The organism is Pseudonocardia sp. Ae331_Ps2 (assembly GCF_001932405.1).
Classification (GTDB): Bacteria; Actinomycetota; Actinomycetes; order Mycobacteriales; family Pseudonocardiaceae; genus Pseudonocardia.
This window is the reverse complement of sequence record NZ_MCIM01000001.1, coordinates 5,614,351-5,661,657: the sequence shown is the minus strand read 5'-3', so window position 1 is coordinate 5,661,657 and position 47,307 is coordinate 5,614,351. Positions and strand designations below refer to the sequence as shown.

Below are 47,307 nucleotides of genomic sequence, written 5' to 3'. Positions count from 1 at the left end.
TTCCCGCCGTGGCGGCGGTGCTTGCCCGACCACCACAGGTCGACCCCGGGGGTGAGGCCGAGCGCGCGGCACCGGTCGGTGGCGATCAGGGTGCCGTCGAGATTCACGTGGGTGTGCCCGGCTGTGCGGGCGGCGAGCAGGGCTCCGTGCAGGCCGGGTGCGGCCGCGGCGAGGACGTCGATGCCTTCGTGCAGGTAACGGTAGGCCGTTGCAGTGCTGATCGCGTTGTCACCGGCCAAACATCGGACCCGGGTAGCATCACAGAACCAGCGGATCACCAGCACTGCCTGGGCGAACGGGGTCAACGCCCGCCGCCGGGTGCCACGTCGACGGCGTTGAAGGACCAGGAGCCGCGCCAGATAGGCCACGGTGCGCTCCCCGATCGGGAGGACAGCGGTGTAGGTGACAGGATCAGACATGCAGGACCTCGGTGACGGTGTCGATCTGTGCTGGACCGAACCGATCTACCGGGGTCCTGCCCCGTTCCCGCTCATCTCACCACCCTCGGCGTGTCGCCACGACCTGCCACCCCGCTACTGAGAACACCTCACTGTCTCTGGATCTACTGCGGCGACGACTGGCCCGGCATCATCGACGACGTCCGGGCCGCCACCGCGGCGGTCCTCCCGGGCGCCTCGGTCTCGACGACACCCAGGGCCGGGTCCACGGCGGTGAAATGCTTCTCGCGGCACTGGACCTGCCTGTTCCCCCAGCACGGCCCCGGAATGAAGCACACCCGCCCGATCCGACTCGAACCGTGGCAGCGCGCCGTCGTCGACACCCGTCCCGACCGCTTCCTGCGTGGCCTGTTCCATTCCGACGGCTGTCGCACCACGAACCGGGTCCGCGCCGTCCTCGCCGACGGTTCGGTACGTGAGTACTCCTACCCGCGCTGGTTCTTCGACAACACCTCCGAGGACATCATGCGGCTCGCCGAGGGGGCGCTCGACCTGCTGGGGATCGCGCACCGCCGGGCCCGGCGCACGTGTCTGTCGGTGGCCAGGGCCGACGCCGTCGCCGAGCTCGACGCCGCGATCGGACCGAAGACATGATCGGGTCGCACCTGCCCGATCGGACGGGTAACGCGGTCGACCGGGCGTGTTTCCGCACACGAAAGGCCGAAGTGGCTCGGCTGCTGCCCCGGACCGCCGGTAGCGTTGGCCGTCCGGACACCCCGGACACCCCACCGACCGATGAAGGAGTTCTCCGGTGACCGACAACGTTCCCGCAGAGACGCCGGCCGAGGACGGCCCGCAGCCCGGGTGGCGGGTGCTGGTCGTCGAGGACGAGGCCCTGATCCGGATGGACCTGGCCGAGATGCTCTCCGAGGAGGGCTACCGCATCGCAGGTGAGGCCGGCGACGGCGAGGCCGCCATCACCCAGGCCCGCGAGCTGAAGCCCGACCTGGTGATCATGGACGTCAAGATGCCCAAGAAGGACGGCATCGAGGCGGCGTCGACCATCGTCGAGGAGAAGATCGCGCCGGTCGTCATGCTGACCGCGTTCAGCCAGCGCGAGCTGATCGAGCGCGCCCGCGACGCCGGCGCCATGGCCTACCTGGTCAAGCCGTTCGCCCGGCACGAGCTGGTCCCGGCCATCGAGCTCGCCGTCTCCCGGTTCGCCGAGAAGAAGGCGCTCGAGGACGAGGTCGCGAGCCTGAACGAGCGCTTCGAGACCCGCAAGGTCGTCGACCGGGCCAAGGGCCTGCTCATGACCGCGCAGAAGATGTCCGAGCCCGAGGCCTTCCGCTGGATCCAGCGGACCGCCATGGACCGCCGCACCACGATGAAGGCCGTGGCCGCGGCCGTCGTCGAGGGACTCGCCCCGGCGAAGACCTCCTGAGGCCCGGCGGCGGTCGACCACCGCCGCCCGGCACCGTCGCACCGGCCCCGTCGCGCACCGCGCGACGGGGCCGTCGTCGTGCGTGCGGGCTCCCCGGCGCGGGCCCCGGTCCGGCCAGGACCGTCGTACGCCACGGGGTGTCGTTCCCCGTTTCGATGCACCACGACACGGTTCAGGTAACCGAAAGTGCCCGTCCGGGCACCCGAAAAGATCCACTTGTGTCACGCTGGTGTCGCCGCATCACATTCCTGTCACGAGTGGTGATGATGTCCCTTCTCCTGGTTCGGGCGTACTACTTTTCCGCCATCCTCCCGCGCTGCTTCGGGCGGGCGGAGAACCGAAGGGGACTCGAATGACGCGAACGACGTGGCGACTCGCCGCCCTTGCCGGGGCGGCGTCGCTGGTACTGGCCGGATGCGGTGGTGGTGGGGACACCGGTTCCGGCGGGGCCACCGGCGGCTCCGAGGAGCCTGCCGCCGCGGGGCCGGCATGCACCCCGCCGCAGGCCCAGGCGACCGGCAACCCGAGCACCGCGCCGCTGAAGATCGGCTCCCTGCTGCCGGAGACCGGCAGCCTGGCGTTCCTCGGCCCGCCCGAGTTCGCGGGGGTCGACGTGGCGGTCAAGGAGATCAACGGCGCCGGGGGAGTCCTCGGCAACCCGATCCAGCACCTGCGCGGTGACTCGGGCGACGACACCACCGACATCGCGAACCAGACCGTCGACCGGCAGCTCGGCGCCGGCACGCAGGTCATCGTCGGCGCGGCCGCGTCGGGCGTGTCCAAGCTGGTGATCGACAAGATCACCGGTGCCGGCGTGGTGCAGTTCTCGCCCGCCAACACCTCCGACGAGTTCACCTGCTGGCAGGACCGCGGACTGTACTTCCGGACGGCACCGCCGGACGTCCTGCAGGGCCAGGCACTCGCCCAGCTGATCACCTCCGACGGTGGCCAGCGGGTGGCGCTGCTCGCCCGGAACGACCCGTACGGGTCCGGTCTGGCCGACAGCACCGAGCGCAACCTGGTCTCGGCCGGCATTCCGCAGGACCAGATCACGAAGATCATCTACGACCCGAACGCCGCATCGTTCAACCCGGAGATCGACCAGGTCGCGCAGTTCAACCCGGATGCGATCGCGGTGATCGGCTTCGACGAGTCCAAGCGGATCCTGAGCCGGATGAGCGAGGTCCAGATCGGCCCGGCCCAGAAGTCCGTCTACGGCACCGACGGCAACATGGGCAACGCCCTGGGCGAGGGTCTGCCCGCCGGACTGCTGAACGGCATGAAGGGCACACTGCCCCTCACCGAGCTGTCCGGTGACTTCCGGCAGCGGCTCACCGCGCAGGACCCGAGCCTGACCGACTTCAACTACGCGGCCGAGTCCTACGACGCCGTGGTGGTCTCGGCGCTGGCCGCCGAGGCCGCGAAGTCGACCAACGGCGCGGACATCGCGACCCAGATCATCGGGATCACCAAGGACGGCGAGAAGTGCACCACCTTCGCCGCCTGCAAGGCGATCCTCGACCGGGGCGGTGACGTCGACTACGACGGCGCCACCGGCACGCTCGACTTCACCGCTGCGGGTGAGCCGGGCTCCGGTTCGTACGGTGTCCAGACCTTCGACGGTCAGAACAAGATCTCGGACAACGTCACCTACGTCCGGGTCGGCGCCCAGAGCTGATCCGCGGCACGACGGGCGAGGGGCGGACCGGCAACGGTCCGCCCCTCGTGTCGTGTCCGGGCCCGTGGTGACCGGTCAGGTCACTTCTTCTCGCTGCTCCCGGCCAGGGTGCCCAGGTAGAGCTCGATGACCTTCGGGTCGTTCAACAGGTCGCGACCACCGGCGGTGTAGGCGGCGCGGCCCTGGTCGAGCACGTAGCCGCGGTCGCAGATCTGCAGGCAGCGGCGGGCGTTCTGCTCCACCATGATGACCGAGACGCCGGCCGCGTTGATCTGCTTGCAGCGGACGAACACCTCGTCCTGCAGCATCGGGGACAGCCCTGCCGACGGCTCGTCGAGCAGCAGCACCGACGGTTCCATCATCAGCGCCCGCCCCATGGCGACCATCTGCCGCTCGCCGCCGGACAGCGACCCCGCCTTGATCTTGCGGCGCTGCCCCAGCATCGGGAACAGGTCCGCGACGACGTCGAAGCGCGCCGCGAACGACTTCGGCCGCAGGAACACCCCCATCTGCATGTTCTCCTCGATCGAGAGCGAGGGGAACACGTTGTCGCGCTGCGGGACGTAGCCCAGACCCCGGGTGACCAGCGCGTGCGCCTTGGCTCCGGTGATGTCGGCGTCGCGCAGCCGGACCGTGCCGCTGCGCACGGGGATGAGCCCGAACATGGCCTTGAGCAGCGTCGACTTCCCGGCGCCGTTCGGCCCGATGATCCCGACGATCTCACCGTCGCGCAGGAAGAAGTCGCTCCCGTTGAGGATGTCGACCCCCGGCACGTACCCGGCGACCAGCGAGTCGACCCGCAGGACGGCGCCCTCGGCGAGCCCGCGGTGGACCTCGGTGGTGGCCGCGCGCTCCGGTGTCATGACGTCCTCGGCGCCGGATTCCCGCTCGCTCATGTGCGCTTCCCCTCCTGGCCCTGGTGGGCCGGACCGGTGCCGTCCTCGCGCAGGCCGCCCTCGAGCTCGGCGGCCTCCATCTCGGCGACGATCTCCGCGGTCTCGCCGACCGGGTTGCCGTCCTCGTCGAATTCGAGGACCTGGTCGTGGTGCGAGCCGAGGTAGGCGTCGACGACGGCCTGGTTCGACGACAGCGCCGACGGCGGCCCCTCGGCGATGACCTGCCCCTGGGCCATGACGACGACCCAGTCGGAGATGTCGCGGATGACGTCCATGTCGTGCTCGACGAACACCACGCTCATGCCCTCGTCGCGGAGCGACTTCACGTGGCCCAGCAGGCTCTGGGTCAGCGCCGGGTTGACCCCGGCCATGGGCTCGTCGAGCATGACGACCTTGGGATCCATCATCAGGGCCCGTGCCATCTCGAGCAGCTTGCGCTGTCCGCCGGACAGCGAGCCCGCCAGGTCCTCGGACTTGGCGTCGAGCTTGAAGCGGGCCAGCAGCTCGCGGGCCTGCTCGGTGATCCGCCGCTCCTGGGCGCCCCAGCCGGTGAACAGCGCGCCGAGGAAGCTCTCGCCGCGCTGACCGACCGCGCCCAGCTTCATGTTCTCCAGCACCGTCATGCCCGCGAGGGCCTTGGTGAGCTGGAAGGTGCGGACGACGCCCTTGCGGGCCACCCGGTGCGGCGGCAGCTTCTGCAGCGGGCTGCCGTCGTAGACCCAGGAGCCAGTGTCGGCCCGGTCGAAGCCGGTCAACAGGTTGAACAGCGTGGTCTTGCCGGCGCCGTTCGGGCCGATGAGGCCGGTGATGGCGCCGCGCTGGAACTCGAGGTGGGCCACGTCGACGGCCTTGAGGCCGCCGAAGGTGCGGGTCACGCCGTCCACGGTGAGCACCGGGTCCGGCTTGGCGACGCCCGGTTCCGGGGCGACGCCGGTCAGTGTCCGGCCGGTCTCGGTCTCGGTCCGTCCGGCGGTCGGGTCGTCAGCGGCCATCGCTCAGCACCTCCCTGCGGCGTCCGAAGATGCCTTGTGGTCGGAACACCATCATGAGGCCCAGGAACAGGCCGACCAGCACGAAGCGGATCGCGCCGACGTCCTGGGAGGAGATGAACGGCAGCAGCGGTGCGTCCCCGGCCGTGGCCTGACGCAGGAACGCGTCGGCCACCGAGAGCAGGAACCAGAACACCATCGCGCCGATCACCGGCCCGAAGACCCGGCCCGCCCCGCCCAGGATCAGCGCGGCGTAGGCGAAGAAGGTCTGCGGCGGGGAGTAGAAGTCCGGCGTCAGCGACTGGGTCGCCAGGGCGAACACGATGCCGCCCAGCGCGCCGAAGACCCCGCCGAGGGCGAGCGCCTGCATCTTGTAGGCGAAGACGTTCTTGCCCAGCGCGCGGGCGGCGTCCTCGTCCTCGCGGATCGCCTTGAGCACCCGGCCCCACGGGCTGCGCACGAGCAGCCAGGTGAGGAGCACGCACAGCGCGACCACGGTCCAGCCGACGACGATCGCCCACAGGTCCGGCCCGCGCAGCGACAGCACCCCGAAGTCGTAGGTGCCGGTGCCGAACGGGTTGGCCCTGGCGAACGAGTCGGCGAACCCGGTCAGGCCCTGGGTACCGCCGGTGAAACCGGTCTGCGAGGTCGAGCGGGTGATCAGGCGCAGGATCTCCGACGCCGCGATCGTCACGATCGCGAGGTAGTCCGCGCGCAGGCGCAGGGTCGGGATGCCCAGTACGAGCGCGAGCGCGACACCGCAGGCCATGCCGATGATCACGCCCAGCCACAGCGGGGCGCCGTAGTTCGCCACCGAGATGCCCATGCCGTAGGCACCGACCAGCGCGAAGCCGATCTGGCCGAAGTTGAGCAGCCCGGTGTAGCCGAAGTGGATGTTGAGTCCGAGGGCCAGCAACGCGAAGAAGATGGCCGAGGGGCCGATCAGCTGTGAGAGCCCGACCGTGAGGAGCTGTCCGAAGTCGATCATGTCTGCCCCCTCAGCCGATCCGTGCCCGGGACCCGAGCAGGCCCTGCGGCCGGAACACGAGGATCACGATCAGCACGGCCAGTCCGCCCAGGTACTTGAGGTCCAGTGGCAGCACGACTGCACGAGGATGCCGACGATCAGGCAGCCGAGCAGGGCGCCGTAGGCGGTGCCGAGCCCCCCGAGGATGACCCCGGCGAACATCAGCAGCAGCAGGCGGAAGCCCATCTCGTACTGGACGGTCGAGGACAGCTCCGACAGTGCGAAAAGCACACCGCCGAGCGTGGCCAGCGCACCGCCGAGCATCCAGACGAACAGCACCACCCGGTCGACGTTGATGCCCGACGAGGCGGCGAGGTCGCGGTTGTCGGAGACCGCGCGCATCGCCTTGCCGATCCGGGTCTTCTGCAGCAGCAGCGCGACCGCGACGAGGACGACGATCGCGATCACGATCGCCGACAGGTCCTTGTCGGTCAGCGCGATCGGGCCGTAGTTGCGCACCGTCTGGCCGGTGTAGTCGGCGAAGGACTCCGACCGGCCGCCGAAGATGATCAGCACGAGATAACGCAGCGCGATCGACAACCCGATGGAGACGACGAGCTGGGCGATCAGGCCGGCACCGCGCCGGCGCAGCCGTCGCCAGATCCCGAGCTCGTTCGCGGCGCCCAGCAGGGCACCGATGAGCATCGCGACGATCGTCGCGGGGATCAGTTGGACGCCGCCGCCGACGTTGATGAACCAGGCGATGACGGCGCCGATGGTGACCATCTCGCCGTGTGCGAAGTTCGTGAGGCCGGTGGTGCCGAAGATCAGCGACAGGCCGACCGCGGAGATGCCGATGACCAGGCCGAACCGGATGCCGTCGACGAGCAGCCGCAGGAAGGTCGCGAACCCGCCGGTGGCGGCGCCCTCGACCTCGGCGCCGAAGCGGAACACCACGGTGTTCAGCGATCCGGCGGTCACCTCGCGGGTGGTCTCGCCCTGCAGGACCTCGGTGCCGGGCGGCAGCGAGGCCTCGTCGAGCCGGAACAGGTAGGAACCGGCGCCGGGGACGGTCAGGGTCCAGCGGCCGTTCGCCTGGGAGCGGGTCTCACCGGCTGGCGCACCGTCGCGCTCGGCGGTGATGCGCACGTTCGGCAGCGGCTGGCCGTTCTGGTCCCGCAGCGTGCCGCTGACGTCGATGCCGTCCGCCTGCTGGAACGGGGCGACGGCGCCGGGGGAGGCCGGTGCGGGGTCGGTGGGAGCGGTCGCGGCGGCGGCCGTCCCGGACAGGGTGAGCGCGCCCAGCAGGGCGATGAGCAGGCCCACCAACCACCGGGCGGTCGTGGGGATCGGGGAGTGCCGCGACGCACCGACGGGCGGGGTGACCGCGCGGTCGGTGCGCGGTCGGCGCGGGAGCGGATGTGGTGACAACGTTCGTCCTCGTGGGTCGTCGGACACGACTCTGTGCGACACCCTGATGGGTGATTGAGGGCGAACGTAGCCGAGGAGAGAACTGGTACCTCCGTCTCGGACGAGGACGTAGCCGAGACGTAACGCGACGGGACCTGCCGGGCGCCCGTGGCGCCCCGCAGGGCGGAGGTCAGGCCACGGGCGGTCGGTTGTCGCGGTGCAGGCAGGTCAGCTTCGCGGTGCAGACGCGGCGGCCCTCGTCGTCGACGAGGACGATCTCGCTGGTCGAGGTGGTCCGCCCGATGTGGACCGGCCGGGCGGTGCCGGTGACCCAGCCCGAGGTGGCCGAACGGTGGTGGGTGCAGGCCAGCTCCAGCCCGACCGGGAACCGTTCGGGCAGCGCGTGCATCGCGGACAGGGTGGACCCGAGGGTCTCGGCGAGCACGCCGCTGGCGCCGCCGTGCAGCAGCCCGTAGGGCTGACGGTTGCCCGCGACCGGCATGCGGCCGACGACCTCGTCGAGGCCGACCGCGAGGATCTCGATGCCCATCCGGTCGTTGAGCTGTTCCAGGGCGTACTCGGAGCTCAGCTCCGGCAGCTGGTCGGGGGTGATCGGCACCCGTCGACCTTACGTCGGCCCGTGGCCGCGGACGACGGGGCCGCCGCGGGTGTCCCGGGCTGCGCGGACGGTGCCGCCCGGCCGTGCGGGCCTCGTCACACGGGAGGCGTGCGGCGGCGTGCATGCTTGTCCGTGCGGACCCGTTCACCGATCTTGGTCGGTGAGACGCCGACCGAGGGAGACCCTATGGCGAACGACAGCAGGCCGACCGCGGCCCAGGCGTGGCAGATGATGCTGGAGGGCAACGGCCGTTGGCAGCGCGACGAGCGCGAGGACCCGCGTCGGTCCGCCGAGGAGCGCGCCGCCGCGGTGGCGGGTCAGACCCCGGCCGCGATGATCCTGTCCTGCTCGGACTCGCGGGTGCCCGCCGAGCTGGTGTTCGACCTGGGTCTGGGGGACCTGTTCGTCGTCCGGACCGCGGGCCAGGTCGTCGACGACGCCGTGCTCGGCACGCTGGCGTTCGGCGCCGGGGCGCTGGGCATCCCACTGCTGGTGGTGCTCGGCCACTCCCAGTGCGGTGCGGTGAAGGCGGCCGTGTCGGTCGCCTCCGGGCAGCCCGCGCCGGCGCCGTCGACGCTGGGCGCCCTGGTCGGCGACATCGTCCCGGTGTGCGAGGGCTCCGGTGAGGCCGCGGTGGCCGGCGCGGTCGACGCGAACGTGCGCCGGGTGGTCGCCCAGCTGACGGCCGACCCGTCGCTGTCGGGGGCGGTCTGCAACCACCACCTCACGATCGTCGGCGCCCGCTACGACCTGGAGACCGGCGCGGTCCTGGAGGTCTGACGACCCGGCCGACCCTGACGACCGACTCGGCCGACTCGGCCGGCTCAGCCCGGTCGGTGGGTCACGAGGATCGCGGTGCCGGGGAACAGCGCGCCGCGCAGCGGCGACCACTGCCCCCACACCCGCTCGTGGCCCTCCGGCCACTCCGGCTCGACCAGGTCGTCGAGCACGAGCCCGGCGGCGACGACGTCGCGCACCCGGTCGCCGAGGGTGCGGTGGTGCTCGACGTAGGTGGCCCGGCCGTCGCCGTCGACCTCCAGGTAGGGGGTCCGGTCGAAGTAGGACTGGACGACGGTGAGCCCCTGCTCGCCGGGGTCGTCGGGGAAGACCCAGCGCATTGGGTGGTTCACCGCGAACACCCAGCGCCCACCGGGTCGCAGCACCCGGGCCACCTCCCGCATGACCCGACCCGGGTCCGCGACGAAGGGGATCGCCCCGAACGCCGAGCAGGCGTGGTCGAAGGTGGCGTCGGCGAACGGCAGGTGCTCGGCGCCGGCCTGCACGAGCGGCACGGGCAGTCCGAGCGCGGCGTTGAGCCGGGCCGCGTGCCGCAGCATCCCGCCGGAGACGTCGAGCGCCACCGGGTGCGCTCCGCGGCGGGCGAGCCACCGGCTGCACGGGGCCGAGCCGGCACCGACCTCCAGCACCCGCTTCCCGACGAGGTCGGCGGGCGGGCCCAGCAGGCCTGCCTCGTCCTCGTGCAGGTTCTCCGGGCACCAGACGAACGCCTCGTCGCCGATGTCGGAACCGTGCTCGGCCAGGTAGTCGTCGGCGTCGGCGTCCCACCAGCGGCGCCCGGCCGCTTCGGACTCGGCGCTGCCGACGCGGCGCCGGGCGACGCCCGTGGTGCCCACGGCGTCCTCGGCGGAGAAGTACTCGTCGCGGCTGCTCATGACCACCCGATCGTCGCAAGCGCGGGTGGTCCCGCAGATGGCGGACCCGCATTGCCGGGGGGTTCACGGGCCGCGTAGCATTCTTTCCGGACCGTGGTCAACGTGTCGGCCGACCGCGCGGCGCCACTCCAGCGCCGGTCTCGCGGACGTCCGTGCACCGATGTTCCCGACCACGGGAATCGACGCCAGAGGGTGACTGTTACAACGTCACAGCTACACGTACCAGAACCGGGGCGCACTGCTGCAGCAGAGCCGACCGGGCCGACCATGCCAGAGAAATCCATCGGAGCACCTCACTACATGTCCACCGACACCACCGCCGCCCCGACCACGCCGCAGGTCGCTATCAACGACATCGGGTCGGAGGAGGACTTCCTCGCCGCCATCGACCAGACGATCAAGTACTTCAACGATGGCGACATCGTCGAGGGCACCATCGTCAAGGTCGACCGCGACGAGGTCCTGCTCGACATCGGCTACAAGACCGAGGGCGTCATCCCCTCGCGCGAGCTGTCGATCAAGCACGACGTCGATCCCGCCGAGGTCGTCGAGGTCGGCGAGTTCGTCGAGGCCCTCGTCCTCCAGAAGGAGGACAAGGAGGGCCGGCTGATCCTGTCCAAGAAGCGCGCGCAGTACGAGCGCGCCTGGGGCACGATCGAGGCGCTCAAGGAGGCCGACGAGCCGGTCGAGGGCACCGTCATCGAGGTCGTCAAGGGCGGCCTGATCCTGGACATCGGGCTCCGCGGCTTCCTCCCGGCCTCGCTGGTCGAGATGCGCCGCGTGCGCGACCTGCAGCCGTACGTCGGCCGCAAGATCGAGGCCAAGATCATCGAGCTGGACAAGAACCGCAACAACGTGGTCCTGTCCCGCCGCGCCTGGCTCGAGCAGACCCAGTCCGAGGTCCGCAGCGAGTTCCTCAACCAGCTGCAGCGCGGTCAGGTCCGCAAGGGCGTCGTCTCCTCGGTGGTCAACTTCGGTGCGTTCGTCGACCTGGGCGGGGTCGACGGTCTGGTGCACGTCTCCGAGCTGTCCTGGAAGCACATCGACCACCCGAGCGAGGTCGTCGAGGTCGGCCAGGAGGTCACCGTCGAGGTTCTCGACGTCGACCTGGACCGCGAGCGCGTCTCCCTGTCGCTGAAGGCGACCCAGGAGGACCCGTGGCGGCTCTACGCCCGGACCCACGCGATCGGCCAGATCGTGCCGGGCAAGGTCACCAAGCTCGTCCCGTTCGGCGCGTTCGTCCGCGTCGAGGAGGGCATCGAGGGCCTGGTCCACATCTCCGAGCTGGCCGAGCGCCACGTCGAGATCCCCGAGCAGGTCGTCCAGGTCGGCGACGACGCGATGGTCAAGGTCATCGACATCGACCTCGACCGCCGTCGCATCTCGCTGTCGCTGAAGCAGGCCAACGAGGGCATGACGGTCGACACCGAGTTCGACCCGACCCGCTACGGCATGGCCGCCGAGTACGACGACCAGGGGAACTACATCTACCCCGAGGGCTTCGACGTCGACTCCGGCGACTGGAAGGAAGGCTTCGACGAGGCCCGCGCGGCCTGGGAGAAGCAGTACGCCGAGGCGCAGGCCCGCTACGAGCAGCACATGGCGCAGATCCGCAAGGCCGCCGAGGCCGAGGCGGAGGGCGGCAACGACATCGCGCCGGCGAACTACTCCTCCGGCGGCGACGACGACCGTCCGGCCGCCGGCAGCAGCGGCGGTGGCCAGGCCGAGTCGGGTGGCTCGCTCGCCAGCGACGAGCAGCTCGCCGCACTGCGCGAGAAGCTCTCCGGCGGGGCCTGACAGCCCCCTGCCGGTCCCACCCCGGACCGGCGCCAGCACCACACCGGGCCCCGGTGACCCTCACGGTCACCGGGGCCCGGCCCGTTTCACGGCGGCCCTACGGCGCGCGATGGACACCGGTTCATCTCGCTCGGCGTGTCAGGGTGGACACGCACGGTGGAGATCACGGTTCGGCTGCGGTTGGTCACGGCGCGCGCACCCGCTCTGAGTCGATCTTCGGGTCGGCCTAGATTGGATGCATGGTCGGCCGTACCGTCCGCCGGACGCGTTCCGGCGAGCTCCTGTCCCACACCCGCCCGTCCCGGCGTCGCGGACGGTCCGCGCTCGCGGGGATCCTGCTGACCGCGGTGCTCGCCGGGTGCGGCACGGCGTCCGGGGACACCGGGATCGCGGTCCCGACGTTCCCTGCCGAGCAGTCCGGCGCCGCCCAGGCCGGACGGGGCCCGGTTCCGATCGCGCTGCCCACCGACTGCGCGCAGCTGATGGACCCCGAGCAGGCCGGCGCGCTGTTCGGCCAGGTACTGGGGTCGGTGTCGGTCCAGTCGGTCCGCGGCGTCCCCGAGGCGGCGGTCAACCGCACCGAGCGCACCGCCTGCACCTACCGGGCGGGCGGCCAGACCCAGGCCTTCGGCGGGGCGCGCAACTCGGGTCCGGTGCTGTTCCAGCTCAACATCGGCCGCTACACCGACGCCGCGTCCGCGGCGCGGCAGTGGCAGCTCAACACCAACGCCGAGCGGGGCTCGGCCACCGCGTCGCGCGACATCACCGTCGGCTCGGTCCCCGGCGTCCTCGTCGAGCGGCCGGACGAGACCACCCTCGCGCTGGTCTACGGCGTCGACACGCTGACGTTCATTCTGCCGGTGGCGGCTCCGGGGCAGACCCGGTCCGCGGCCGAGACCCTGCCCGACCTGGCCCAGCGCATCATCCCGGCGTTGACGCCGACCCAGCCGCCGTCCGCGCGGCCGACCCCCACCACGCCGCCCGCGGCGCCCGCCCCGCGGGCCGGCGACGGCGGCGCGGGCAGCGCGCGCGGCACCACCTGAGCGCCGCCCAGGGTACCCGGTGCGGCCCGCTACGGTGATCACGTGCTGCGGACAGGGCTGACCGGCGGAATCGGTGCGGGCAAGTCGACGGTCGCGACGCGACTGGTCGAACGCGGGGCGGTGCTGGTCGACTCCGACGTCATCGCCCGCGAGGTCGTCGAACCGGGCACCGAGGGACTGGCGGCGATCGTCGAGGCGTTCGGCCGGGACGTCCTCGACGCCGACGGCCGCCTCGACCGGCCCGCTCTCGCCGCGGTCGTCTTCGCCGACGCCGGGGCCCGGCGCACCCTCGACGGCATCGTGCACCCGCTCGTGCGGGCCCGGTCCGACGAGATCGTCGCCGCCGCCGCGCCGGACGCGATCGTCGTGCAGGACATTCCGCTGCTCGTCGAGGGCGGGATGGCCCCGGCCTTCCCGTTGGTCGTCGTGGTGGGGGTGGACGCCGAGGAGCGGGTCCGGCGGCTGGTGTCCGCGCGGGGGATGGCCGAGCAGGACGCCCGGGCCCGGATCGCCGCCCAGGCCACCGACGAGCAGCGTCGCGCCGTCGCCGACGTCTGGCTGGACAACTCGGGCGACCCGGAGGACACCCGCCGCCGGGTGGACGCGCTGTGGGACGGGCGCCTGACCGGGTTCGAGGAGAACCTGCGGACCGGCCGCCCGGCCGTGGACGGGCCGCCCCTGCTCGTCGAGCACGACCCGGACTGGGCTGCCCAGGCCCGCCGGCTGGCCGAGCGGGTCGCGGTCGCCGCGGGCGGTCCCGGCCGCGGGGTCGAGCACATCGGGTCGACGGCCGTCCCGGGGCTCCCGGCCCGCGACGTCCTCGACCTGCAGCTCGCGGTCGAGTCCCCGGCCGACGCCGACCGGATCACCGATGCCCTGGTCACGGCCGGGTTCCCGGTCGACGCCGCCGCCCCGGGCGGCGACGCGGGCACGGTGCGGGTGCACGGCTCGGCCGACCCGGGACGGGCCGCGGTGCTGGCCGTGCGGGTGCACGGCTCGCCCGCGTGGCAGCACGCGGTCGAGCTGCGGGACCGGCTGCGCGCCGACGCGACCGCCCGTACCGACTACGCCGCGCACAAGCGCGCCGCGGCGGAGCGGCACGCCGACGACGCAGACCCACGTCACTACCGTGCGTGCACGGCGGAGTGGCGCTCTGATCCGGACGAGTGACCGGATCGGGATGTAGATCACGCGGAACGTGACGATCGGATCGCGCCGGGCCGTTTCTGTAACGCTGCACGCTCGTTGGTCGATCAGGCGGGGCAGAGGGTGCTCCTGCCCGGATCGGCGGCGGTACCTGCGGGTACCCGCCGATCGGACAGGGCACCACGGTGATCGGCACCGGGCCGCAGGGCCCGGTGGCGGCGACGAGAGGACACGGGGTTGAGCACAGTGGCCCAGCGTTTCGGGGCGGACGGCGAGTTCGCCGAGCCCGAGCGCGCGCCCGCGTTCCCCCACGCGGACCAGTACGGCGGTGTGCCGGAACCCGGCGAGCCGGGCGCGGCCGACCGCGACGCGTGGACCGGCGCCGACTACGGAGCCGACTACGAGGCTCCGCCGATCAGCGGCGCCGTCGTCCAGCAGCACCGCACGCTCCCGCACGGTGAGCTCCGCGCGGACTTCGGGGCGCACCTGGAGACCCACTACCCGCGCCTGGTCGCGCAGCTCTACGCGATCACGCTCAATCCGTACGACGCACACGACGCGGTGCAGGACGCCTACTCGCGTGCCTGGCGCCGCTGGGCCGCGCTGCGTGCCGAACCCGCGGGCCCGGACCACGAGGACGCCGCCGTCGGCTGGGTCCGGCGGGTCGCGATCCGCACGTCGATGCGGCCGCGGATCCTGCGTCGCCGTCGCAGGCCGGCCCCGGAGGAGACCGACCCGCGCACCGGGGCGCTCCTGGAGGCGCTCGGGCGGCTCGCGCCCGTCGACCGCAGGGCCGTGGTGCTGCACCACATGGCGGGCCTGTCGACCGGCGCGGTCGCCGAGCTCGAGCGGGTCACCGTGCACGAGGTGCGGCGCCGGCTCGTCCGCGGTCGCGAGGTCGTGACCGAGGGCATGGCCGAGGTGCTGGAGGAGATCATCGGACCGGCGGGTGGCGCGGTCGGGGGACCGCCGCCGGGTCACCGGACGCCGCAGTACGACCTGCGTGGCGGATACCCACCCGCCACCGAGGGGGGACGGGCATGAACGGGTTCGCCGACATCGACCGGGAGTTCCACCGGCTCGACGACGTCCTCGCGGCGGCCGTGCGGCTGCCGGCCGTCGACGACGTGATCTCCCGCGCCGCCGGTGCGCGCCGCGCCACGTCGGCCGCGGCCGCGGCGGTGCTCACCGTCGGGTCGCTGGGCGGGATCACCGCCGTCGCGACCGCGGCCGCGCCCGACGGCAGCTTCGTCGGCCCGCCCTTCGCCATCGCCGCGCCGCAGGCGACCGGCCCGAGCCCGGACCCCGTCGAGACCGGTGCGCCGGGTGGCGCGGCCGCCGGCGGGGACGGCCTCCCGCCGGCGTTCGACCCGACCGTCGCGGCGACCCAGGGTGGCGCGCTGCCCGGTGGCGGCGGCTCGCCCGTCGCCCCCGCGCCCGGTTCGGCGCCCGCGCCCGGAACCCCCGGTGCGCCCGTGGTCCCGCCGCCGTTCACCGGTGGCCAGCCGACCCAGCCGCAGCCCACCACCCCGCCCGAGCCGACCGACGAGGGCTCGCCCGAGCCGACGACGCCTCCGCCGGCCACGACGAAGCCGCCGGTGACGACCACGCCTCCGCCGGTCACCACGACGCCGCCGACCTCGACGCCGGAGCCGACCGACGAGGGCACCCCGGAGCCGACGACGACCAACCCGGCCCCGACGACGTCCAACTCGGCCGCGCCGACCACCACCGCGTCGTCCGACCCGACCACGACCACCGGGACGACGACGCCGGAGACCTCGACCAGCGCCGTCGGCCTCGCCCCGGCGCAGTCCTTCGCGCTCTGACACACCCCGGGACACACCCCGGCCGGCCCCCGCGGCCGGTCAGTCCGGGCCGTCCTCCGGTCGGTCCCGCGGCCCCAGGTCGATCCCGAGCGACGCCAGCCAGGCCACGTGGTCGTGGTCGTGGCGGACCAGCCCGTCGAGCACCGCGTGCGACCGTTCCAGGGCGTACTCGGCCAGGTCGGTCCCGACCAGCCCCTGCGCCACGGCGGCGACGAACTCGTCGACGTCGATGACGTCGGTCCCGCGGCCGCGGCGCACGACGAGGTCCAGGTAGAGGTCCGTCATGTGCAGCCGCCTGCCCTCGCGGGAGATCGCGGCGACGTCGACGTACACGTCCTGGTCGCGCTCGTGCCCGGGCCGCCACCGCCAGTCCGACAGGCACACGCCCAGCTCCGGCAGCACCCAGGTCTCGATCCACCAGGCGTTCGGCCGGGCGACGACGGGCCGGGACAGGTACAGCCCCCAGTCCTCCTCGCGCAGCGTGGCGATCTCGCGGTGGGTCCCCTTGGTGTCGACCTGGACGCCCCGCTCGGGGTCGAAGGTCTGTGTCTTGGGCGGGTGCACGGTCGACCATCCTGCCCCCTCCGGCGGTCCCGGCGGGGCGTGCGACGGGAAAGTGTCGGGGGTCGCTCGTACCCTGGTGTCATGGCATTCGCGACCGAGGTCCCGGGCAGCGCGGCGGACTCCCGTGCCCGGGGGGACGCTGCGCACCCGGACGCGGGCACCACCCCGGCGGACACCCCGCGCGCGCACTCCGAGCACCGCCCGGTGGGCGCGGTCGAGCGCAGCACGGCCCCGTTCCGCGTGGTCAGCGACCACGTCCCGGCAGGTGACCAGCCGGCCGCGATCGCCGAGCTGGACCGTCGGCTGCGTGCCGGCGAGCAGGACGTCGTGCTGCTGGGCGCCACCGGTACCGGCAAGTCGGCCACCACCGCCTGGCTGATCGAGCAGCAGCAGCGGCCCACGCTGGTGATGGCGCCGAACAAGACCCTGGCGGCCCAGCTGGCGAACGAGCTGCGGGAGATGCTCCCGAACAACGCGGTCGAGTACTTCGTCTCGTACTACGACTACTACCAGCCCGAGGCCTACATCGCGCAGACCGACACCTACATCGAGAAGGACAGCTCGATCAACGACGACGTCGAGCGGCTGCGGCACTCGGCGACGATGAACCTGCTGTCCCGGCGCGACGTCGTCGTGGTCGCCTCGGTGTCGTGCATCTACGGCCTGGGCACCCCGCAGTCCTACCTCGACCGGTCGGTCTCGCTGCGGGTCGGCGAGGAGGTCGAGCGGGACCGGCTGCTGCGGCTGCTGGTCGACGTGCAGTACACCCGCAACGACATGTCCTTCACCCGCGGCACGTTCCGGGTCCGGGGCGACACCGTCGAGATCATCCCCGCCTACCAGGAGCTGGCGCTGCGGATCGAGTTCTTCGGCGACGAGATCGAGGCGCTGTACTACCTCAACCCGCTGACGGGGGAGGAGGTCGAGCAGGTCGACGAGATCAAGGTCTTCCCGGCGACGCACTACGTCGCGGGCCCGGAGGCGATGGAGCGCGCCGTGCGCGCCATCGAGGCGGAGCTGGAGGAGCGTCTCGCGCAGCTGGAGAACCAGGGCAAGCTGCTGGAGGCCCAGCGGCTGCGGATGCGGACCCAGTACGACATCGAGATGATCCGCCAGGTCGGGTTCTGCTCGGGCATCGAGAACTACTCCCGGCACATCGACGGCCGCGGTCCCGGCACTGCGCCGGCCACCCTGATCGACTACTTCCCGGACGACTTCCTGCTGGTCATCGACGAGTCGCACGTGACGGTGCCGCAGATCGGCGGCATGTACGAGGGCGACATGTCCCGCAAGCGCAACCTCGTCGAGTACGGCTTCCGCCTCCCCTCCGCGGTGGACAACCGGCCGCTGACCTGGGAGGAGTTCGCCGACCGGATCGGCCAGACCGTCTACCTGTCCGCGACCCCGGGCCCCTACGAGCTCAACCGCACCGGCGGCGAGTTCGTCGAGCAGGTCATCCGCCCCACCGGCCTGGTCGACCCCGAGGTCGTCGTGAAGCCGACCAAGGGCCAGATCGACGACCTGATCGCCGAGATCCGGGACCGGACCGCCAAGGACGAACGGGTCCTGGTCACCACCCTGACCAAGAAGATGGCCGAGGACCTCACCGACTACCTGCTCGAGCTCGGGATCAAGGTCCGGTACCTGCACTCCGAGGTCGACACCCTGCGCCGGGTGGAGCTGCTGCGGCAGCTGCGGTCGGGCGAGTACGACGTGCTGGTCGGCATCAACCTGCTCCGCGAGGGTCTCGACCTGCCCGAGGTGTCGCTGGTGGCGATCCTCGACGCGGACAAGGAGGGCTTCCTCCGTTCCGGCACTTCGCTGATCCAGACCATCGGCCGCGCGGCGCGCAACGTCTCCGGCCAGGTGCACATGTACGCCGACAAGATCACCGACTCGATGCGGTACGCGATCGACGAGACCGACCGGCGTCGCGCCAAACAGATCGCCTACAACACCGAGCGCGGGATCGACCCGCAGCCCCTGCGCAAGAAGATCGCCGACATCCTCGACCAGGTCTACCGGGAGGCCGAGGACACCGAGACCGTCCCGGTGGGCGGGTCGGGCCGCAACGCCTCGCGCGGCAAGCGCGCGGCGGGGGAGAAGGGTCGCGCCCCGGCCGCGGCCGGCAGCTCCGGGGTGGCGGCGAAGGACACGGCGGGCATGCCGCGCGCCGAGCTGGCCGACCTCATCCAGCAGATGAACGACCAGATGCTCACCGCGGCACGGGACCTTCAGTTCGAGCTGGCGGCCCGGCTGCGCGACGAGATCGCCGACCTGAAGAAGGAGCTGCGGGGGATGGACGCGGCCGGGGTGTCGTAGGCGGGTCCGCGGCGGGGCGGCCGGGCCTCCCCGCTACCGTGGACCACCGTCATCTCCCGTCCGGCCGCCGGGTCCGCCCGTCACGCGGCCGCATCCCCGTCCGGCCCGGGCGGCCCGGTCGTTCTCGGAGGAGCCCCGCGTGACCGTCATCCGCACCACGCCCGACCCGGACGTGCCCGCAGCCCCCGGCCGGGGCGGCGCCGCGCTGGTCGGCAGGCTGCGCGCGGCGGCGCTGACCCGGTGGACGCTGGTGGTCACCGTCCCGCTGCTGGTGGCCGCGCTGTACTGGTCCTGGTACCGGCTGCGGAACTACGCGCTCGACCTCGACGTGTACCGGATCGGCGTGCAGGCCTGGCTGGACGGCAGCGACATGTACGGCCGGCTCCCGCTGCCCCTGCACGGGCCCGAGCTGCCGTTCATCTACCCGCCGTTCGCCGCCATCACGATGGTGCCGCTGACCGTCGTGCCCTACGCCGTGGCGTTCACCGCGCAGTTCGTCGCCTCGGTGCTGTCGTTGGCGATCTGCATCGCGCTCACGATCCGCGTCGCCTGGCCCGCGGGCGGGTGGCGGGCGCCGTTCCTGCTGGGCGTGCCGGTGCTGGCCGCGGTCCTGCTGATGGAGCCGGTCGCGCAGACCTTCGCCTTCGGGCAGATCAACCTCGTGCTGATGCTGCTGGTGCTGGTCGACCTCCTCGCCCCGCGTACCTGGTGGCCGCGCGGGCTGCTGCTCGGCCTGGCCGCGGCGATCAAGCTGACCCCGGGCGGGTTCGTCCTGTACTTCCTGGTCCGGCGGGACTGGAAGGCCGCGGGGGTCGCCGTCGTCACCGGCATCCTCGCCACCGGGCTCGGGTTCGTCGTCGACCTCGACTCCTCGGTGCGGTACTGGTTCGTCGGCGGGCCGGCCGCCGGGGTGAGCGGCTCGACGTTCTTCTCCAACGAGACCGTGCAGGCCGTGCTCGCCCGCCAGGAGGTCCCCGAGCCCTGGTTCCACATCCTGTGGCTGGGCATCGTCGCGGTCCTGCTGGCGTTGGCCGTGCCGATCATCCGACGCTCCGAGCCGGTGATCGCGATGTCGGCGACGGCCGCCGTCGTGCTGATGGCGACCCCGACCGCCTGGTCGCACCACTGGGTGTGGGTCGTGCCCGCGCTGATCGGGATCGGTGCGCACGCCCTGCGGTACCGCAGTGCCGGGTGGGCGGTGGTCGGCGTGGTCATCGCCGCGATCTTCTACGTCGCTCCGTTCCGCTGGATGCCCAACGTGTGGGGCGTCGAGATGAAGTGGAGCCTCTGGGAGCAGGTCCTGGGGGCCAGCTACGTCATCCCCGCCGCGCTGACCCTCGGGCTCGGCTGCTGGTACGTCACCCGGGGCCCGGGGCGTCCCGGCGGTCCGCGGGCGCCGCGTCCGGAACGGCTGCGCGTCGGCTCCTGACCCTCCGGGGGCCCCCGGGGCACGACGGCCCGCGACTATGGCGCGGGTCACGGGCGCCCGCCTACTGTGGGGGCCGGAGGTGCCGGTGGAGCCAGTCGACGACGACCGGAACCGGGCAGGCGTGTGTGCCGTCCGCCCGGGAACCGACCTCGGTCGGCACGCCCGGATGCTGTCCCGGCTGCACGACGCGGTGCTGTCCGGCGACGCCCGCCCCGTCGACACGGCCCGCGGCCGCCGGCTGGTCACCCGGTCCTGGGACCGGGTCCGGGCCCAGGGCGTGGACCCCGACGCCGGTGAGCCGCCCGGCCCGCTGGATGCCGCCGTCGTCGAGCAGCGGCGGGCGACCTCGCCGCTGGCCCCGGTGCTGCCCGCGCTGCGTGCCGCGCTGACCTCGGTCGCCGAGGACGCCCGGCACGTGATGGTCGTCTGCGACGCCGACGGGGTCCTGCTGTGGCGGGAGGGCTCGACCGCGGTCCGCCGCCGTGCCGACGCGCTCGGGTTCACCGAGGGCGCCGAGTGGTCCGAGCGGTCGGTCGGCACCAACGCGATCGGGACCGCGCTCGCCGAGGGCGGGCCGGTGCAGATCTTCTCCGCCGAGCACTTCGTGCGCAGCCACCACGGCTGGACCTGCACCGCGGCCCCCGTGCACGACCCGCGCAGCGGTGAGCTGCTCGGTGTCGTCGACCTGTCCGGGCCCGCCGAGACCGTCCACCCGACGACCGTGGCGCTCGTCGACACCGCGGTGCGGCTCGCCGAGGCCGGGCTGTGGCAGCGCCACGAGGCCCGCCTCGACGCGCTGCGCACCATCGGCGCCCCGATGCTCGCCGGTGACACCGGGCCCGGCCTGGTCGTCGACGACCACGGCTGGGTGGCCGCCGCGTCCGGGCTGCCCGGCGTCGAACGGGTCGCCGCGCCGGTGCCCGAACGCCTGATCGCCGTGCACGGGCTCGGACCGTGCCTGCCCGAGCCGGTGCCCGGCGGCTGGCTGCTGCGCCCGGCGTCGGGCGGGGGCAGACGGATGCGGCTGCGCCTGGACCTGGACGGCCGCCCGCCGCAGGCCGTGATCGAAGGCACGACCCGCTGGGTGCACCCGCTGTCGACCCGGCACGCCGAGGTCCTGGTGCTCCTCGCCCGGGCCGGGACGGGCGGGCTGGACGCGGCGACCCTGTCCCAGGGGCTCTACGGCGACCGGGCGCACCTGGTCACCGTCCGCGCGGAGATGTCCCGGCTGCGCCGGAACCTGGGCGGCATCCTGCTGGCCCGCCCCTACCGGATCGCTCCCGAGGTCGAGCTGGACCTGACCGGGCTGGCGGGCAGCCGGGTGGTGCGCGAGTCGGGCGCGCCCGGCGTCGCCGCCCTGCGCTGCGACTGACCGCCGCCCGGGCGGCGACGCCCGGCGCGGACCGGTCCCGCGTCGGCCGGGCACCCGCCCGGCCGACGGCGGGCGCTGCAACCGGCCTGCAACGCTGTCCCGGACCCGCGCCACCAGGGTGGACTGGCTGTCGCGGGAACGTCCCGCCGCGGCAGGGACGCCGCCCCCGGCGGCCCGCGCGAGCGAACTGGGAGGCCGACATGGGTGTCGCCGTGGTCACCGGAGCCGGACGCGGGATCGGGCGGGGCATCGCCCTGCGGCTGTCACGCGACGGGCACGCCGTCGCCGTCAACGACCGGGACGCCCACGGCGCCACCGCCGTCGCCGAGGAGATCCGGGCGGCGGGCGGGACCGCCGTGGCCTACCCGGCCGACGTCACCGACCCGGACGCGGGTGCCGGGCCACGCGGGGCGGCCCGGCACCGCGGTCAGCTGGTGATGTCCTTGGTGCGGAACCGCCACGCCGCGAGCCCCAGGAACACGGTCGCGTAGCAGACCGCGGAGAACGCGCCGTAGGTCATGTCCGACCAGTCGACGTCGGTGGCCAGAAGCGCCGACCAGGCGTCGCCGTAGTGGGTCGGGAGGAAGTCCCGGATGATCCCCAGGTCCTCGATCTGGTCGATGATCTGGGAGACGATCGAGGCCATCACCGCGCCGCCCACCGCGCCCAGCGGGGCGTCGGTGCTCACCGACAGCAGCAACGCCAGTCCGGCCACCCAGCTCAGCTGCACGGTCACGTACAGCGCGCCGAGCATCACCCGCCCGACCGCGCTCCAGAACGGCAGCGACTCCCCGATCGGCGAGACCAGGTCCCCGGTGCCGTAGGCGATCGCGCCGACCACCAGCGAGGCGACCGGGAGCAGCAGCAGCGCCGCCACCGACAGCACCCCCGCGACGACGGCCTTCTGCCGCAGCAGCCGCGCCCGCGGCACCGGGACGGCCAGCAGGTAGCGCAGCGACGACCACGACGCCTCCGAGGCCACGGTGTCGCCGAAGAACAGCGCGACCAGCACCACCAGCAGGAAGCTCGCCGAGGCGAACAACGTGAACACCGCGAAGTTCGCGGCGCTGCCCGACGCCAGGTCGACCAGGCTCGGGCCGCGGGCGCCGGGGTCGTCGTCGCCGAGGGAGAACGCCGCCCACAGGATGATCGGCATCGCCACGACCAGCGCGAACGCGACCTGGGTGCGACGGCGCTGCAGCTGGCGGACCAGCTCGGTGCGCAGCGGCATCGTGCGTCCCGGGACGGCGGGCGGCGCGGCCCGGCCGGTCACGAGGTCGCCGACGTGCCCGCGACGGGTCGAGAGCTGACGGTCGTCACTCACGGGGTACCTCCGGCGTCCTGCCCCCGCGGGGCTTCCACGTCCTGCCCCTGCGCGGCTTCCACGTCACGGCCCTCGGGGCCCACCAGTTCCAGGAACGCGTCCTCCAGCCGGCCGCGCGGCCCGGCCGCGCTGACCGCGACCCCGCCGGACACCAGCGCGGCGACGGCGTCGGCGCGGGCGGTGTCGCCCGTGTGGGCGTGTACGACGCCCGGCTCGTCCCCGGTGACGACGTCGGTGACGCCGTCGAGGGCGGCCAGCACCGCCGCGGCCCGGCCGGTGTCGTCCACGGTGAACGACGAGCCGCCCCCGGCCGCCATCAGCTCGGCGACCGTCCCTGCGGCGACGACCGTGCCGCGGTGCATGACCACGACCTCCGAGCAGGTCTGCTCGACCTCCGACAGCAGGTGGCTGGACACGAGCACCGTCCGGCCGCCCGCGGCGTAGCGGCGCAGCAGCTCGCGCATCGCGTGGATCTGGGGCGGGTCGAGCCCGTTGGTGGGCTCGTCGAGGATGAGCAGCTCGGGCAGGCCCAGCATCGCCTGCGCGATCGCGAGGCGCTGCCGCATGCCCTGGGAGTAGGTGCCGACGCGGCGGTGCACCGAGTCGCCGAGACCGGCGATCTCCAGCGTCTCGGCCATCCGGGCCTGCTCCGGTGGGCGTCCGGTGGCCTCCCAGTACAGGCGCAGGTTCTCCGCGCCTGACAGGTGCGGCAGGAACCCGGGGCCCTCGACGAACGCGCCGATCCGCGACAGCACCGCCGCGCCGGGCCGGATCGGGCGGCTGAACGCCGTCATCGTCCCGGCGGTGGGCGTGATCAGGCCCATGAGCATGCGCAGGACGGTCGTCTTGCCGGCGCCGTTCGGGCCGAGCAGGCCGAGCACCGCGCCGCGCGGCACCGTGAACGACACGTCGGACACCGCGGCGAACCCGTTGCGGTAGGTCTTCGCCAGCCCGCCGACGACCAGCGGCGCCGCGTCGTCGGGCACGTCGTCGTCGGCGGGGTCGGCGCGGCGCGACCGCAGCCGCGCCACCAGCCACGCCACGAGCGCCGCGGCCAGCACGGCGGCGATCCCGAGCACCGGCCACAGGGGGACCGTCCCCGCCGACTCGGTGCGGCCGGGCACCTGGGGCACCGACAGCGCGGTGTCCCCGGCGAGCCCGACCCGCCACACGGCCGGGTCGGCGCCGGAGTCGTAGCCCTGGTCGGTCGTCGACAGCTGCACCAGCAGGCGGCTGCCGCCCTGCACCGGTGCGACGACGCCGGGCAGCGTCACCGTGGTCTCGGCCGGGGACCCGTCGGCGGGGACGGCGATCCGCAGGGGCGCGACGGCGTTGCCCAGCAGCGTGCTGCGCCCGTCCGGGCCGAGCGTGGTGAGCGAGGCGAACAGCACCGCGGTGTCCGGGGCGGGCTGTCCGGCGACCCGCGCGACGCGCACCGTCACCCGCGGTGCCCCCGACGGCTGTATCGCGTCGGCGACGGGCGCGGTGAGGAACCGGGCGGACTGGCCCGGCGTCGTCAGGCCGGACAGGCCGCCCAGCGAGCCCAGCGACCCGAGCGCCGAGCCGAGCCCCGGCAGCGAGGTGAGCGCCGAGGGGTTCCCGCCCGGCGGGTGGACGACGGTCTGCTCGCCACCCTCCAACGGCAGCGCGGTGGTCGGTGCGGGAGCGGAGCCCGCCCTCAGGCCGGGGTAGGCGTCGGCCAGGACGGTCCGGCCGGTGGGGGTGTCGTCGCGGGCGCGGACGGAGCTGCGGACCTGGTAGGCGAAGGGGGCCTCGGCGAGGCCGCCGGTGGTGCCCTCCGCAGCGGGCAGGCCCCGCAGGTGCTGGTCGAACCAGTCGGCGATGCGGGCGCGGACCTCGGAGTCGGGGCCGCCGCCGTCGTGGCCGCCCGCGAACCACAGCACCGACACGGGAGTGCCGTTCGCGGCGATCTGGCGGGCGTTCGCGTCGGCCTGGTCGAGACCGAACAGGGTGTCCTGTTCGCCCTGGACGAGCAGCGTCGGCGCGGTGATCCGGTCGGTGACGGTCGCGGGGGAGGAGCGGCGCAGCAGCCGGGCCAGCTCCGGGGAGACGCGGCCGGTGCGGGCGGCCTCGCCGTAGGCGGCGCAGACGTCGCGGGCGAAGCGGCCGCAGACCGGGTCCGAGGGGGCGCCGGGCACCGCACCGGGGCTGCCCGCGGACGTGCCGGGGCCGGCCGGGCCGGAGCTCCCCGTCCCGCCTGCCGCGGGCCCGGCGTCGACGGCCCCATTCCCGGAGCCGACACCTCCGACACCGCCGCCTCCGTCGGCTCCGCCGCCGGTCGACCCACCGGTCCCGCCGGTCGCGTCCGACCCGCCGAAGCCGCCGCCGGACTCGTCGCCGGAGCCCGACCCGGCCCCGGACGCGGTGTCGCCGCCCGCGGGGACCCGGCCTCCGGAGCCGAAGAACACCCCGGCCCAGCCGCTCTTGAACACCCCGTCACCGGCGCCCGCTCCCGCGGCGGGGGTGCCGGGTGCGCTCGTGCCGGTGGGGACGGCGTTGTTCGGGAACAGCGCCTGCCCGAGGTCGTTCCAGGTGATCACCGGGACGATCGCGTCGATCCGCCGGTCGTAGCCGGCCAGCAGCAGGGCGAGGCCGCCGCCGTAGGAGCCGCCGGTCACCCCGACGCGGGGGTCACCGGGGCCGTCCTGCTGCACGTCCGCGCGCCGGGACAACCGGTCGACCAGCCGGGAGGCGTCGGCCACCTCGCGGTCCGGGTCGTCGAGCCCGATGCTGCCGCCGGAGGCGCCGAAACCGCGCGCGGTCCACGTCTGCACGACGTACCCGCGGGCGGCGAGCTCGCGGGCGTCGGAGTCGACCGAGTCCTTGCTCCCGCCGAAGCCGTGCGCGACCAGCACCGCGGGGGCGGGGGAGGCCGCGGTCGCCGAGGCGGGGACGTAGAGCGAGGTGTCCAGGTCGATCGTGCCCGGCTGTCCGGGGCCGGCCGGGACGGCGACCCGTTCGGCGGTGACGGCGACCGACCCGCCGTCGTCGGCGGCCGCCGCGGCGGGTGCCGCCGTCGCGCCCGGGACACCGGGGGCGGCCGCCGCGGCGGGGGCGAACGCCAGCACCAGAGCGGTGACCGTCGCCGCCACGATCGGGGTACGGACCCACCGGGCCCGGGGGAGCACGTGCACCTCGTCGAAACTACGCAGATCCCCGCGGCCGCGTCGCGGGGCGGTGCGTGCGCCCCACCACGTCCCGTCCGTTCCCGTCCACCGGACCGTCCCCGCGCCGGTGCCGCGGGAACCGGCCACCGCGGGATGAACTCCGCACCAACGGCGCGCGACCCCCGGGTGTCGTCGCCCGTTCACCTTCTGTTCCGCCGTGCAACGCCGACCGGAAGCCGCGACCCGGCACCGTCACCGGGTGTGAGCGTCAACCCCACCGGAGAGACCCCCGGCGTCGGTGTCCCGCGGGCACTCGCCGTCGACATGACGATCGCCGACCAGCAGGACTGGCTGGCCGCGTTCCTGCGTCGGCACCCCGTCAGCCGGCGCACCGCGCTGCGCGGCGGCGCCGGCGTGCTGGCCACGCTCGCCGCGTCCGGGTCACCGTGGGCACGCGGGGTCGCCGCGGCCGCCGGACCCGCGCCGGTCACCGTCGTCGGACGGCACCTGGCCTACGGGCCGGACCCGGCCCGGTCGATGTCGTTCTCCGGGGAGCTGACCGCGGCACCGCCGCCCGGCCGGATGGTCGTCGACGTCGGTACCGACTCCGGGTTCGGCCTGACCCTCCCGGTGCAGGTCCGCCCGCTGGAGAGCCTGGTCCCGCAGGCCGACGGCGGCATCCGGGGCACCCGGCAGTGGTTCGTCCATGCCCGCGCCGACGGCCTGACCCCCGGCAGCCGCTACGTCTACCGGTTCCGGCTGGAGGGCGCGGACGGCACCGCGACGACCACCGCGACCAGCACGTTCCGCACGGCCGCGCCGCGCGGCACCCGGCACCGGTTCACCTTCACCGCGTTCGCCGACCAGGGTGTCAGCACCGGCGCCGAGCCGAATCTCTACAAGGCCGACGACACCCACCGCAGTCCGATGCCGTCGGAGGCGCTGACCGCGCTCGTCGCAGCGGAGCAGCCCGCGTTCCACCTGCTCGCCGGCGACATCTGCTACGCCGACCCCTCCGGTGCCGGGAAGCCCGCCCTCGACGGCGCGGGGCACGACGACGAGGCCCACGACAGCTTCGACCCCACGGTCTGGAGCACCTACTTCGCCGCGATCGAACGCTCGGCCGCGTCGACCCCGTGGATGTTCGCCACCGGCAACCACGACATGGAGGCGCTCTACGACCTGAACCGGGCCGACGGCCCCGCACACGGCTACGCCGGGCACGCCGCCCGGCTGTCGCTGCCCGGGACCGGCCCCCGCGGCTGCCCCTCGGTGTACGCGTTCACCCACGGCACCGTCGGGGTCGCCAGCGTCGACGCCAACGACCTGTCCACCGAGATCCCGACCAACGCCGGCTACTCCGGCGGCACCCAGCTGGCCTGGCTGGAGCGGACCCTGGCCGGCTGGCGCGCCGACCCGGACATCGAGTGGATCGTGTTGTTCTTCCACCACTGCGCCTTCGCCACCTCCGGCGCGCACGCCTCCGACGCCGGGGTGCGACGGGCGTTGGCGCCGCTGTGCGACCGCTACCGGGTCGACCTGTGCGTCCAGGGCCACAACCACCAGTACGAGCGCACCGACCCCATCCGCGACGGCCGCCCCACCCGCCCGGCCCCGGACCGCTCGACCGTCCACCCGGAGACCGACGGCACCACCTACGTCTGCGTCGGCTCCGGCGGACGGCCCCGCTACCGCTGGCAGCCCGGCGAGACCGACAGCCACCGTGGCCAGGAGACCGAGCAGGCGCCGGTCACGAGCTTCGTAGCGGGACCCGACGACCAGAAGCAGGCCGAGACCGTCACCTGGTCGCGGACCCGGTACCTCGGCTACGCCTATCTGCGCTGCTCGGTGGTGCCCGGCTCGCACGGCACCGACTCCGAGCTCGTCGTGCACGCGATCACCGACCTCGGTGAGGAGATCGACAAGGTCCGGCTCAGCCGTCCCGCGCGTCACTGAACCGGACACTACGGACGAAGTGGGTCACCGACCGGGTGCACTGGGTCACCCCGACTCGCCACGCAACGGTGCAGGGAGGACACTTCACCTACCGCAGGGGAGTATCCCTACCGCGGTGGTGTCGTCAGCACGGTGTCGTCGTGAGCGTGGCTCGCGCGCGGACCCGGCACCACCGGCCACGCTCGGCAGTCGCAGGACCAGGGTGCCGTGGCGGGAGAGACCTCGGGCTGTCTGATACTGCCCTGGTCTGGAGGAAGTCCGTGAACGTACCCCTGTGGGTCTGGTTGGTCACCATCGTCGGGTTCGTGCTGGTGATCGGCGCGGACCTGTGGCTCAACGACCACAAGCCGCACGCCGTGACCCTGGGCGAGGTCACCCGCTGGGTCGTCTTCTACGTGGCGCTGGCCGTCGCGTTCGGCTGCGGGGTCTGGTTCTTCTCCGGCGGCACCTACGCCGGCGAGTTCTTCGCCGGCTACCTGACCGAGTACTCGTTGTCGGTCGACAACCTGTTCGTCTTCCTCATCATCATGTCCGCGTTCAAGGTCCCGGTCCTCCACCAGCACCGGGTGCTGCTGGTCGGCATCGTGATCGCGCTGATCATGCGCAGCATCTTCATCGCCGCGGGCGCGGCGGTCATCGACCGCTTCAGCTGGGTGTTCTTCCTCTTCGCCGCGTTCCTCATCTACACCGCGGTCTCGCTGGTCAAGCAGGCCGCCGGCGGCGACGACGAGGAGTGGAAGGAGGGCCGGGTCCTGAAGTGGGTCCGCAAGGCCTTCCCGGTCACCGACGACTACCACGGCGCCAAGACCACGGTGAAGATCGACGGCAAGCGCTGGCTGACCCCGATGCTGATCGTGATGATCGCCATCGGCGTCACCGACATCATGTTCGCCCTGGACTCGATCCCGGCGATCTTCGGGCTCACCCAGGAGCCCTACCTCGTCTTCACCGCGAACGCGTTCGCGCTGATGGGGCTGCGCCAGCTCTACTTCCTGCTCGGCGGGCTGCTCAACAAGCTGGTCTTCCTGTCCTACGGCCTGGCGGTGCTGCTCGCCTTCATCGGCGTCAAGCTCGCCCTGCACGCCCTGCACGAGAACGAGCTGCCCTTCATCAACGGCGGGCAGCCGGTCCCGGTCCCCGAGGTCGGGATCGGGCTCTCGCTCGGCGTCATCGTCGGCGTCCTCGCGATCACCACGATCGCCAGCCTCGTCGCGGTCCGGATGAAGCCCGAGCTGGCCGAGCAGGGCAGCGGGATCACCGCGCCGCCGCTGGCCCGCACGAAGGAGGAGGCCGCGCAGATCGAGGCCCGCGACGAGCAGGCCGACCACCGCGTCAGCGCGCCCCCGCGCGACTGAGACCCACCGTCCCCGACGGCCTCCCTCCGCCCCGGCGTCCGCATCGGACACCGGGGCGGCTCCGTGTCCGCCCCCGTCGACGGCGCCGCCCCTGACCTGCCGAGACATCGCGCTCGCGGTGTCAAGTGTTGCATCGGCACGTGGCCCAGGTCACCATCGAGTGATCCTGGCAGTGTAGCGAGGGGCTGACGCATGATCCCGGTGATCGAGTTCGTCCTGGGCGTCGCCGTGCTGGTCTACAGCGCGGAGAAGCTCATCGGTTACCTGGTCGGGGTGGCGAGCCGCTGGGCGATCTCGCTGTTCCTGATCGCCGTCGTCTTCACCGGCATCGAGTTCGACGACCTCGCGTTCGGCGTCGTCCTCAACATGGAGGACCTCAGCGACGTCGCGCTCGGCACCGTCATCGGCACCACGATCGCGCTGACCGGCATCGTGCTGGCTCTCGCCGCGATCATCGCGCCGACCCGGGTCGAGGTCCCGCGCGACTACCTCGCGCTCTACGTCGCCGCTCCGGTGGTGATGTTCCTGCTGGCGCTCGGCGGCCTGCTCACCGCCGGGACCGGCGTCGTGCTGATCCTGCTGTTCGTCGCCTTCGTCGGCTGGATCGCCTACCGCGAGTACTCCGCCCGACGGCCCGTCTGGCGCAACGCCGAGGTCTACGAGCAGCTGGAGCGGGCCGGGGTCGGCGCGGGCGGGAGCACGACGGCGACGGTCGCGACGAGCGGCCCGCTCCGGACCGGGACGGCGGACGGCAGCAGCCCCGGGTTCCGGCTGCCCGAGGACCTGCGCGTCGACGACGGGTTCCTGAAGGCACGGTCCCAGCCGCCCGGGCGGACCGTCCTGTTCGCCGTCATCGCGCTGATCGGGCTCGTCGTCGGCGCACTCGTCGCCGGGCAGGGCACCGAGGGCATCCTCGAGACCTGGGCGATCAGCGGGACGGTCTTCGGGGTCACCATCGCGACGCTCGCACTGTCGCTCGAGGACATCCTCATCACCGTCGAGCCGGCCCGGCGCGGCGCACCCGAGATCGCCGTCGCGAACGTGCTCGGCAGCGTCGTGTTCTCGGTCACCGGCAAGCTCGGCGTGATCCTGCTGGTCGGCGGGTCGATCGTGGTCGACCCGACGGCCCTGGTCTGGCACCTGCCGGTGCTGCTCGGGCTGACGGTGCTCTCCGCGGTGTTCCTCGGCACCGGGCGGATCCGCCGCTGGCACGGCGTGGTGCTGCTCGTGCTCTACGCCGCCTACTTCGTCGTCAGCCTCACCGTCTTCGGCGGCGTCCCCGTCGACGACTGAGCACCCGCAGGGAGACCCGATGCCCACGAAGGACCGGCTCACGAAGGACCGGATGGCCGCGGCGCTCGCGGTCGTGGCCGCGCTGATCGGCCTGGTGCTGGTGTTCGGCACGGGCGAGGGCGCCCGCGACGACGACTCCCCGGCCGGCGGCCCGTCGTCGGCGACCCGGGTGGACGACGACCGGCAGGCCCCGGCGGCTCCGGTCCCGCAGGACCGGGGCCAGCAGCCCGACGACGATGACGACGGCTGACGACGACGGCTGACGGGACGTCAGAGGTGGTGCAGCACGACGTCGTCGATCCGGCCGTCGTGCAGGGTCAGCGTCATCCAGGTGTGGGTCGGCATCCGGCGCCGGTCGGTCGGCGACCCCGGGTTCAGCAGGCGCAGCCCGTCGGCGACGGAGTCCCACGGGATGTGCGAGTGCCCGAACACCAGCAGGTCGGTGTCGGGGTGCGCGGCGAGTGCCCGGCGTTCGCGGCCCTGCTTCGGGCCGGTCTCGTGGGTCACCGCGACCCGGACCCCGTCGATCCTCGCCCGGGCCGTCTCCGGCAGCCGGGCGCGCACGTCGTCGCCGTCGTTGTTGCCCCAGCAGGCGAGCAGCCGGGCCGCGCGGCCCGCGACCCGGTCGAGCAGTTCCACCGAGCACCAGTCACCGGCGTGCACCACGACGTCGGCGGCGTCGACGGCGTCCCACACCGGCCCGGGGAGCCCACCGGAGTGGGCGGCCCCGCGGCTCGGGTGGTGGGTGTCGGAGATCAGCAGGAGTGCGGTCAGCGCACGCCCACCAGGTCGCAGACGAAGATCAGGGTCTCGTTCGGGGCGATGACGCCGCCCGCGCCCTGGGCGCCGTAGCCCAGGTGCGGCGGGATCACGAGCCGGCGGCGGCCGCCGACCTTCATCCCGGCGACGCCGTTGTCCCAGCCGGAGATGACCTGCCCGGCGCCGAGCCCGAACTGCAGCGGCTGGCCGCGGTCGTAGGAGTTGTCGAACTCGCGGCCGGTGGACTGCGAGACCCCGACGTAGTGCACGGCGACGGTGTCACCGGGCTTGGCCTCCTGGCCGTCGCCGACGGAGAGGTCCTCGGTCACGAGGTCGGTGGGCAGCGGGCCGTCGACGATCTCGACGGCGGGCTTCTGCGGTGCGGACACGGACGTGCTCCTCACGGACGGGGACGGCCCACGGGGGGCGGGCCTGGGGTGTGCGACGACCCTGCCAGAACCCGTCGGCGGGTGCGTCCCGGGCCCGCCCGTCGTGGCAGGGTGCACACGTGACCGGTGACCGTGACCTCTCCGGCGGGGCTCCCGACGACGGCGTCGCGACCGACTGGCCCCGCTGGCTCGACGTGCTGGAACGGGCCGGGATCCCGGCCTCGTCCAACCTCCGCGCGCCCGCGGAGCCGGGCGCGGTCGCCGACGCCGAGGCCGTGTTCGGCCGGGAGTTCCCGGCCGCGCTGCGGGCGCTCTACACGCTCGCCGACGGCCAGCTGGCCGACCACCCGCGAGCCCCCGGTCCGCACCCGGAGGTCGCGACGAGCCTGTTCCCCGCGACCTACCGCTTCGTCCCGCTGGCCGAGGCGACCCGCGAGTACCGCGTCTGGGTCGACGCCGTCGCCACCGTGGGGAGCGACTTCGTGACCGTGCGCGCGGGCGACCCCGTGCGCGCCCATTACTGGGACGTGGGCTGGTGGCCACTGGCCGTCGACGGCGGCGGGAACGCCCTGGTCGTCGACACCGTCCCGGAGCCGGGCGGCACCGTGGGGCAGATCGTCGTCGCCGGGCCGGACGAGGACGAGCGCCGCGTGGTCGGGACGGGTGTGGGGGACTACCTGCGTCGGCTGATCGCCGCCGGACCGCAGGTCGACGACGCGGTCGTCGACCCCGCGGACCGGTCGTACCGCTTCTGGGACGCCGCGCACCTGCGCTGACCCGGTCGGGCTCAGCGGTGCGGGCGGGGGGCGAGCTCCAGGTCGACCCGCCCCGGCCGGTTGGCCTCGCCCACCACGTCCTCGACGAGTCCGTGCTCGGGCGACAGGTGGCACACCGGGTCGGTGGCCGCGGCGTCGCCGGTGAGCTGGAACGCCTGGCAGCGGCACCCGCCCAGGTCGATCTCGCGCCGGTCGCAGGTCCGGCACGGCTCCTGCATCCAGTCCTCGCCGCGGTAGGCGGTGAACAGCGGCGCCGACGTCCAGATCTCGGCCAGGCCCGTGTCGTGGACCGAGGCCCGCGGCAGCGGCAGGGTCTGCGCCGCCGGGCAGGGCAGCGCGTCGCCGTTCGGGGCGACGGTGAGCTGGCGCTGCGCCCAGCCCCCCATGCACGGCTTGGGGTGGCGGGAGTAGTAGTCGGGCAGCACGTGCACGACCTCCATCGACCCGGCCAGCCGCGCCCGGGCGGCGGAGACGACCTCCTCGGCCCGGTCGAGCTGCGCAGCCGTCGGCAGCAGCGACGACCGGTTGCGCCACGCCCAGCCGTAGTACTGGGTGTTGGCGAGCTCCACCCGGTCGGCGCCGAGGCGCTCCACGAGGTCGACGATCGCGCCGACCCGGTCGATGTTGCCGCGGTGCAGGACCACGTTGACCGTGAGCGGCCAGCCCAGCTCGCGCACCAGCGCGCACGCCTCCAGCTTCCGCTCGAACGACCGGATCCCGGCGATCCGGTCGGAGGTGGCGGGCTCGTCGGCCTGCACGCTGACCTGTACGTGGTCCAGGCCCGCCGCGCGCAGCGCCTCGGCCCGCGGGCGGGACAGGCCCATCGCGCTGGTCACCAGGTTGGTGTACATGCCCAGCTCGGCGGCGGTGCGGACCAGCTCGGGCAGGTCCCGGCGCAGCAGCGGCTCCCCGCCGGACAGGTGGCACTGCAGCACGCCCATGGCCGCGGCCTCGCCGAACACGCGCTGCCAGTCGGCGGTGGACAGCTCGTCGTCGTAGCGGGACAGCTCGATCGGGTTCGAACAGTAGGCGCACGCCAGCGGGCAGCGGTAGGTGAGCTCGGCGAGCAGCCCGAACGGGCGCGGGTCGCTCATCCGAGCGCCACCAGGTTCCGGTCGACGAGCCGGGCCAGGTAGTGCCGCACCTGCTCCCCGACGACCAGCTCGTCGGCCTCGTCGAAGTCCGCGACCAGCGCGGCGACGATGTCGTCGACGGTGCGCTCGCCGTCGCACAGGCGCAGCACCGCGTGCCCGGTCCGGTTCAGCACGACGACGGTCTCCGGCCCGAGCAGCACCCAGCCGTCGGTCGGGCGGTCCGGGCGCATCCGCACGTGCCGGCCCAGCCGGGGCCGGGAGCCCCCGGTCACCGTGGCCGCGCGGGCGGCCCGCTCGCCGCGCCGCGGTGCCGGCACCCGCGCCGCACCGGCGGCCGTCGACCCGTCACGCGTAGGCATGGTCGATCGCATCCATGATCGCCCACAGCACGTCGCACTTGAACGACAGCGCGGCCTCGGCGGCGTCCTGCTCGGCGGGCGTGCGGCAGTGCGCGACGACGACCTCCAGCGCGTGCTCGGAGTCCCGCGGGGCCTGGACCAGGCGGTTGCGGAAGTACTGCAGCCCGTCCGGGTCGATCCAGGTGTAGTACTTCTCGAACGCCGCCAGCCGCTCGGCCATCAGGTCCGGGGCGAACAGCTCGGTCAGCGACGACGCGACCGCCTCGACCCACGGCCTCGTGCGGGCGAAGCCGACGTAGGCGTCGACGGCGAACCGCACCCCGGGCCGGACGTGCCGGTGGTCGAGGATCTCCGACCGGCTCAGCCCGCACGCCTCGCCGAGCCGCAGCCACGCCTCGATACCCCCCTGTCCGGAGTTCCCGCTGCCCGGTTCCCGGCCGTCGTGGACCCCATCATGGTCAGTGATCCGGCGGATCCACCGCCGACGGACCCCGACGTCGGGGCAGTTCGACAGGATCGCCGCGTCCTTGACCGGGATGGCCTCCTGGTAGGCGAACCGGTTCGCGACCCATCCGCGGATCTGGTCGGGGGTCAGGGTGCCGTCGTTCATGCGGACGTGGAACGGGTGCGCCGAGTGGTACTGCGTGGCGTGCGCCCGCAGGCGTCGCACCAGCGCGGTGTCCGGAGCGGTCATGTCAGACCTCCAGTTCCAGTCCGTCGAACCCGACGACGACCCCGGCGGCGGTGACCGCGGCGCGTTCGGCGGAGTCCTCCAGCAGGACGGGGTTGGTGTTGTTGACGTGCACGTAGACGATCCGGGGCACACCGAGGGCGGTGAGCACCTCCAGGCTGCCACCACGGCCGCCGATGTGCAGGTGTCCCATGTCGTGCGCGGTCTTCGCGGCCAGCCCGAGCCGCACCAGCTCGTCGTCGTGCCAGGTCGTGCCGTCGACGAGCAGCAGGTCCGCGCCGTCGATCTCGTCCTGCACCGCGGGGGTCAGCTCCTGGACACCGGGCAGGTACACGGCGTACCGGCCGGACGCGGTGTCGGTGAACCGGTACCCGACGACGCGCCCGGGCAGGCCCTCGGCGGTACCGATGCCCGCTCCGCCTGCGCTGCGCGGGGACGCGAACCGGTCGTGCTTGCCGGTCGGCGCGTCGAACGCGCGGTAGGCCAGGCCGCCGAGGTCGTGGTCGGAGCCGGGGACGACCTCGGTCCAGGTCACCGGGCAGAACCGCTCCAGGGTGCCCAGCAGCCCGGACCCCTCGCGCAGGGTCCGCTCGGTCGCCGCGGTGGCGTGGAGCGACACCCCGCGGCCCTCGCGCAGCAGCACCAGCCCGAGGGTGTGGTCGATCTCGGCGTCGGTGAGCAGCACCCCCTGCAGCGGGGTCGTCCGGTCGCCGGTGGGGTGCAGCGCGGGCGTGTCGGCGAGCTGGGTGCGGATGTCGGGGGAGGCGTTGACCAGCCACCACCGCCTGCCGTCGGGGGAGACGGCGATCGAGGACTGGGTGCGCGGCGTCGCCGGCCGTGAGCCGTCGCGCACCGCCCGGCAGCCCGGACAGCCGCAGTTCCACTGCGGGAACCCGCCACCCGCCGCCGAGCCGAGGACCCGGATCCTCATGGCACCCCCTTGTTCCACGGCGACGGCCGGGGGCGCGCCGTTCGCGCACCCCCGGCCGTCGGCCGTCTCACGCCTCGGTACGGGCGATGTACATCGTCACCTCGGGCGCGCAGCCGATCTCCTCGAACTCCGGCGCCTCCCACTCGGTGGTCGACTCCATGCGATCACCTCCCTCCTCACGACGTCCGGGTTCCCGGGAACGGCGGGTCCTACTGCTCGGGCAGCGCGAAGCAGAACAACGCGTCACCCGCGGCCGCGCCGAGCAGACCCGGCAGGAACCCCTCGACCCAGCCGCCCCACCCGGTCGGCACGGCGACGAACTGCCTGCCGTCGACCTCGAAGGTGGTCGGGCTGGAGTGGTGCCCGCTCCCGCACTGGAACGACCAGAGCTTCTCCCCGGTCGAGGCGTCGAGCGCGACGAACTCACCGGTCGGGGTGCCCTGGAAGACCAGGCCGCCCGCGGTGGTCAGCGTCGACGCGCACATCGGGTACTCGTTGTTCCAGCGCCACTTCTCCTCGCCGGTGAGCGGGTCGATGGCGGCGACGAACCCGTAGAAGTCCTCGATGTCGACGGCGACGCCGGCGCCCCAGTAGGGGATGGACTCCTTGAACTCGCGGCGGCGCCGGGTGGCGGTCGCCCCGACCTCCTGGACGGGCACGTACATCAACCCGGTCTGCGGGTTGTAGGACATGTGCGTCCATTCTTTGCCGCCCGCCGGGCCCGGCCAGAAGTGCACCGGGACGCCCTCCTCGTCGGGGTAGATCTTCGGCGTCACCGTGCCGTCCGGCGTGATCTCGCCCCAGGTGATCCGGTCGACGAACGGGAACACGCGCACGAGCTCGCCGTTGGTCCGGTCGAGCACGAAGAAGTAGCCGTTCTTGTCCGCGTGGGCGAGCAGCTTGCGCCCGTCCGGTGCGTCGAACAGGACGTTCTCCATCGTGGAGTCGTAGTCCCACAGGTCGTGCGGGGTGAACTGGTAGTGCCACCGGATCTCGCCGGTGTTGACGTCCACCGCGATCGTCGAGTCGGTGTAGAGGTTGTCGCCCGGCCGGACGCCGCCGTCGAAGTCCGGCGCGGGGTTCCCGGTGCCCTGGAACAGCAGCTCCAGCTCCGGGTCGTAGGTGGGTGTCACCCAGCAGTTCCCGCCGCCGCGCTGCCAGGCCTCGCCGTCGTCGGGCCAGGTCTCCGAGCCGGGCTCGCCCGGCTTCGGGACGGTGTAGCAGCGCCAGCGCCGCTCACCGGTGTGCGCGTCGAACGCGTCGAGGTGTCCGCGGACGCCGAACTCCCCGCCGGCGCTCCCGACGATCACCAGGTCCTTGACGATCAGCGGCGCGACGGAGCCGCTCTCCCCGGCGCGGACGTCACCGTTGACGGTGTCCCACACGACCTTCCCGGTCGTCGCGTCGAGCGCGACGATGTGCGCGTTGAGGGTGTACAGGTAGACCTTGCCGTGCCCGACGGCGAGACCGCGGTTGACGTTGCCGCAGCACAGGGACACGTCGTAGGGCGAGGCGTGCTTGTAGCGCCACAGCTCCTCGCCGGTCCTCGCGTCGATCGCCCAGGCGCGGCCGTCCGGGCCCGAGACGTACATGACGCCCTCGACGACGATCGGTGATGCCTCGAACGAGTAGGTCGACGCACCGGACTGCATGCCGACGGCCCCGGCCTGGAAGACCCAGGCGGGGGACAACCGGCGGACGGAGTCCCTGTCGATCTGGTCGAGCTCGCTGTAGCGCTGGCCGTCGTAGGTGCCGTAGTAGGTCAGCCAGTTCTGCGGCTCGGAGCGCGCGCCGCGGATGCGGTCGTAGTCCACGGTGGAGGTGGCCGGGGCCTCGCCCCGGACGTTGGTGAGCTGCACGTGCGGGATCGCTTCGCCCGCGTCGACGTAGTCGGTCATCTCGGGATCCTTCCTACGGTCGCGGCTGCGGGGGACGGTCGAGCTTGGCGTGGTCGGGTACCTCGCCCCCGATGACGATCGAGCCGGTGAGACCGCGGCCCTCGTCGTTGCCGCTCGCGGAGCCGTAGTAGTACGTTCCCGGCCCGTCGAGGTTGATCTTCGCGGTGCCCTTGGAGTGGTTCACCAGCCAGATGAACTTCGGGTCACCGTTGCTGGGCAGCACCGCGCAGTGGGTGTTCTTGTCGTCGTTGATCAGGGTCAGCTCGATGTCACCGCCGTGCGGGAGGATGAGGATCCCGGGCTCGTAGCAGATCTCGTCCTCGGGGATCCGGATCGTCGCCCGGAGGACGCCGTCGGGTCCCTCCTCGGCGTACCCGATGGTCCCGCTGCCGAGCAGCCGGCCGAGCGCCAGCCGGTTCTGCCGGCCGAGGCCCGCGGCCTCCAGCTGTTCGGCGCGTTCGTTGTCGGTGGTCGTCATTGACACTTTCCTCCCGAGCGCAATTCGTCGGCGGGTACGTGATCACTTTCACACTGCGCGGTGGTAAGCGTCAACCCCGCGCGCGCACCCGATTCCGCGCCGACGATCATGAATGCTCGGGTCGATGTGCGAAACGATCTCCCGCAACGGCCGGTGCTCGGCGCGGACGATCTTCCAGCAGGTCAGATCCGCCTGCGTGGTGTCATATCGTCGACTCGTCGGCGATTCTCCGGGGACGTCCGGAGTATTCGTCCGTGTCGTTCGAGGGGGTTTTCGGAAACGGTGGTAAATCGCGGGCGGCGGCTCCGGGAATCGCGTCGCCAGAGGTCGGTGACATCGGTGCAGTGCCCGCACCTTGGCGGGGGCGAGGTGTCCGTCCCCGTCGTGACGTGCGACGTCGCATCCCGGGCGGCGCCGCGGGCTCCGGTGTGGACACCTGCTCGCCTCGCCCGCGGAACCGTCCGCGTCCATTCCGCGCAGGTCGGGCCGCGGGCCCGGAGGAATGAAACACGTGTTTCTCGAAAGGGGGTGTCACCAGAACTTGATGCCCGCCGCCTTGAGGCGGCGGCGGTGCTGCTTCACCGCGAGCGCGATCGCGTCGGGTGTGATGAGCCCGCCCCAGACCTTCGCCGCGGTCTCGCCCTGCTCGAGCAGCGCGTCGGCCTCCTCACCGCCCAGCTCGGCGCTCTGCACGACCCGCGAGCCGAAGCCGATGTGCCAGCGCTCGTCGCGCAGGACCAGCTCGGTCCCGCGGCGCACGCCCGGCAGCGGGACGAACAGCCGGTCCAGGGCCTGGAGCATCGCGTGCTGGCCGGCCAGCAGCACCACGCCCTCGATGACCATGTGGTAGAGCCCGACCGCCCCGGTCAGCCCGGTGTGGTCGTCGGCGAGCCGGCGGGCGGTCGACGGCAGCCGGTGCTCGAACAGGTCGACGAGCTCCGAGCTCACCTCGCGTCGCAGCACGTCCAGCCGGTCGGCCGGGGTGCCGCCGGGGACCCCCAGCACCTGCGCGGCGACCAGGTCGAAGAACCGGGCGTGCCACGCCTCGTCACGGGCCTGGGCGCGGAACGCGGCCTGCATGGTGTCGTCGAGCGCCGCGGCCTGGTACGAGCCGAGCTGCCCGGCCACCGAGGCCTCGGCGACGGCGAACCCGGCGACCAGCCCGCGCACGGTCGCCGCCTCGTCCGGCGCGAGCCGGGTCCAGGCGTCGCGGTCCGGGCCCAGGTCGAGGTCGGTCTCGTCCCACTGCAGCGACTCGGCCAGCTGGACGAAGTGGTCGTATCCGGCGATCATGACCATGGTCTCGGTGTCCTCACCCCGGGAACTGTTCTCCCGGCTCCAACGGGCGGAAGTCCGACTTGGCGGCGCCGCAGATCGGGCACATCCAGTCGTCGGGGATGTCCTCGAAGGGGGTGCCCGGCTCGACGCCGCCGTCCGGGTCGCCCTCCTCCGGGTCGTAGACGAAGCCGCACGGCTCGCAGATCCACAGGGACCGCGTGGCCCGGCCGGACATCGTCATGCTGCTCCCCACGGCGTCGTCGCCCACGCCCGCCGGCCGCCCGTGACCGGGCCCGGCGGAGGTGATCCCCGAGGCCCAGGGAGCCACAGTGTGAGCGGGGTCGCAAGCGGGCCCGGAGCCCTCCCGTGGGGACCGGCGACGGCCGCGCATCCGGTCGTGGCCGGACGCACGGCGCTCTCAGCTGCGACGACGCGGTGCCCGGAGATCAGGTCCGGCCGGCGCCGGTGATCGTCGGAATCGGTGAAACACGTGTTCGCGCTCAGGCGCCGAGCGCGTCCCGGAGGAACCCGACCTGCAGGAGCAGCAGGTTCTCGGCGACGACCTCCTGCGGCGTCATGTGGGTGACCCCGGACAGCGGCAGCACCTGGTGGGCACGCCCGGCCGCGAGCAGCGCCGAGGACAGCCGCAGGGTGTGCGCGGCGACGACGTTGTCGTCGGCGAGACCGTGCACGACCATCAGCGGACGGTGCGGCCGCTCCGGGGTCGGCGGCGTCGCGGCGTCGTCGATGATCGACGAGCGGGTGTACGGCTCGCCGCCCGGCATCCCGAGGTAGCGCTCGGTGTAATGGGTGTCGTAGAGCGTCCAGTCGGTGACCGGGGCCCCGGCGATGCCGGCGTGGAAGACGTCGGGACGCCGCAGCACCGCGAGCGCGGACAGGTACCCGCCGAACGACCAGCCGCGGATCCCGACCCGGCCCAGGTCGAGGTCGGGATAGGCCGCCGCGGCGGCGTGCAACGCCGCGACCTGGTCCTCCAGCACCGGGCCCGCCAGGTCGCCGTGGATCGCGCGCTCGAACTCCGGGCCGCGCCCGGGGGAGCCACGACCGTCGGTGACCAGCACGGCGAAGCCCTGCTCGGCGAACCAACGGCTGGTCAGGTGCGCGTTGCGGGCCTGCAGCACCCGCTGGGAGTGCGGGCCGCCGTAGGGGTCGAGCAGCACCGGCAGCGGAGTGCCCGGCACGTGGCCCGACGGCAGGAACACCGCGGTGCGCAGCTCCCGCTCACCGAAGGAGTGCAGCACCGGGGCCGGGTCGAACCCGGGGTCGACGGCGTGCCCGGCGACCGGGTGCTCCGCCCCGCCGGCGGTGACGAGCACCGCGTGCGGCGCCGTCGCGAGGTCCTGGGAGACGCGGACGGTGGTGCCCCCCGCCGCGGCGACGGTGTGCACCCCGGTCGTCGGCGTCACCGCGACCGGCTCGGACCCCGGGGTCACCGAGTAGACGGCCACCGAGGTCGGCTCCGTCGAGGCCCGGAACAGGACGGTCTCGCCGTCGATGCCGACGACCCCACGCACCTGCAGCTCCGGGCCGGTCAGGTACGTGTCGCCGACGACGAGCCGACGCGCCCCGCCGGAGTCCTCGGCCCGCACCAGCGCCCCGGACGCGGTGCGCGCCGGGACACCCGGAACGTTCTCCACCCACACCGGGTCGGTCTGGGAGTGCAGCGTCGTGGTCCGACCGGTCGCGGGGTCCACGGCCAGGGTGCGGACCTCCCGCTGGTCGCGCGGCTGGACCGACAGCAGCGGCCCGTGGGTGTCCCAGTCCGCTGTGGCGAGGTACTCGTAGGTCTCGTCGTCCCAGGTCACGGTGGTGCGGGTGCCGTCCAGCGCGACGACGACCAGCCCCACGCGGGCGTTCGGGGTGCCGGCGGCGGGGTAGCGGACCGTGGTCGGGACGCGGTCGGGGTGCGCCGGGTCGGCGATGTGCCAGCGGGCGACCGGGGACTCGTCCACCCGGGCGACGAGCAGCGCGTCGCCGTCGGGGGACCACCAGAACCCGCGGTGGCGGTCCATCTCCTCGGCCGCGGCGAAGTCGGGCAGACCCCAGGAGACGTCGTCGCCGTCGGGGGTGAGCAGGGCGGTCGTCGTGCCGGTCGTGAGGTCGTGCAGGTGCAGGGCGCGGTCGGCGACGAAGGCGACCCGGGCGCCGTTCGGGTCGATCCGCGGGTCCACCACGGCCTCGATCCCGCCGACGTCGAGTGGCCGCACGTCCGGCTCCCCGGTCAGGGCGACGGTGAACGGCCGCCCGGACAGCGCGAACACGGCCCGGGTGACCGCGGCGTCGGTGGTGTACCCGACGACGCCGCCCGCCTGCTCCCGGACCCGCTCGCGGCGGGCCCGCTCGGCGGCGGGCAGGTCCTCCTCGCCCGGCAGCCCGGGCACCGACGCCGGGTCCACGAGCAGCCGCTCGGCACCGGTCGCGGCGTCGACCGACCACAGGCAGGTGACCGGGTCGGTGCCGGACCGGCTGCGCAGGAACACCGCCCGCGACCCGTCCCGGGCGACGGTGAACCCGCGGGGGACCCCGAGGGTGAAGCGGCGGGTGCGGGCGTGCAGGCGGGGGAACGAGTCGGCCACGGAGCCGACGCTATCTCCCCGGCGTCACCGCGTGCGGGACGGCCGCTTCCCGGACACGCGCCCGCCCGCCTCCTCGCAGCCGCGGGCGGCGAGCCGGTCGGCACGCTCGTTCTCCGGGTGCCCCGCGTGGCCCTTCACCCAGAACCAGGTGACGTCGTGCCGGCGGACGGCGGCGTCGAGCTCGCGCCACAGGTCGTCGTTCTTGACCGGCTCGCCGGCCGCGGTCCGCCAGCCGCGGGCCTGCCAGCGCGGCAGCCACTGGGTGATGCCGTTGCGCACGTAGGTGCTGTCGGTGTGCAGGTGGACGACGCTGCGCCGGGTCAGCGCGTCCAGCGCGCGGATCGGGGCGGTGAGCTCCATCCGGTTGTTCGTCGTGCGCTCCGGCTCGCCGCCGTACAGATCACGCTCGTGGCTGCCGTACCGCAGCACCGCGCCCCACCCGCCCGGCCCCGGGTTCGGGACACAGGCACCGTCGGTGAAGATCTCGACGACAACGGGCGGGTCGGCGGCGCTCACGGTCGGTGACGGTAGCGGGCGGGTCAGTAGAGCCGGTACGCCGCCCGGGCCGCGGCGAACCCGGCGCCGGTGCGGGCGTCGCGGCACTCGACGCCGGTCCGCGAGCTGACGCAGGTGACGTCGCCCTGGGTGAGGTGGGTGCCGTAGTCGAGCACCGCCGCGCCGGACGTGACGGGTGCCCCTCCGCACTCGGTGCGGGCGCCCGCCGGTCCGCCGGTGACCAGCGCGGCGTCCGGACAGTCACCCGCCGACCAGGTGCGGGCGGTGACGTCGCAGCGGACGGCGCCGTCCCCGGCGCCGCCGGTGATCCGGCAGGAGATGTTGCCGGTCGGGGAGGTGAACGACGCCGGCGACCCGAACGCGGCCGGGTCGGCCGCGGTGGTGCCCGCGACCAGCTCCGTCGGGGCCGCCACCGGTGCGGGACCCGAGCCGGCGCCCTGCGGCGCGCCGGGGTCGCCGGTGCGCCCGGAGCCGACGTAGGCGGCGACGACCACCGCCGCGGCCAGCACGAGCGTCGCGGCCACGGCGATCGCCGCGGTCCGGTGCCCGACGGCGTCGCGCAGCCCGCCGTCGGGCAGCCGGGCCGCGGACAGCCGGTCGCGCAGGGCGTCCCACCGTCCGGCCGGGGTCCCGGACGCGGCGTGGCCGGGCGGGTACACGACCGGCACGGGCGCGGCGGCGCGCGACCCGGCCTGGACCGGCCCGCTCTGGACCGGGCCGCCCTGGACCGGCACCGCCCAGGGCGCGGTCGGGAACGGGGCGCGGCCGGGCCCCGGAACCGGACCTGTGGTCCACGGAGCCTGCGCGCCCACGGCCGGCCCGGTCCGCTGCGCCGGGACCCCGCCCACCGGCCGCTGCTCGGCCGGGACGGCGGGCCAGGGCAGCGGCGGGGTCCGCGGGCCCGGCCGGTTCCGGGCGTCGACCGGTCCGGTCAGCTCGGTGGGCTCCGGCGCGGGTTCCCGCTGCGTCCCGGTCCAGCCCCCGGCGCGCGGGGCGGGGACGGGACCGGGTGTGACCGGCCCGGTCGTGGGTGCGGCGGTACCGGGGGCCGGGAGGCCGTCGGCGGGCGCGGCGCCGGTCAGCAGCGTCGTCGGATGCCCGTTGCGGCGGCCGTCCGGGCGCGCGGGGGTGCGGTCGTCGGCGTGGGGAGCGCTCATCGGTCCGGGACGCTAAGCGGGCCGACCATCCCCGGACAGCGGCCGTTCGGGGCAGTCACGGCGGCCGGTCGCCCCGTCTCGGTGACCGTCCGTGCACCGCCACCGTGGGTCGTGCCGCTCCCGGCGGTCCTGCCGGACGCCGCCCGTCCTGTACCGGTCACCGCACGACGGCGTTGCAATGTGCAATGGTGAGCAAGGCCAACGACGGTGAGGGGGCAGCGATGACGGAGGCCCGGCCCGGGGCGGCCACGAGCGGACCCGCGGCGGTGCTGGAGTCGCTGCCGCTGTCGGGATGGCACCGACGGCTCGTCGTCCTGGTGGGGATCGGGTCGTTCTTCGACCTGTACGAGGTGTTCCTCGGTGGCGTGCTGGCCCCGATCCTGGCCCGCGAGTGGGCACTCGGCTCGGCCGGCAAGGCGGCGGTGGTGTCGTCGGGCTTCCTCGGGATGTTCGTCGGCGCGGTCCTGCTGTCGATCGCGGCCGACCGGTTCGGCAGGCGCACCGTGTTCCTGCTGAACCTGCTCACCTACTCGCTGTTCTCCGTGGCGGCGGCGTTCTCGCCGAACCTGGAGACCTTCCTCGTCCTGCGCTTCCTCGCGGGCCTCGGGCTGGGCGCCGAGCTGGTGCTCGTCGACACCTACCTGGCCGAGTTCCTGCCCCGGCGGGTACGCGGCCGCTGGACGGCGTGGGCGTACACCGTCGGCTTCCTCGGGGTGCCGGTGGCCGCGCTGCTCGGCGGCCGGCTCGTCGCGGCGCAGTCGATCGCGGGCGTCGACGGCTGGCGCTGGCTGCTCGTCGCCGGGGGCCTGGGCGCGTTCTTCGTACTGGTGCTGCGCCGCGTGCTGCCTGAGTCCCCGCGCTGGCTGGTCGCCCACGGGCGGCGCGAGGAGGCCGCCGCCGTCGCGGCGGACGTGGCCCGGCGGGCCGGCGCCCCGGTCGAGGGGGAGGTGTCCACGGCCGACTCGGGGGGGCCGCGGGCCGGCTCGACCGTCGCGGTGCTGCGGATCGCCTTCAGCGGGGTCTACCGCACCCGCACGGTGATGCTCCTGATCTTCCAGGTGCTCCAGACCGTCGCCTACTACGGTTTCGGCACGCTCGCGCCGCTGGTCCTGGTGGCCAAGGGCTTCGACGTCACCGAGTCCCTCGGCTACGCCGCGCTGAGCTTCGCCGGGTACCCGCTGGGCTCGCTCGCCTCGGTCCCGCTGGTCGAACGGTTCGAGCGGAAGTGGCTGATCATCGCCTCGGCGCTGGCGATCGGAGTGCTCGGCATCGTGTTCGCGGCCGGGTCGACACCGCTGGTGATCGTCGGCTCCGGGTTCGCGCTGACCGCGGTGAGCAACGTGTTCTCCAACGCGTTCCACATCTACCAGGCCGAGATCTTCCCGACGACGATCCGCTCCACCGCGGGCGGGATCGCCTACTCGCTGTCCCGTGCGACGTCGGCGTTCCTCCCGTTCGTCGCCGTCCCGCTGCTGGCCACGGCCGGGCCGGTCGCGGTGTTCGGTGGCGCCGCGGGGCTCATCGTGCTGCTCTGTCTCGATGTCGGCCTGCTCGGTCCGCGCTCCACCGGGCTCGCGCTGGAGGAACTGGGCTGAGGGGGCATCCTGGCGGCGTGAGCCAGGCCCTGTACGAGATCACCGTCAACGCGCTGCTCGACCGCGACCGCCCGCTCACCCGCGCCGACTGGGACGCCGCCGTCGCCCGGGTGGGCGGGCACCGCGTGCCGCAGCTGCTCGCCGAGCTCACCGACGCCGGGCTGGTCGGCGCGGACCTGCTGCCCGAGGTCGTCGCCGCGGCGTGGGCGTCGGCCGACCGGCCGCTGGACCGGCTCCCGGCGGCGCGCTGGCGGGAGCTGTTCGACGACGCCGGGCTGGCCGCACCGGCCGTCACGGATGGGTCGTCGTCCCCTTGAGGATCTTGTCGACGGCGTTGCGCGGCCCGTGCAGCGCCAGCCCGACCAGGTCGAGCTCCTCGGCCCGGGCCACCGCGACCACGGCACGGTTGTCGTGGTCGTTGCCGGTGCCGAACATCGCGGAGGTGAACACCGCCACCGGCAGTCCGCGGCCGACCGCCCGGGCCCGGCAGGCCGCGAGCGTCGTCGCGTCCCCGGCGCGCACGAGCACCGGCAGACCGAGGGTCGGCAGGTAGGCGGTGCCGTCGGCGTCGGCGTAGGGCTCGCCGATCAGCTCGGGGACACCGGCGGCGACACCGGCGGCGAGGAAGGCGGTCACGTTCGCGACCTGCCAGCCGAGCAGGTCGTCACGCAGCACGACGGCGATCTTGGTGGCGGGGCGATCGGAGGAGATGGGGAGCAGGGCGGTGTCGGTCACGCCGTCGATCCTCGGGCGGCAGGACCCCTGCACTCTTGTACGTTCCGCACATGTCCGGAACCGGTTCGCGGGCGGCGGGCGAGGCCGTCACCGCCTGGCGGCCGCAGCGCGTGCCGGGCATCACGGAGGTGCTGCACGCGCGCTTCGTCCGGCACCGGTACCCGCTGCACGCGCACTCCACGTGGACGGTCCTGATCGTCGACGACGGCGCCGTGCGCTACGACCTGGACCGGCGACCGCACGGGACCGAGGAGGCCCCGATGACGCTGCTGCCGCCGCTGGTCGCGCACGACGGACGCGCGGCGGGCGGCTCCGGTTTCCGCAAGCGGGTCCTCTACCTCGACCCCGCCGCCCTCGACCCGGGGGCGTCCGGGACGGACGGGCTGGTCGGCCCCGCGGTCGACCGGCCGGGGGTGGCCGACCCCCTCCTGCGCCGCAGGCTCGACGAGCTGCACCGCGCGCTGGCGGTGCCGGGGGAGGAGCTGCACGCCGAGAGCCGCCTCGCACTCGTCGCCGAACGTCTCGCCCGGCACCTGGACCCGACCGCCGGGCCCGGCCCGGCGCCGCCGACGGACCTGGCCGGCCGGCTGCGGGACCTGCTCGACTCCCGGCTCGTCGACGGTGTGACCCTCGCCGAGGCCGGGCGCCTGTTGCACGCCCACCCCGGCCACCTGGTCCGCACCTTCTCGCGCCGCTTCGGGCTCCCGCCGCACCGCTACCTCGACGCCCGCCGCGTCGAGCGGGCGCGGTCGCTGCTGCTGGACGGGACGCCGCCGGCCGCGGCCGCCGCGGCGGTGGGGTTCCACGACCAGGCCCACCTGCACCGCCGGTTCGTGCGGCTGGTCGGTGTCACGCCCGGCCGCTACGCCCGCAGCGGCCCGGCGTGACGCCGAGGGTCACCAGCCCCGTGACCGCCACTCGGGGATGCTCGGCCGCTCCGCCCCGAGCGTCGAGTCGTCACCGTGGCCCGGGTAGAACCAGGTGTCGTCGTCGAGCCGGTCGAACACCCGCTCCTCGAGGTCACTGATCAGCTGCGCGTTGTCCTCCGCCGACCAGGTCTTGCCCGGCCCACCCGGGAACAGGCTGTCCCCGGTGAACAGGTGCGGCCGGTCCTCCCCGCGGTAGAGCAGCGCCACCGAGCCCGGCGTGTGCCCGCGCAGGTGGATGACCTCCAGCTCGATCTCACCGAAGGCGATCGTGTCGCCGTGCTCGACGAACTCGTCCATCGGGGCGGGGAGCTCCGGCGCGTCCAGCGGGTGGGCGATCAGCCGCGGCTCGAACATGCCCGCGATCGCGCCCAGCGCCTGCCAGTGGTCGGCGTGGCGGTGGGTGGTGACCAGGTGGCGCAGGTCCGGGCGCTCGTCCGCGGCGCCGATGAGGTCGGCGATGCGGGTCGGCTCGGCCGCCGCGTCGATCAGCAGC

The 47,307-nt window shown here is 73.7% G+C and carries 46 protein-coding genes and 1 pseudogene (1 of these 47 only partly in view); 21 read left to right on the top strand and 26 right to left on the bottom strand.

What is annotated here, in order from left to right; genetic code table 11:
- Positions 1-419: pseudogene (locus tag Ae331Ps2_RS33645) on the bottom strand (IS5/IS1182 family transposase); the annotation flags it as partial.
- A 90-nt stretch (positions 420-509) separates the two neighbouring features.
- On the opposite strand from Ae331Ps2_RS33645, the gene Ae331Ps2_RS31495 reads away from it, so the two are divergent.
- From Ae331Ps2_RS31495 to Ae331Ps2_RS26425, 3 genes are all read left to right on the top strand, one after another.
- Positions 510-1,052, top strand: coding sequence for a helix-turn-helix domain-containing protein (locus Ae331Ps2_RS31495; RefSeq protein WP_139318698.1), 543 nt, complete (start codon positions 510-512; stop codon positions 1,050-1,052).
- A gap of 157 nt (positions 1,053-1,209) precedes the next feature.
- Complete coding sequence (locus Ae331Ps2_RS26430) at positions 1,210-1,842, top strand: ANTAR domain-containing response regulator (protein WP_075305803.1); 633 nt, start codon at positions 1,210-1,212, stop codon at positions 1,840-1,842.
- Between the two features lie 352 nt (positions 1,843-2,194).
- Positions 2,195-3,520 carry an ABC transporter substrate-binding protein gene (locus Ae331Ps2_RS26425; RefSeq protein ID WP_075305805.1) on the top strand — a complete coding sequence of 442 codons (1,326 nt, stop codon included), beginning with the start codon at positions 2,195-2,197 and terminating at the stop codon, positions 3,518-3,520.
- An 80-nt stretch (positions 3,521-3,600) separates the two neighbouring features.
- Here Ae331Ps2_RS26425 and Ae331Ps2_RS26420 read toward each other — a convergent pair whose 3' ends face one another.
- The 5 genes from Ae331Ps2_RS26420 to Ae331Ps2_RS26400 all read right to left on the bottom strand — a co-directional run bounded on the left by Ae331Ps2_RS26420 (position 3,601) and on the right by Ae331Ps2_RS26400 (position 8,401).
- A complete protein-coding gene (locus Ae331Ps2_RS26420) occupies positions 3,601-4,416 on the bottom strand; it encodes an ABC transporter ATP-binding protein (protein ID WP_020622842.1) in 816 nt (271 codons plus the stop codon).
- Entirely contained in the window at positions 4,413-5,408 is a 996-nt protein-coding gene (locus Ae331Ps2_RS26415) for an ABC transporter ATP-binding protein (protein ID WP_083696035.1), read from the bottom strand. The genes Ae331Ps2_RS26420 and Ae331Ps2_RS26415 overlap by 4 nt, the downstream gene beginning before the upstream one ends.
- Positions 5,398-6,393 (bottom strand): branched-chain amino acid ABC transporter permease, encoded by a 996-nt coding sequence (locus Ae331Ps2_RS26410; RefSeq protein ID WP_020622844.1) that lies wholly within the window; start codon positions 6,391-6,393, stop codon positions 5,398-5,400. Before Ae331Ps2_RS26410 ends, Ae331Ps2_RS26415 begins: the two co-directional genes overlap by 11 nt.
- Before the next feature lie 69 nt (positions 6,394-6,462).
- Positions 6,463-7,803 (bottom strand): carboxypeptidase regulatory-like domain-containing protein, encoded by a 1,341-nt coding sequence (locus Ae331Ps2_RS26405; protein WP_212611713.1) that lies wholly within the window; start codon positions 7,801-7,803, stop codon positions 6,463-6,465.
- A gap of 169 nt (positions 7,804-7,972) precedes the next feature.
- Positions 7,973-8,401, bottom strand: a complete 429-nt coding sequence (locus tag Ae331Ps2_RS26400) for a PaaI family thioesterase (RefSeq protein ID WP_020622846.1) — start codon at positions 8,399-8,401, stop codon at positions 7,973-7,975.
- A 186-nt stretch (positions 8,402-8,587) separates the two neighbouring features.
- On the opposite strand from Ae331Ps2_RS26400, the gene Ae331Ps2_RS26395 reads away from it, so the two are divergent.
- A complete protein-coding gene (locus Ae331Ps2_RS26395; protein WP_020622847.1) occupies positions 8,588-9,181 on the top strand; it encodes a carbonic anhydrase in 594 nt (197 codons plus the stop codon).
- Between the two features lie 44 nt (positions 9,182-9,225).
- Here the strand turns inward: Ae331Ps2_RS26395 and Ae331Ps2_RS26390 are convergent, their stop codons facing one another.
- Positions 9,226-10,074, bottom strand: a complete 849-nt coding sequence (locus Ae331Ps2_RS26390; protein WP_075311654.1) for a class I SAM-dependent methyltransferase — start codon at positions 10,072-10,074, stop codon at positions 9,226-9,228.
- Between the two features lie 300 nt (positions 10,075-10,374).
- Between Ae331Ps2_RS26390 and rpsA the strand changes: the two genes are divergently transcribed.
- The 5 genes from rpsA (at position 10,375) to Ae331Ps2_RS26365 (ending at position 15,889) form a co-directional block, all read left to right on the top strand.
- The gene (gene rpsA / locus Ae331Ps2_RS26385; RefSeq protein ID WP_020622849.1) at positions 10,375-11,871 is read left to right on the top strand and encodes a 30S ribosomal protein S1; all 1,497 of its coding nucleotides are present in this window, start codon (positions 10,375-10,377) and stop codon (positions 11,869-11,871) included.
- Positions 11,872-12,110: 239 nt separating this feature from the next.
- Complete coding sequence (locus Ae331Ps2_RS26380) at positions 12,111-12,914, top strand: hypothetical protein (RefSeq protein ID WP_075305807.1); 804 nt, start codon at positions 12,111-12,113, stop codon at positions 12,912-12,914.
- Between the two features lie 42 nt (positions 12,915-12,956).
- Entirely contained in the window at positions 12,957-14,084 is a 1,128-nt protein-coding gene (coaE, locus tag Ae331Ps2_RS26375) for a dephospho-CoA kinase (RefSeq protein WP_075305809.1), read from the top strand.
- 222 nt (positions 14,085-14,306) lie between these two features.
- Positions 14,307-15,104 (top strand): RNA polymerase sigma factor, encoded by a 798-nt coding sequence (locus Ae331Ps2_RS26370; protein ID WP_075305811.1) that lies wholly within the window; start codon positions 14,307-14,309, stop codon positions 15,102-15,104.
- Positions 15,101-15,889 (top strand): hypothetical protein, encoded by a 789-nt coding sequence (locus tag Ae331Ps2_RS26365; protein WP_075305813.1) that lies wholly within the window; start codon positions 15,101-15,103, stop codon positions 15,887-15,889. Before Ae331Ps2_RS26370 ends, Ae331Ps2_RS26365 begins: the two co-directional genes overlap by 4 nt.
- A gap of 39 nt (positions 15,890-15,928) precedes the next feature.
- Here Ae331Ps2_RS26365 and Ae331Ps2_RS26360 read toward each other — a convergent pair whose 3' ends face one another.
- Entirely contained in the window at positions 15,929-16,453 is a 525-nt protein-coding gene (locus Ae331Ps2_RS26360) for a DUF402 domain-containing protein (RefSeq protein ID WP_075305814.1), read from the bottom strand.
- A gap of 81 nt (positions 16,454-16,534) precedes the next feature.
- Between Ae331Ps2_RS26360 and uvrB the strand changes: the two genes are divergently transcribed.
- From uvrB to Ae331Ps2_RS26340, 4 genes are all read left to right on the top strand, one after another.
- Positions 16,535-18,775 (top strand): excinuclease ABC subunit UvrB, encoded by a 2,241-nt coding sequence (uvrB, locus tag Ae331Ps2_RS26355; protein ID WP_233147511.1) that lies wholly within the window; start codon positions 16,535-16,537, stop codon positions 18,773-18,775.
- 139 nt (positions 18,776-18,914) lie between these two features.
- On the top strand, positions 18,915-20,204 hold the full coding sequence (locus Ae331Ps2_RS26350; protein WP_075305816.1) for a glycosyltransferase 87 family protein: 1,290 nt from the start codon (positions 18,915-18,917) through the stop codon (positions 20,202-20,204).
- Between the two features lie 85 nt (positions 20,205-20,289).
- Positions 20,290-21,576, top strand: a complete 1,287-nt coding sequence (locus tag Ae331Ps2_RS26345; protein ID WP_249265554.1) for a GAF domain-containing protein — start codon at positions 20,290-20,292, stop codon at positions 21,574-21,576.
- Positions 21,577-21,776: 200 nt separating this feature from the next.
- Complete coding sequence (locus Ae331Ps2_RS26340; RefSeq protein ID WP_233147513.1) at positions 21,777-22,067, top strand: SDR family NAD(P)-dependent oxidoreductase; 291 nt, start codon at positions 21,777-21,779, stop codon at positions 22,065-22,067.
- Here Ae331Ps2_RS26340 and Ae331Ps2_RS26335 read toward each other — a convergent pair.
- Together Ae331Ps2_RS26335 and Ae331Ps2_RS26330 are read right to left on the bottom strand one after the other, a co-directional pair.
- On the bottom strand, positions 22,004-22,807 hold the full coding sequence (locus Ae331Ps2_RS26335; RefSeq protein WP_233147748.1) for an ABC transporter permease: 804 nt from the start codon (positions 22,805-22,807) through the stop codon (positions 22,004-22,006). The two genes, Ae331Ps2_RS26340 and Ae331Ps2_RS26335, sit on opposite strands and share 64 nt — an antisense overlap.
- 89 nt (positions 22,808-22,896) lie before the next feature.
- Complete coding sequence (locus Ae331Ps2_RS26330; protein WP_083696030.1) at positions 22,897-26,055, bottom strand: alpha/beta fold hydrolase; 3,159 nt, start codon at positions 26,053-26,055, stop codon at positions 22,897-22,899.
- A 234-nt stretch (positions 26,056-26,289) separates the two neighbouring features.
- Here Ae331Ps2_RS26330 and Ae331Ps2_RS26325 point away from each other — a divergent pair, with 234 nt between their 5' ends.
- From Ae331Ps2_RS26325 to Ae331Ps2_RS26310, 4 genes are all read left to right on the top strand, one after another.
- The gene (locus Ae331Ps2_RS26325) at positions 26,290-27,984 is read left to right on the top strand and encodes a metallophosphoesterase (RefSeq protein WP_075305820.1); all 1,695 of its coding nucleotides are present in this window, start codon (positions 26,290-26,292) and stop codon (positions 27,982-27,984) included.
- A 260-nt stretch (positions 27,985-28,244) separates the two neighbouring features.
- Complete coding sequence (locus Ae331Ps2_RS26320) at positions 28,245-29,339, top strand: TerC family protein (protein ID WP_020626757.1); 1,095 nt, start codon at positions 28,245-28,247, stop codon at positions 29,337-29,339.
- Between the two features lie 192 nt (positions 29,340-29,531).
- A complete protein-coding gene (locus Ae331Ps2_RS26315) occupies positions 29,532-30,632 on the top strand; it encodes a sodium:calcium antiporter (RefSeq protein ID WP_075305822.1) in 1,101 nt (366 codons plus the stop codon).
- 19 nt (positions 30,633-30,651) lie between these two features.
- A complete protein-coding gene (locus Ae331Ps2_RS26310; RefSeq protein ID WP_075305824.1) occupies positions 30,652-30,882 on the top strand; it encodes a hypothetical protein in 231 nt (76 codons plus the stop codon).
- Between the two features lie 20 nt (positions 30,883-30,902).
- On the opposite strand, the gene Ae331Ps2_RS26305 is transcribed toward Ae331Ps2_RS26310, so the two are convergent.
- The gene (locus Ae331Ps2_RS26305) at positions 30,903-31,406 is read right to left on the bottom strand and encodes a metallophosphoesterase (protein ID WP_075305826.1); all 504 of its coding nucleotides are present in this window, start codon (positions 31,404-31,406) and stop codon (positions 30,903-30,905) included.
- Positions 31,403-31,780, bottom strand: coding sequence for an FKBP-type peptidyl-prolyl cis-trans isomerase (locus tag Ae331Ps2_RS26300; RefSeq protein WP_020626759.1), 378 nt, complete (start codon positions 31,778-31,780; stop codon positions 31,403-31,405). Before Ae331Ps2_RS26300 ends, Ae331Ps2_RS26305 begins: the two co-directional genes overlap by 4 nt.
- A 119-nt stretch (positions 31,781-31,899) precedes the next feature.
- Here Ae331Ps2_RS26300 and Ae331Ps2_RS26295 point away from each other — a divergent pair, with 119 nt between their 5' ends.
- Entirely contained in the window at positions 31,900-32,556 is a 657-nt protein-coding gene (locus Ae331Ps2_RS26295; RefSeq protein ID WP_075305828.1) for an SMI1/KNR4 family protein, read from the top strand.
- Positions 32,557-32,567: 11 nt separating this feature from the next.
- Here Ae331Ps2_RS26295 and pqqE read toward each other — a convergent pair whose 3' ends face one another.
- The 12 genes from pqqE to Ae331Ps2_RS26235 all read right to left on the bottom strand — a co-directional run bounded on the left by pqqE (position 32,568) and on the right by Ae331Ps2_RS26235 (position 43,555).
- Positions 32,568-33,650 (bottom strand): pyrroloquinoline quinone biosynthesis protein PqqE, encoded by a 1,083-nt coding sequence (gene pqqE / locus Ae331Ps2_RS26290; protein ID WP_075305830.1) that lies wholly within the window; start codon positions 33,648-33,650, stop codon positions 32,568-32,570.
- On the bottom strand, positions 33,647-34,009 hold the full coding sequence (gene pqqD, locus Ae331Ps2_RS26285; protein ID WP_083696027.1) for a pyrroloquinoline quinone biosynthesis peptide chaperone PqqD: 363 nt from the start codon (positions 34,007-34,009) through the stop codon (positions 33,647-33,649). The genes pqqE and pqqD overlap by 4 nt, the downstream gene beginning before the upstream one ends.
- Complete coding sequence (pqqC, locus tag Ae331Ps2_RS26280) at positions 33,996-34,703, bottom strand: pyrroloquinoline-quinone synthase PqqC (protein ID WP_075305834.1); 708 nt, start codon at positions 34,701-34,703, stop codon at positions 33,996-33,998. Before pqqC ends, pqqD begins: the two co-directional genes overlap by 14 nt.
- Position 34,704: 1 nt before the next feature.
- Positions 34,705-35,631 (bottom strand): pyrroloquinoline quinone biosynthesis protein PqqB, encoded by a 927-nt coding sequence (gene pqqB, locus Ae331Ps2_RS26275; protein ID WP_075305836.1) that lies wholly within the window; start codon positions 35,629-35,631, stop codon positions 34,705-34,707.
- Positions 35,632-35,698: 67 nt separating this feature from the next.
- On the bottom strand, positions 35,699-35,791 hold the full coding sequence (gene pqqA / locus Ae331Ps2_RS26270; protein WP_060712366.1) for a pyrroloquinoline quinone precursor peptide PqqA: 93 nt from the start codon (positions 35,789-35,791) through the stop codon (positions 35,699-35,701).
- 49 nt (positions 35,792-35,840) lie between these two features.
- Positions 35,841-37,529, bottom strand: coding sequence for a PQQ-dependent dehydrogenase, methanol/ethanol family (locus Ae331Ps2_RS26265; protein WP_075305838.1), 1,689 nt, complete (start codon positions 37,527-37,529; stop codon positions 35,841-35,843).
- Between the two features lie 13 nt (positions 37,530-37,542).
- A complete protein-coding gene (locus Ae331Ps2_RS26260) occupies positions 37,543-38,007 on the bottom strand; it encodes an MSMEG_3727 family PQQ-associated protein (protein WP_075305840.1) in 465 nt (154 codons plus the stop codon).
- 531 nt (positions 38,008-38,538) lie between these two features.
- Positions 38,539-39,306 carry a ribonucleotide reductase gene (locus tag Ae331Ps2_RS26255; RefSeq protein ID WP_075305842.1) on the bottom strand — a complete coding sequence of 256 codons (768 nt, stop codon included), beginning with the start codon at positions 39,304-39,306 and terminating at the stop codon, positions 38,539-38,541.
- A gap of 13 nt (positions 39,307-39,319) precedes the next feature.
- Positions 39,320-39,526 carry a rubredoxin gene (locus tag Ae331Ps2_RS26250; RefSeq protein WP_075311660.1) on the bottom strand — a complete coding sequence of 69 codons (207 nt, stop codon included), beginning with the start codon at positions 39,524-39,526 and terminating at the stop codon, positions 39,320-39,322.
- Between the two features lie 259 nt (positions 39,527-39,785).
- Positions 39,786-41,882 carry a DPP IV N-terminal domain-containing protein gene (locus Ae331Ps2_RS26245; protein ID WP_075329809.1) on the bottom strand — a complete coding sequence of 699 codons (2,097 nt, stop codon included), beginning with the start codon at positions 41,880-41,882 and terminating at the stop codon, positions 39,786-39,788.
- A 24-nt stretch (positions 41,883-41,906) separates the two neighbouring features.
- Complete coding sequence (gene rnhA, locus Ae331Ps2_RS26240; RefSeq protein ID WP_020626765.1) at positions 41,907-42,398, bottom strand: ribonuclease HI; 492 nt, start codon at positions 42,396-42,398, stop codon at positions 41,907-41,909.
- Positions 42,399-42,421: 23 nt separating this feature from the next.
- Positions 42,422-43,555 (bottom strand): hypothetical protein, encoded by a 1,134-nt coding sequence (locus Ae331Ps2_RS26235; protein WP_075329808.1) that lies wholly within the window; start codon positions 43,553-43,555, stop codon positions 42,422-42,424.
- A 221-nt stretch (positions 43,556-43,776) separates the two neighbouring features.
- Between Ae331Ps2_RS26235 and Ae331Ps2_RS26230 the strand changes: the two genes are divergently transcribed.
- Both Ae331Ps2_RS26230 and Ae331Ps2_RS26225 read left to right on the top strand, forming a co-directional pair.
- Positions 43,777-45,150, top strand: a complete 1,374-nt coding sequence (locus Ae331Ps2_RS26230) for an MFS transporter (protein ID WP_075311662.1) — start codon at positions 43,777-43,779, stop codon at positions 45,148-45,150.
- A gap of 17 nt (positions 45,151-45,167) precedes the next feature.
- A complete protein-coding gene (locus tag Ae331Ps2_RS26225) occupies positions 45,168-45,467 on the top strand; it encodes a hypothetical protein (RefSeq protein WP_075305847.1) in 300 nt (99 codons plus the stop codon).
- Here the strand turns inward: Ae331Ps2_RS26225 and Ae331Ps2_RS26220 are convergent.
- Positions 45,442-45,885, bottom strand: a complete 444-nt coding sequence (locus Ae331Ps2_RS26220; protein WP_083696025.1) for a DUF2000 domain-containing protein — start codon at positions 45,883-45,885, stop codon at positions 45,442-45,444. The genes Ae331Ps2_RS26225 and Ae331Ps2_RS26220 overlap by 26 nt on opposite strands.
- 50 nt (positions 45,886-45,935) lie before the next feature.
- On the opposite strand from Ae331Ps2_RS26220, the gene Ae331Ps2_RS26215 reads away from it, so the two are divergent.
- Positions 45,936-46,772, top strand: a complete 837-nt coding sequence (locus tag Ae331Ps2_RS26215; RefSeq protein ID WP_075305849.1) for an AraC family transcriptional regulator — start codon at positions 45,936-45,938, stop codon at positions 46,770-46,772.
- 9 nt (positions 46,773-46,781) lie between these two features.
- Here the strand turns inward: Ae331Ps2_RS26215 and Ae331Ps2_RS26210 are convergent, their stop codons facing one another.
- Positions 46,782-47,307: the 3' portion of an MBL fold metallo-hydrolase gene (locus Ae331Ps2_RS26210; protein WP_060712357.1), read on the bottom strand. The gene runs 149 nt beyond the window's last position; only the last 526 of its 675 coding nucleotides appear in the window; its start codon lies off the right edge, out of view; its stop codon occupies positions 46,782-46,784.

What these genes read in the sequence shown, in the direction of transcription:
- Ae331Ps2_RS26425 (WP_075305805.1), top strand. Translation starts at nt 2,195, where the DNA reads ATGACGCGAACGACGTGGCGACTCGCCGCCCTTGCCGGGGCGGCGTCG.
- Ae331Ps2_RS26420 (WP_020622842.1), bottom strand. Translation starts at nt 4,416, where the DNA reads ATGAGCGAGCGGGAATCCGGCGCCGAGGACGTCATGACACCGGAGCGC.
- Ae331Ps2_RS26415 (WP_083696035.1), bottom strand. Translation starts at nt 5,408, where the DNA reads ATGGCCGCTGACGACCCGACCGCCGGACGGACCGAGACCGAGACCGGC.
- Ae331Ps2_RS26410 (WP_020622844.1), bottom strand. Translation starts at nt 6,393, where the DNA reads ATGATCGACTTCGGACAGCTCCTCACGGTCGGGCTCTCACAGCTGATC.
- Ae331Ps2_RS26395 (WP_020622847.1), top strand. Translation starts at nt 8,588, where the DNA reads ATGGCGAACGACAGCAGGCCGACCGCGGCCCAGGCGTGGCAGATGATG.
- Ae331Ps2_RS26390 (WP_075311654.1), bottom strand. Translation starts at nt 10,074, where the DNA reads ATGAGCAGCCGCGACGAGTACTTCTCCGCCGAGGACGCCGTGGGCACC.
- rpsA (WP_020622849.1), top strand. Translation starts at nt 10,375, where the DNA reads ATGTCCACCGACACCACCGCCGCCCCGACCACGCCGCAGGTCGCTATC.
- Ae331Ps2_RS26380 (WP_075305807.1), top strand. Translation starts at nt 12,111, where the DNA reads ATGGTCGGCCGTACCGTCCGCCGGACGCGTTCCGGCGAGCTCCTGTCC.
- Ae331Ps2_RS26365 (WP_075305813.1), top strand. Translation starts at nt 15,101, where the DNA reads ATGAACGGGTTCGCCGACATCGACCGGGAGTTCCACCGGCTCGACGAC.
- uvrB (WP_233147511.1), top strand. Translation starts at nt 16,535, where the DNA reads ATGGCATTCGCGACCGAGGTCCCGGGCAGCGCGGCGGACTCCCGTGCC.
- Ae331Ps2_RS26340 (WP_233147513.1), top strand. Translation starts at nt 21,777, where the DNA reads ATGGGTGTCGCCGTGGTCACCGGAGCCGGACGCGGGATCGGGCGGGGC.
- Ae331Ps2_RS26335 (WP_233147748.1), bottom strand. Translation starts at nt 22,807, where the DNA reads ATGCCGCTGCGCACCGAGCTGGTCCGCCAGCTGCAGCGCCGTCGCACC.
- Ae331Ps2_RS26315 (WP_075305822.1), top strand. Translation starts at nt 29,532, where the DNA reads ATGATCCCGGTGATCGAGTTCGTCCTGGGCGTCGCCGTGCTGGTCTAC.
- Ae331Ps2_RS26310 (WP_075305824.1), top strand. Translation starts at nt 30,652, where the DNA reads ATGCCCACGAAGGACCGGCTCACGAAGGACCGGATGGCCGCGGCGCTC.
- pqqE (WP_075305830.1), bottom strand. Translation starts at nt 33,650, where the DNA reads ATGAGCGACCCGCGCCCGTTCGGGCTGCTCGCCGAGCTCACCTACCGC.
- pqqD (WP_083696027.1), bottom strand. Translation starts at nt 34,009, where the DNA reads ATGCCTACGCGTGACGGGTCGACGGCCGCCGGTGCGGCGCGGGTGCCG.
- pqqC (WP_075305834.1), bottom strand. Translation starts at nt 34,703, where the DNA reads ATGACCGCTCCGGACACCGCGCTGGTGCGACGCCTGCGGGCGCACGCC.
- pqqB (WP_075305836.1), bottom strand. Translation starts at nt 35,631, where the DNA reads ATGAGGATCCGGGTCCTCGGCTCGGCGGCGGGTGGCGGGTTCCCGCAG.
- pqqA (WP_060712366.1), bottom strand. Translation starts at nt 35,791, where the DNA reads ATGGAGTCGACCACCGAGTGGGAGGCGCCGGAGTTCGAGGAGATCGGC.
- Ae331Ps2_RS26265 (WP_075305838.1), bottom strand. Translation starts at nt 37,529, where the DNA reads ATGACCGACTACGTCGACGCGGGCGAAGCGATCCCGCACGTGCAGCTC.
- Ae331Ps2_RS26260 (WP_075305840.1), bottom strand. Translation starts at nt 38,007, where the DNA reads ATGACGACCACCGACAACGAACGCGCCGAACAGCTGGAGGCCGCGGGC.
- Ae331Ps2_RS26255 (WP_075305842.1), bottom strand. Translation starts at nt 39,306, where the DNA reads ATGGTCATGATCGCCGGATACGACCACTTCGTCCAGCTGGCCGAGTCG.
- Ae331Ps2_RS26250 (WP_075311660.1), bottom strand. Translation starts at nt 39,526, where the DNA reads ATGACGATGTCCGGCCGGGCCACGCGGTCCCTGTGGATCTGCGAGCCG.
- Ae331Ps2_RS26235 (WP_075329808.1), bottom strand. Translation starts at nt 43,555, where the DNA reads ATGAGCGCTCCCCACGCCGACGACCGCACCCCCGCGCGCCCGGACGGC.
- Ae331Ps2_RS26230 (WP_075311662.1), top strand. Translation starts at nt 43,777, where the DNA reads ATGACGGAGGCCCGGCCCGGGGCGGCCACGAGCGGACCCGCGGCGGTG.
- Ae331Ps2_RS26215 (WP_075305849.1), top strand. Translation starts at nt 45,936, where the DNA reads ATGTCCGGAACCGGTTCGCGGGCGGCGGGCGAGGCCGTCACCGCCTGG.